This is a genomic window from Gordonia sp. BP-119 (genome assembly GCF_016924115.1).
Taxonomy (GTDB): Bacteria; Actinomycetota; Actinomycetes; order Mycobacteriales; family Mycobacteriaceae; genus Gordonia; species Gordonia hongkongensis.
Map to the genome: position 1 here is coordinate 1 of NZ_JAFFZF010000026.1, position 57671 is coordinate 57671.

Annotated in this window: 51 protein-coding genes, 1 pseudogene and 1 riboswitch (1 of these 53 running past the window's edge); of the genes and pseudogenes, 18 read left to right on the plus strand and 34 right to left on the minus strand. The window is 68.9% G+C overall.

Features of this window, described 5'->3' with window-relative positions; all coding sequences use genetic code 11:
• The first annotated feature begins 294 nt into the window (after positions 1-294).
• The 9 genes from JW364_RS15255 to JW364_RS15295 are packed head-to-tail and all read left to right on the plus strand — an operon-like array spanning position 295 to position 8359.
• A complete protein-coding gene (locus JW364_RS15255; protein ID WP_205333034.1) occupies positions 295-1350 on the plus strand; it encodes an MSMEG_0568 family radical SAM protein in 1056 nt (351 codons plus the stop codon).
• 1 nt (position 1351) lies between these two features.
• Positions 1352-2782, plus strand: coding sequence for an MSMEG_0567/sll0787 family protein (locus JW364_RS15260; RefSeq protein WP_205333035.1), 1431 nt, complete (start codon positions 1352-1354; stop codon positions 2780-2782).
• A gap of 49 nt (positions 2783-2831) precedes the next feature.
• Positions 2832-3680 (plus strand): carbon-nitrogen hydrolase family protein, encoded by an 849-nt coding sequence (locus tag JW364_RS15265; RefSeq protein WP_205333036.1) that lies wholly within the window; start codon positions 2832-2834, stop codon positions 3678-3680.
• Positions 3677-4819 (plus strand): MSMEG_0565 family glycosyltransferase, encoded by a 1143-nt coding sequence (locus JW364_RS15270; RefSeq protein ID WP_240199143.1) that lies wholly within the window; start codon positions 3677-3679, stop codon positions 4817-4819. Before JW364_RS15265 ends, JW364_RS15270 begins: the two co-directional genes overlap by 4 nt.
• The gene (locus JW364_RS15275) at positions 4816-5817 is read left to right on the plus strand and encodes a DMT family transporter (RefSeq protein ID WP_205333037.1); all 1002 of its coding nucleotides are present in this window, start codon (positions 4816-4818) and stop codon (positions 5815-5817) included. The genes JW364_RS15270 and JW364_RS15275 overlap by 4 nt, the downstream gene beginning before the upstream one ends.
• Positions 5783-6211 carry a nuclear transport factor 2 family protein gene (locus JW364_RS15280; protein ID WP_068971281.1) on the plus strand — a complete coding sequence of 143 codons (429 nt, stop codon included), beginning with the start codon at positions 5783-5785 and terminating at the stop codon, positions 6209-6211. The genes JW364_RS15275 and JW364_RS15280 overlap by 35 nt, the downstream gene beginning before the upstream one ends.
• Positions 6208-7242 carry an LLM class F420-dependent oxidoreductase gene (locus JW364_RS15285; protein ID WP_205333038.1) on the plus strand — a complete coding sequence of 345 codons (1035 nt, stop codon included), beginning with the start codon at positions 6208-6210 and terminating at the stop codon, positions 7240-7242. The genes JW364_RS15280 and JW364_RS15285 overlap by 4 nt, the downstream gene beginning before the upstream one ends.
• Positions 7242-7721, plus strand: coding sequence for an SRPBCC family protein (locus tag JW364_RS15290; RefSeq protein WP_205333039.1), 480 nt, complete (start codon positions 7242-7244; stop codon positions 7719-7721). Before JW364_RS15285 ends, JW364_RS15290 begins: the two co-directional genes overlap by 1 nt.
• 29 nt (positions 7722-7750) lie before the next feature.
• On the plus strand, positions 7751-8359 hold the full coding sequence (locus tag JW364_RS15295) for an FKBP-type peptidyl-prolyl cis-trans isomerase (protein ID WP_205333040.1): 609 nt from the start codon (positions 7751-7753) through the stop codon (positions 8357-8359).
• A 553-nt stretch (positions 8360-8912) separates the two neighbouring features.
• Here JW364_RS15295 and JW364_RS15300 read toward each other — a convergent pair.
• The 4 genes from JW364_RS15300 to JW364_RS15315 all read right to left on the minus strand — a co-directional run bounded on the left by JW364_RS15300 (position 8913) and on the right by JW364_RS15315 (position 13770).
• Positions 8913-10328, minus strand: coding sequence for a cytochrome P450 (locus tag JW364_RS15300; protein ID WP_205333041.1), 1416 nt, complete (start codon positions 10326-10328; stop codon positions 8913-8915).
• Between the two features lie 100 nt (positions 10329-10428).
• Positions 10429-11703, minus strand: coding sequence for a glycosyltransferase 87 family protein (locus JW364_RS15305; protein WP_205333042.1), 1275 nt, complete (start codon positions 11701-11703; stop codon positions 10429-10431).
• A gap of 211 nt (positions 11704-11914) precedes the next feature.
• Positions 11915-12364 (minus strand): globin domain-containing protein, encoded by a 450-nt coding sequence (locus tag JW364_RS15310; protein WP_058250592.1) that lies wholly within the window; start codon positions 12362-12364, stop codon positions 11915-11917.
• A 134-nt stretch (positions 12365-12498) separates the two neighbouring features.
• Positions 12499-13770 (minus strand): reverse transcriptase family protein, encoded by a 1272-nt coding sequence (locus JW364_RS15315; protein WP_205333043.1) that lies wholly within the window; start codon positions 13768-13770, stop codon positions 12499-12501.
• An 807-nt stretch (positions 13771-14577) separates the two neighbouring features.
• Between JW364_RS15315 and JW364_RS15320 the strand changes: the two genes are divergently transcribed.
• The gene (locus JW364_RS15320) at positions 14578-15654 is read left to right on the plus strand and encodes an IS110 family transposase (protein WP_205333044.1); all 1077 of its coding nucleotides are present in this window, start codon (positions 14578-14580) and stop codon (positions 15652-15654) included.
• A gap of 174 nt (positions 15655-15828) precedes the next feature.
• On the opposite strand, the gene JW364_RS15325 is transcribed toward JW364_RS15320, so the two are convergent.
• From JW364_RS15325 to JW364_RS15345, 5 genes are all read right to left on the minus strand, one after another.
• The gene (locus JW364_RS15325) at positions 15829-18237 is read right to left on the minus strand and encodes an excinuclease ABC subunit UvrA (protein ID WP_205334005.1); all 2409 of its coding nucleotides are present in this window, start codon (positions 18235-18237) and stop codon (positions 15829-15831) included.
• 206 nt (positions 18238-18443) lie between these two features.
• Positions 18444-18854, minus strand: coding sequence for a VOC family protein (locus JW364_RS15330; protein WP_205334006.1), 411 nt, complete (start codon positions 18852-18854; stop codon positions 18444-18446).
• A 19-nt stretch (positions 18855-18873) separates the two neighbouring features.
• Positions 18874-19305 (minus strand): helix-turn-helix transcriptional regulator, encoded by a 432-nt coding sequence (locus JW364_RS15335; RefSeq protein WP_058250457.1) that lies wholly within the window; start codon positions 19303-19305, stop codon positions 18874-18876.
• Positions 19306-19323: 18 nt separating this feature from the next.
• Entirely contained in the window at positions 19324-21003 is a 1680-nt protein-coding gene (locus JW364_RS15340) for a phospho-sugar mutase (protein WP_374100837.1), read from the minus strand.
• A complete protein-coding gene (locus JW364_RS15345; RefSeq protein ID WP_205334007.1) occupies positions 21000-22229 on the minus strand; it encodes a glucose-1-phosphate adenylyltransferase family protein in 1230 nt (409 codons plus the stop codon). The genes JW364_RS15340 and JW364_RS15345 overlap by 4 nt, the downstream gene beginning before the upstream one ends.
• A 28-nt stretch (positions 22230-22257) precedes the next feature.
• Between JW364_RS15345 and JW364_RS15350 the strand changes: the two genes are divergently transcribed.
• Positions 22258-23490 carry an NAD(P)/FAD-dependent oxidoreductase gene (locus JW364_RS15350; RefSeq protein ID WP_205334008.1) on the plus strand — a complete coding sequence of 411 codons (1233 nt, stop codon included), beginning with the start codon at positions 22258-22260 and terminating at the stop codon, positions 23488-23490.
• A 19-nt stretch (positions 23491-23509) separates the two neighbouring features.
• Here the strand turns inward: JW364_RS15350 and JW364_RS15355 are convergent, their stop codons facing one another.
• The 6 genes from JW364_RS15355 to JW364_RS15380 all read right to left on the minus strand — a co-directional run bounded on the left by JW364_RS15355 (position 23510) and on the right by JW364_RS15380 (position 27571).
• A complete protein-coding gene (locus JW364_RS15355; protein WP_058250453.1) occupies positions 23510-24517 on the minus strand; it encodes an oxygenase MpaB family protein in 1008 nt (335 codons plus the stop codon).
• Between the two features lie 99 nt (positions 24518-24616).
• Entirely contained in the window at positions 24617-25363 is a 747-nt protein-coding gene (locus tag JW364_RS15360) for a VOC family protein (RefSeq protein WP_205334009.1), read from the minus strand.
• A complete protein-coding gene (locus JW364_RS15365; RefSeq protein ID WP_058250451.1) occupies positions 25360-25683 on the minus strand; it encodes a hypothetical protein in 324 nt (107 codons plus the stop codon). The genes JW364_RS15360 and JW364_RS15365 overlap by 4 nt, the downstream gene beginning before the upstream one ends.
• A gap of 36 nt (positions 25684-25719) precedes the next feature.
• On the minus strand, positions 25720-25941 hold the full coding sequence (locus JW364_RS15370; RefSeq protein ID WP_065632045.1) for a DUF3263 domain-containing protein: 222 nt from the start codon (positions 25939-25941) through the stop codon (positions 25720-25722).
• Between the two features lie 200 nt (positions 25942-26141).
• Entirely contained in the window at positions 26142-27293 is a 1152-nt protein-coding gene (locus tag JW364_RS15375; protein WP_205334010.1) for a DUF475 domain-containing protein, read from the minus strand.
• A complete protein-coding gene (locus JW364_RS15380) occupies positions 27290-27571 on the minus strand; it encodes a hypothetical protein (RefSeq protein ID WP_058250449.1) in 282 nt (93 codons plus the stop codon). Before JW364_RS15380 ends, JW364_RS15375 begins: the two co-directional genes overlap by 4 nt.
• Before the next feature lie 425 nt (positions 27572-27996).
• Here JW364_RS15380 and JW364_RS15385 point away from each other — a divergent pair, with 425 nt between their 5' ends.
• On the plus strand, positions 27997-28341 hold the full coding sequence (locus tag JW364_RS15385; RefSeq protein ID WP_058250448.1) for an RNA polymerase-binding protein RbpA: 345 nt from the start codon (positions 27997-27999) through the stop codon (positions 28339-28341).
• Positions 28342-28421: 80 nt separating this feature from the next.
• Here JW364_RS15385 and JW364_RS15390 read toward each other — a convergent pair whose 3' ends face one another.
• The 5 genes from JW364_RS15390 to cobN form a co-directional block, all read right to left on the minus strand.
• Complete coding sequence (locus JW364_RS15390; RefSeq protein WP_205334011.1) at positions 28422-29240, minus strand: polyprenol monophosphomannose synthase; 819 nt, start codon at positions 29238-29240, stop codon at positions 28422-28424.
• A complete protein-coding gene (gene lnt / locus JW364_RS15395; protein WP_205334012.1) occupies positions 29224-30918 on the minus strand; it encodes an apolipoprotein N-acyltransferase in 1695 nt (564 codons plus the stop codon). The genes JW364_RS15390 and lnt overlap by 17 nt, the downstream gene beginning before the upstream one ends.
• Entirely contained in the window at positions 30915-32549 is a 1635-nt protein-coding gene (locus tag JW364_RS15400; RefSeq protein ID WP_205334013.1) for an amidohydrolase, read from the minus strand. Before JW364_RS15400 ends, lnt begins: the two co-directional genes overlap by 4 nt.
• A 108-nt stretch (positions 32550-32657) precedes the next feature.
• A complete protein-coding gene (locus JW364_RS15405; RefSeq protein WP_065632035.1) occupies positions 32658-33167 on the minus strand; it encodes an FxsA family protein in 510 nt (169 codons plus the stop codon).
• Positions 33168-33310: 143 nt separating this feature from the next.
• Positions 33311-37090, minus strand: coding sequence for a cobaltochelatase subunit CobN (cobN, locus tag JW364_RS15410; protein WP_205334014.1), 3780 nt, complete (start codon positions 37088-37090; stop codon positions 33311-33313).
• Between the two features lie 71 nt (positions 37091-37161).
• Positions 37162-37239: riboswitch (cobalamin riboswitch) on the minus strand.
• A 60-nt stretch (positions 37240-37299) separates the two neighbouring features.
• On the opposite strand from cobN, the gene cobG reads away from it, so the two are divergent.
• Genes cobG through JW364_RS15425 form a run of 3 tightly spaced genes read left to right on the plus strand, consistent with a single transcriptional unit; the run spans position 37300 to position 40704 of the window.
• A complete protein-coding gene (cobG, locus tag JW364_RS15415; protein ID WP_205334015.1) occupies positions 37300-38460 on the plus strand; it encodes a precorrin-3B synthase in 1161 nt (386 codons plus the stop codon).
• A 13-nt stretch (positions 38461-38473) separates the two neighbouring features.
• On the plus strand, positions 38474-39097 hold the full coding sequence (locus JW364_RS15420) for a precorrin-8X methylmutase (protein ID WP_068971363.1): 624 nt from the start codon (positions 38474-38476) through the stop codon (positions 39095-39097).
• Positions 39098-39108: 11 nt separating this feature from the next.
• Positions 39109-40704 (plus strand): precorrin-2 C(20)-methyltransferase, encoded by a 1596-nt coding sequence (locus JW364_RS15425; RefSeq protein ID WP_068971366.1) that lies wholly within the window; start codon positions 39109-39111, stop codon positions 40702-40704.
• On the opposite strand, the gene JW364_RS15430 is transcribed toward JW364_RS15425, so the two are convergent.
• From JW364_RS15430 to JW364_RS15445, 4 genes are read right to left on the minus strand one after another with little or no spacing between them, the layout of a single operon-like run.
• Positions 40657-41421, minus strand: coding sequence for a cobalt-precorrin-6A reductase (locus JW364_RS15430; protein ID WP_068971364.1), 765 nt, complete (start codon positions 41419-41421; stop codon positions 40657-40659). The two genes, JW364_RS15425 and JW364_RS15430, sit on opposite strands and share 48 nt — an antisense overlap.
• Complete coding sequence (gene cobM / locus JW364_RS15435; RefSeq protein WP_068971365.1) at positions 41418-42194, minus strand: precorrin-4 C(11)-methyltransferase; 777 nt, start codon at positions 42192-42194, stop codon at positions 41418-41420. Before cobM ends, JW364_RS15430 begins: the two co-directional genes overlap by 4 nt.
• Complete coding sequence (cbiE, locus tag JW364_RS15440; RefSeq protein WP_205334016.1) at positions 42191-43477, minus strand: precorrin-6y C5,15-methyltransferase (decarboxylating) subunit CbiE; 1287 nt, start codon at positions 43475-43477, stop codon at positions 42191-42193. Before cbiE ends, cobM begins: the two co-directional genes overlap by 4 nt.
• Positions 43474-44271 (minus strand): SDR family NAD(P)-dependent oxidoreductase, encoded by a 798-nt coding sequence (locus JW364_RS15445; protein ID WP_083229292.1) that lies wholly within the window; start codon positions 44269-44271, stop codon positions 43474-43476. The genes cbiE and JW364_RS15445 overlap by 4 nt, the downstream gene beginning before the upstream one ends.
• A gap of 63 nt (positions 44272-44334) precedes the next feature.
• On the opposite strand from JW364_RS15445, the gene JW364_RS15450 reads away from it, so the two are divergent.
• Positions 44335-44736 (plus strand): PPOX class F420-dependent oxidoreductase, encoded by a 402-nt coding sequence (locus JW364_RS15450; RefSeq protein ID WP_068969981.1) that lies wholly within the window; start codon positions 44335-44337, stop codon positions 44734-44736.
• A 37-nt stretch (positions 44737-44773) separates the two neighbouring features.
• Positions 44774-45088, plus strand: a pseudogene (locus tag JW364_RS24200) (HNH endonuclease); the annotation flags it as partial.
• A gap of 21 nt (positions 45089-45109) precedes the next feature.
• Here JW364_RS24200 and JW364_RS15455 read toward each other — a convergent pair.
• Positions 45110-46276: a Xaa-Pro peptidase family protein gene (locus JW364_RS15455; protein WP_068969982.1), complete on the minus strand. Its 1167-nt coding sequence runs from the start codon at positions 46274-46276 to the stop codon at positions 45110-45112.
• 54 nt (positions 46277-46330) lie between these two features.
• On the opposite strand from JW364_RS15455, the gene JW364_RS15460 reads away from it, so the two are divergent.
• Entirely contained in the window at positions 46331-47287 is a 957-nt protein-coding gene (locus JW364_RS15460) for a 5'-3' exonuclease (protein WP_068969985.1), read from the plus strand.
• A gap of 70 nt (positions 47288-47357) precedes the next feature.
• On the opposite strand, the gene JW364_RS15465 is transcribed toward JW364_RS15460, so the two are convergent.
• From JW364_RS15465 to prcB, 9 genes are all read right to left on the minus strand, one after another.
• Positions 47358-48257 (minus strand): DUF4333 domain-containing protein, encoded by a 900-nt coding sequence (locus JW364_RS15465; RefSeq protein WP_205334017.1) that lies wholly within the window; start codon positions 48255-48257, stop codon positions 47358-47360.
• Positions 48258-48468: 211 nt separating this feature from the next.
• Entirely contained in the window at positions 48469-51279 is a 2811-nt protein-coding gene (locus tag JW364_RS15470) for an RNA helicase (RefSeq protein ID WP_205334018.1), read from the minus strand.
• Positions 51276-52193, minus strand: coding sequence for a twin-arginine translocase subunit TatC (tatC, locus tag JW364_RS15475; RefSeq protein ID WP_091344258.1), 918 nt, complete (start codon positions 52191-52193; stop codon positions 51276-51278). The genes JW364_RS15470 and tatC overlap by 4 nt, the downstream gene beginning before the upstream one ends.
• A 93-nt stretch (positions 52194-52286) precedes the next feature.
• Entirely contained in the window at positions 52287-52559 is a 273-nt protein-coding gene (tatA, locus tag JW364_RS15480; RefSeq protein ID WP_058250435.1) for a Sec-independent protein translocase subunit TatA, read from the minus strand.
• A gap of 83 nt (positions 52560-52642) precedes the next feature.
• On the minus strand, positions 52643-53614 hold the full coding sequence (locus JW364_RS15485) for a YafY family protein (RefSeq protein WP_068969983.1): 972 nt from the start codon (positions 53612-53614) through the stop codon (positions 52643-52645).
• Positions 53614-54606: a YafY family protein gene (locus JW364_RS15490; RefSeq protein ID WP_068969984.1), complete on the minus strand. Its 993-nt coding sequence runs from the start codon at positions 54604-54606 to the stop codon at positions 53614-53616. Before JW364_RS15490 ends, JW364_RS15485 begins: the two co-directional genes overlap by 1 nt.
• Before the next feature lie 68 nt (positions 54607-54674).
• Positions 54675-56033: a Pup--protein ligase gene (gene pafA / locus JW364_RS15495; protein WP_004019052.1), complete on the minus strand. Its 1359-nt coding sequence runs from the start codon at positions 56031-56033 to the stop codon at positions 54675-54677.
• A gap of 75 nt (positions 56034-56108) precedes the next feature.
• Positions 56109-56900 (minus strand): proteasome subunit alpha, encoded by a 792-nt coding sequence (gene prcA, locus JW364_RS15500; protein WP_058250432.1) that lies wholly within the window; start codon positions 56898-56900, stop codon positions 56109-56111.
• Positions 56897-57671, minus strand: the 3' portion of a protein-coding gene (prcB, locus tag JW364_RS15505; protein WP_068970063.1) for a proteasome subunit beta. It continues 107 nt past the right edge of the window; the window shows 775 of its 882 coding nt (coding positions 108-882); its start codon lies off the right edge, out of view; it ends in the stop codon at positions 56897-56899. The genes prcA and prcB overlap by 4 nt, the downstream gene beginning before the upstream one ends.

Consider the following 57671-nt stretch of genomic DNA (forward strand, 5'->3'; position numbering starts at 1 on the left):
GGGGTCGGCTCAGCGGGGTGGGTCACCGGATGGCTTCGACACGACGCCTCGCTTCGCTCGGAGTCGGCTCAACCAGCGGGGGGTCGGGTTTCGGTTCACAGCGAAGGTCGGGTTTCGGTTCAACCAGCGGGGGTCGGGTGTCGGGTCAACCGGCGGGGCCGGGGCACCTGGTGGCTTCGACACGACGCCTCGCTTCGCTCGGGGTCGGCTCAACCAGCAGTGGAACATCCGAGCCCTTCGAGGCTCGTCGCTATCGCTCCTCGCACCTCAGGGAGCAAAGGATAAGGAGTACCCATGACGGTATCCACACGAGTTGACCTGGCGTTGCTCGGTATTCGCGGGGAGCCGCCGGTGCAACGCACCGGCGGGGCGGGGCCCAGCGACGACGGGCACCTCATGGTCGACGGGTTGCATGCCGCGATCCCGCGTAACCCGCAGAGTCCGTTCGTCTTCGACGGTGATCGTGTGCTGTACGACGGGGTCGACATCGGTGTCGAGGTCAGTGCGATCGGACGTCCCCGGTTCTACGATCTGCAGACCGCGGACGGGGTGAGCTACGAGAAGATCGCCCGCCTGCACGGTCGCAACGTATTGGCGACGACCGTCCTGCAGACCTGTATCCGCTACGCCGAGGACCAGCGGTGCCGGTTCTGTTCGATCGAGGAGTCGCTGAAGTCCGGCTCGACGATCGCGGTGAAGAAGCCTGAGCAACTCGCCGAAGTCGCCCGTGCGGCCGTCGATCTCGACGGCGTGACCAACATGGTCATGACCACCGGCACGAGCGGTGGACGCGATCGAGGGGCTCGTCATCTCGCTCGGTGCGTCCGAGCGATCAAGGCTGCTGTGCCGGAACTGCCGATCCAGGTGCAGTGCGAGCCGCCGGCCGACCTCGCCGTGCTGACCGAACTGCGCGAGGCCGGTGCGGACGCCATCGGCATCCACGTCGAATCCCTCGACGACGAGGTGCGGCGTCGCTGGATGCCTGGCAAGTCGACGGTACCGATGTCGGAGTACCGGGCGGCGTGGGCCGAGGCGGTCCGGGTGTTCGGGCGTAACCAGGTGTCGACCTACCTGCTGGTCGGACTCGGCGAGGACACCGACGAGATGATCGCCGGCGCCAAGGAACTGGCCGACATGGGCGTGTACCCGTTCATCGTGCCGTTCCGACGTCACGCGGGAACCCTCGCCGTCGACGTCGACAACGCTCCGGCACCCGACCCCACGATCGTCGAAAAGATCACCCGCGAGGTGGCCGGTCATCTGAGCTTCATCGGGATGTCCGGATCGGAGCAGCGTGCGGGATGCGCGGCCTGCGGTGCCTGTAGTGTCCTGCCGACGGTCGGAGGCTGACGTGCTGTCACGGGGCGAGCTGTCGATCCTGTCGGGGCTGCCGCGCACGACGCCGCGGTCGGAGTTTCTGATCACCGTCGCGGACAGCCCGCGGGAACATGCGGCGTATCGCGTGCTGCGGCACCGCGAATTCGTCGATCGGCAGGCGCTTTTCGACCGCACCGACGTTGATGACATCGACGACGACCCGCGCACCACCGTCCTGATCGCGACACTGCCCGACGGGACGATCGCGGGTGGCGTGCGGATCGCCGCCACGCCGTGGGCGGGGTCCGAGCGCACCGACATCGGATGGTGGTTCGGCTCCCGACTCGTCGTCGCCGACCCTGGCCTGGCAGCCGGGATCGGGCCGGCACTTGTGCGGGCGGCGTGCGCGCACGTCGAACAACTGGGCGCCCTGCGGTTCGACGCCACCGTCCAGGATCGGTACGCACCGATGTTCTCGAGGCTCGGCTGGCAGGACCGCGGGCCAGGCCTGGTGATCAATGAGCGGTCGCATCGGGAGATGGGCTACCCACTCAACCGAATTCAACGCACAGTCGACGGGACGAAAGCAGTTCTCGCCGAGGCCCTCGCGCCGTTCGCAGACCAACCGGGCGGTCTCGGTGCTGCCGGATTCCGTGGCGACGACGGCGTACCGCTGCCCGGCACCGACGTGATCGCGGCCTGTGACGCGATCATCCCGTCGATGATCGAACGCGATCCCGAGTGGGCCGGTTGGTGTTCGGTGCTCGTCAACCTCAACGACCTCAGCGCGATGGGTGCCCGACCGCTCGGCCTGCTCGACGCCGTCGGCGCGCCCACGACATCGCATCTCACCCGCATCATCCGCGGGATCAGCTCGGCCGCAGCGGCGTGGCGGACACCCGTGCTCGGCGGTCACACCCAGGTGGGTGTGCCGTCGGCGCTGTCGGTGACCGCGCTGGGCACGACGCCCAGTCCCCTGCCCGCCGGCGGTGGCCGGGTCGGCGACACCGTCACCCTCCACGCCGACCTCGGCGGCTCCTGGCGACCCGGATATCACGACCGGCAGTGGGACTCGACGAGTTCGCGCAGCAGCGACGAACTGTGCGCCATGACATCCCATCTCGCGACCGTGCGCCCGGCGTCGGCCAAAGACGTCAGCATGGCCGGGATCGTCGGCACGCTCGGCATGCTCGCCGAAGCGTCGGGAACCGGCGCCGAGCTGGATGTGACGGCAGTACCGCGACCCGGCGACGCGTCGATGGGTGCGTGGCTCACCTGCTTCCCGGGCTACGCGATGCTCAGCACCGACCGTGCCGGTGCTCGACGCGACGTCCCTGCACCCGAGCCGGTGACAACCGCCGACTGCGGCCGGCTGACCGCCCAACCGGGCGTGCGGCTGCGGTGGCCCGACGGCGAGACGACTGTCGCCGTCGCGTCGACGGTCACCGGACTGGGCGTCGCATGATTCCCCGGCGACCCGGCCCGCCGACGGATTCGACCGGTACCCTTCGCCCATGAGGACGGTCACCCTCGGCGCCCTCGCCGCGCACTTCGGACGCGACGTGGAACGCGGTGTCGCCAAAGCGGTCGGCATCGTCGAATCCGCGGCGCGCGACGGCGTCGACCTCCTCGTCTTCCCCGATGCCTCGCTCGGTGGATACCTGGGTGACCTCCGGCAACCCGACCCGGCCGAACTGCCGCCGGCGCTGCAACCGGACGGTCCGGAGCTCGCGGCGATCGCGGCCGCCGCCGGTGACATGACCGTGTGCATCGGGTACACCGAAGCAGTCGATGACCAGCGGTTCAACACCGCCGTCTGTGTCACGGGAGACGGTGTCCTGGGCACGCACCGCAAGGTCCATCAACCCGCCGGCGAGGCGCTCGCCTACGCGGCGGGCGATCAGTTCGGCTCCTTCGACACCCCGGTAGGCCGTCTGGGCATGCTGATCGACTACGACAAGACGTTCCCGGAGTCGGCGCGCACGCTCGCCCTCGACGGCGCGCGAATCATCGCGGCACTGTCGGCGTGGCCCGCCAGCGTCACCGACCGCGCCGCTCGCCTGCCCGCCGATCGGCAGTCACGGTTGTTCGACCTCTACGACTGCGCCCGCGCCGCGGAGAACCAGGTGTTCGTCGTGTCGTCGAACCAGACCGGGGTCATGGGGTCGCTGCGCTTCCTCGGCCAGGCGAAGGTCGTCGGCCCGGGCGGTGACATTCTGGCGACCACTCGATCGAAAGGCGGAATGGCCACGGTGACAGTCGATGTCGACGCCGAGGTCGACCGGGCCCGTCGCGTCCTGAGTCATCTCGCGGAACTCCGGCCGGACACCTACCGGTCGACGACGTCGGCGGACCAGCGATGAGCGGCACGCCGAGTCCGCCGCTGCGTGTCGCTCTGCTCACCTATTCGACGAAACCCCGTGGCGGCGTGGTCCATACGTTGAATCTGGCCGAGGCGATGTCCCGGCTCGGCGCCGAGGTGACGGTGTGGTCGCTCGCCCGCGGTGGCGACGAGGGCTTCTTCCGCGCGGTGGATCCGGCTGTGCGGGTGCGGCTCGTCCCGTTCCCCGACCGGGAGAACGAGACGATCACCGAACGCATCGTGCGGTCCATCGACACCCTGCGGGCCGCCTTCGACCCGGCCGACTTCGACATCGTGCACGCCCAGGACTGCATCAGTGCCAACGCCGTCGGGACGTGCATCCGCACGATCCACCATCTCGACCAGTTCACGACGCCGATCCTCGTCGACTGTCACGAGAAGGCGGTGGTCAACCCGTACGCGCGGATCTGTGTGTCACGAGCGGTCGCGGATGAGGTCGAGCAGGGCTGGGACTTGCATCCGACGGTGATCCCGAATGGCGTTTCCTACGAACGCTTCGCCGGCGCGGCATCGGACTCCCCCGAGTCCCTCGAGGCACGACGACACTGGTCGGATCAGCTGGGCGACTACGTACTCGCGGTCGGCGGAATCGAACCGCGCAAGGGCAGCATCGACCTTCTGGAGGCGTATGCCGTACTGCGCGAACGTCACCCGGGTCTGAAGCTCGTCTTCGCGGGCGGCGAAACCCTGTTCGACTACCGCGACTACCGTGCCGACTTCGACCGTCGGCGAGCCGAACTCGACGTCGAACCGATCGTGCTCGGGAATGTGCCCGACGACGAGCTGCCGTCACTGGTCGCCGCCTGCCGGGTGTTCGCGTTCCCATCGGTGAAGGAGGGCTTTGGCCTGGCCGCGATGGAAGCCCTCGCCGCGGGGCGTCCCGTCGTCGCGCGAGACCTCCCCATCCTGCGTGAGGTGTTCGGCGAGACGGTCGCCTACGCCTCGACCGTCGCCGAACTGGCCGACGCCCTCGACGCCTCCCTCGTCCCGGACCCCGACCGAATCGTGTCGGGCCGTAGCCTGGCCGCATCTCTCACGTGGGACGACGCGGCACGTCGGCACCTCGAGTTCTATGCGCGGCACCCCCATCCGGCGTCGCCGGTCGGCACCCACGGATGAGCCAGGCCCGTCGGACCGAACGCATCGGGATGCTGGCGGTCGCCCTGACCGCCATCCTGTGGGGCACGTCGGGTACCGCCGCCGCGATGGCGCCCGAACTCAGTGCCGTGACTGTCGGCGCCGTGGCCATGTGTGGCGGCGGCTTGTTGCAGGCGGCGGTCAACGCCCGCGGGATTCAGGCCGCGTGGTCGTCGGTGACGGCACAGTGGCGGGTCGCTCTTCTCGGTGGGATCTGCGTGCTGATCTACCCCCTCTGCTTCTTCGGGTCCATGCGGGTCGGCGGCGTCGCGCTCGGAACCGTCGTGTCGTTGGCGTCGGCACCGCTGGTGTCGGCGGTCATCGAGCGCGTGGCCGACGGGCGGAGGCTGACCCTGCGGTGGACCATCGCGTGCGCGCTCGGCATCGTCGGCAGTGCGGCGTTGGCCCTGTCGCGCAGCGAGTCGTCGCACGCGGACGCACTCGGCGGGAGCTCGTCGTCGGCGCTCGGTGTCGGCCTCGGCCTGCTCGCGGGTATCACCTACGCCGGGTTGTCGTGGGCGATGCGTCGGCTCATGAACAGGTCGGTGCCGCGCGGCGCCGCGGCCGGGACGGTGATGGGACTGGGCGGATTGTTTCTGTTGCCGGTCGTCGCGGTCGGGGTACCGGCCGTGGTCGCACACCCCGAGACCCTCGGCGTTCTCGCCTACCTCGTCCTTGTCCCGCAGTTCCTCGGGTACGTGCTGTTCAGTCGAGGACTCGGTCGGATCGACAGTTCGACCGCCACCACCATCACCCTGATCGAGCCCGCTGTCGCGACCGCACTGGCCGTCGGAGTGCTGTCGGAATCCATCACCGCAATCGGTTGGGTGGGTATCGCGATGCTGGCGACGGCGCTGGTCGTCCTACTGGCTCCTCGCCTTCCGTCCGCAACCGGTCCGGCATCCACTAGCGTCGACGCAGGATCATCGACAGGGAGGTCGACGCATGAAGCAGTTCCGAGAGGCCGTCGAGGCGCGTGACGAGCAGGCGATGAGGGCGCTGCTCGCCGACGATGTGGTCTTCACCAGTCCGGTCGCATTCAAGCCGTATCCGGGCAAGGCCATCACGTCGGCCATCCTGCGGGGCGTGCTGCGGGTCTTCGAGGACTTCCGCTACATCCGCGAGATCAACGACGCCGGCGGACACGACTCGGCGCTCGTCTTCGAGGCGGTGGTCGGCGGCAAGAAGATCACCGGCTGCGACTTCATCCACGTCAACGACGACGGCAAGATCGATGACCTCATGGTCATGGTCCGTCCGCTGTCGGGTGCGCAGGCCGTCGCCGCGGCGATGGGGGCGCAGTTCGATCAGATCGCCGCCGAGGCCGCCGCGGAGTCAGAGAACACTGCCGAATCAGAGGGGGTCAGCCAGTGAAACTCGGTCTGCAACTGGGTTACTGGGGCGCGCAACCGCCGACCCACCACGCCGAGATCGTCGCGGCGGCCGAGGCGTCCGGCTTCGACAGCATCTTCACCGCCGAGGCCTGGGGATCCGACGCCTACACCCCGCTGGCCTGGCTCGGGTCGTCGACCGAACGCGTCCGTCTCGGGACCTCGGTGCTGCAGCTCTCGGCCCGCACCCCCACCGCCTGCGCGATGGCCGCGCTGACTCTCGACCACCTGTCCGGCGGTCGGCACATCGTCGGGCTCGGCGTCTCGGGACCGCAGGTCGTCGAAGGCTGGTACGGGCAGAAGTTCGCCAAGCCGCTGGCCCGGACCCGCGAGTACATCGACATCATGCGGCAGGTGTGGGCGCGCGAGGCGCCGGTCAACAGCGCCGGACCGCACTATCCCCTGCCGTTCGACGGGGAGGGCGCATCGGGACTGGGCAAGACGCTCAAGCCGATCACACACCCGTTGCGCACCGACATCCCCGTCATGCTCGGTGCCGAGGGGCCGAAGAACGTCGCGCTCGCCGCGGAGATCGCCGACGGCTGGCTGCCACTGTTCTACACGCCGCGAATGGCCGACACCTACAACGAGTGGCTTGACGAAGGATTCGCGCGGCCCGGTGCACGACGCAGCCGCGAGGACTTCGAGGTGTGCGCAACCGCCCAGATCGTCGTCACCGACGACCGCGAAGGTACCTACGCCGCGATCAAACCGTTCCTGGCGCTGTACATGGGCGGGATGGGCAGCGAGGACACCAACTTCCATGCCGAGGTGTACCGCCGGATGGGGTACTCCGACGTCGTCGACGAGGTGACCGCACTCTTCCGAAGCAACCGCAAAGACGAAGCGGCGCAGATCATCCCCGACGCCGTTGTGGACGACTCGGCGATCGTCGGCGATCTGGACCACGTGCGTGAACAGATCAAGGTCTGGGAGTCGTGCGGAGTGACGATGATGCTCGTGTCGCCGGGCAGCGTCGCCGAGGTCGAGCAGCTCGCGGAGCTCATCCGCTGATGCTCTCCCCCGCCCGCGTCACCGTCATCGACACGGTGGTCTCGTTCGACGCCCCGATCGAGGTCACCTTCGACTACCTCGCCGACCCGGCGAATCGACCGGAATGGCAGTCGAGCCTGCGCCGCATCGACGACCTGCGGCCGATCGGTGACCGGGCGGGTGACGTCGGCACCAGCTGGACCGACGTCACCGTCGTACCCGGGGTGTCACCGCGGATGGAGGTGACGGCCTATGAGCCTCGTCGACGGTGGCAGGAGATCGGACGGTGGCGGTCCGTTGACGCGGTCCTGACGTTGACGTTCGCCGATCGCGAGGGAGGCGAGCGGGATGGGGGCACCGACGTGCATGCCGAGGCGGTGCTGACGGTGCCCGCGATCGGCGGGCTGGTGCTGACCGCGACGCGGTGGCCGGCGGCGCAAGCGGTGCGGGCCGATCTCGAACGGGCTGCTCGACTGTTGGCCGGTCGAGGCTCTCGGTGAGGGGCCGCGCCTCGGGTAGCGTTCCGAGGGTGAACATCAAGAACGTGACCCTCGCCCTCGGCACCGCTCTCGTCCTGGCTGTCGCCGGTTGCAGCTCCGACTCCGATTCCGGTTCGGGCACAACCGAACCCACCGCAACCGCGGCGACCGGCGGCGCCGAGACCCCGGCGGCGGGAGCGGAGAGCTGCCCGACCGCACCCCCGAACGCGGACGCCACCCCGCAGTGGACCGAGCAGGGCACCACCGGTGGATTGCAGATGGTCGCGTCCACCGCGACCGAGGCCCCGGACATCACCGTCGAGAACCCGTTCAGCGTCGATGAGACCCAGGTCAAGGTCCTCGTCGAGGGGGACGGCGCCGTCGTGCCGGACACCGCGTCGGTGTCGGTCTGCTACGTCGGCGTGAACGGCCGCACCGGCGAGACCTTCGACAGCGCCTACGCCAACGGCTCCCCCGTGACGTTCCCGCTCGACGGCGTGATCCCCGGGTTCAGCAAGGCCATCGCCGGACAGAAGGTCGGGTCAAAGGTGGGCGTCGCGATGACATCTGCTGACGGTTACGCGCAGGGTAATCCGCAGGCGAACATCGAGGTCGGCGACACCCTCGTCTTCGAGATCAGCATTCTCGGGGCGTCGTAGGAGGTTGTAGCGCGGAATCACCTGGTGACTTCGGGTCACCAGGTGGCTTCGACACGGCGCCTCGCTTCGCTCGGTGCCGGCTCAACCAGCGGGGGTGGGCGCCTCGCTTCGCTCGGTGCCGGCTCAACCAGCGGGGAGGGGCTCTGCTGAGGTCGTCCCCGTCGCTCTTCACCCGTTGGGGTCTGAGGTTGCGCACAGTTGGACCACTGGCGTGCCAAAACCCGTCCCTCTCAGCGTGATCGAAGGGCATATTTCCCTGCGATCGTGCTCAGGGGGACGAGAATCTTTCCCCTGTCTCCCCTGACCTTGAGTTGCACGAGCAGCGAACCACGAAGGCCCCAGCCGTGAGATCGACTGGGACCCTTCGTGGCTCGTCGACCTCGACGCGCTCCTTCGTCGCTTGCTCGGCCCGGCGGCTATCGCTCCTCGCACCTCAGGGAGCAGTGGGTTGGTGCTCGCGCTGCTCGCACCCCGGGGAGCGGTGGGATGGTGCCTGCGCTGCTCGCACCCCGGGGAGCGGTGGAGCGGCTCGCTCCTCGGGTGTGAGGAACCGTCAGATCTTGCGGTGCCGCAGGTTGATCGGGAGGCCGTCGGCCGGGGTCGGGCCGGTACCGTAGGTCAGCTCCGGCCGGTAACCGGCCGGGACGTCCCACTCGAAACGCAGCAGCATCTGGTGCAGGATCGACTTCACTTCCATGCCACCGAAATACAGGCCGATGCACTTGTGTGCGCCGCCGCCGAAGGGTGCCCACGCGAAGCGGTGGACCTTGTCCTCGCGGCGTTCGGCGGAGAAGCGCTCGGGATCGAAGTGGGTCGGGTTGGGCCACCATTCCTTGCGGAGCATCGTCGCCCACGGATGGATGGCGAGCAGCGTGCCCTTCGGGATGTAGTGACCGCAGATCTCGGTGTCCTCGATCGCCATCCGGAAGAGCATGCCGACCGGCGCATTGAGGCGCAGCGTCTCCTTGAAGGCCAGCTCCATGCTGGGCAGCTTGTCGACGTCGTCGTAGTCGATCGTCGGCTTGTCGAGGGCCAGGGACTCCTCGCGCAGGCGCTGCTGCCACTCGGGGTGCTTGCCGAGGAAGTAGGTCATCATCGACAGCGCGATGGTGCTGGTGTCGTGTGCAGCCATCATCACGAAGATCATGTGGTTGACGATGTCCTCGTCGGAGAACGTCTCGCCCTCGTCGCTCTCGGCGTTGCAGAGCACGCTGAACAGGTCGTCGGCGTCGTTGCCGCGACGCAGCGGGATCTCGGAGCGGAAGTACTCCTGCAGCGCCTCGCGGCCGCGGAGTCCCTGCGCCCAGGTCCAGTTGCCGACGTCCTTGCGCACGATCGCCTGACCGCCGCGAACCGCCGCCTCGAAGGCGTGCTCCAGTCGGTGGGCCTCGGACTCGCTGACGTGAGCACCCATGAACACCTCGGTCGCCAGCGACAGCGTGAGGTCCTTGGTGCGGGAGTACATCTTGAAGCCGTTGCCGACCTCCCAGTTGGCGAGGGTCTTCTCGATGTGCGGGGTCATGATGTCGAGGTAGCCGGTCAGGCGCGGCCGGCTGAACGCCTGCTGCATGATCCGGCGGTGCTGCATGTGCTCGTCGAAGTCCATCAGCATCACGCCCCGGCGGAAGAACGGGCCGATCATCGGTTCCCAGCCGAGTTCGCTCGAGAACGCCTTCTTGCGGTTCATCCACACCGCTTCGATCGCGTCCGGACCGACGAGGGTGACCATGTTCATCCCCAGCGCACCCGACCACGAGACCTGTCCGTACCGCTCGAAACGTTCCATCGCCGACTTGAGCGGGTCGACGAGCGCTTCGAGGGTGTTGCCGAGCCACGGAACCCCTGGGTCACCCATCACCGGCTTGAGATCGGATCCGGCGGGCGGCTCGGCCAGCGGACGCTCCGAGCTCGGGTACATGCTGCTCGCCTTCGCCAGCACGCTCTGGATCTGCTTTTTCCGACTCGTCATGAACCTGCCACTCCCCGTTGTTCCGATGTGCGTTACATCACTATGCACCATTGGAACGGATTTTAGCGTCTGTTTCAAGGGGCGTCTGCAGACGGGGTGTTCACGCAGGTTGTGCGAGCGTGTCGCCCGACCGTCGGGACGTCAGCACGCGGGGCGCCGAGACCCCCAGCGCGACCAGCACCACCAGACCCCAGAGCAGGTACGACGACCCGACGAGATGCTGCCACCAGACCCAGGACAACTCGGCGTCGTACCGCTGCGGGATTCGCTGATGCGGCGCGACGGCGAAGATGACGAGCCCGGAACCGACGAGCCACCACCACATCGCCGACGCCGCGGGCGTGGTCGCGAGGAAGGTCAGCAAGATAAGCAGCGGGACCACCCAGACCCAGCTGTGGTCCCAGGCGACCGGCGAGCAGTACAGCGCGGCGAACGCGACTGCCATCAGTGCCGCGACGTCGCGCGGCCCGGAAGGCTGTGGACCTGCCGGTGCAACCGACAGCAGACGCCACGCGACCCAGGCGATGAACAGCCCGACGATCAGCGAGACGAGGAACCACGCGACGTCGGTCTCGGTGCCGAGCCTGCCGAGCTCACCCTTGATCGACTGGTTGTTCGCGAAGTGCGGACTCCCGATGCGGTCTGTGTCGAAGAGGGTCGATGTCCAGTAGGTGCGCGAGTCGTTCGGTGTCAGGAGATGGCCGAGACCGGCGTAGGCGACCGCCGACGCCGCGGCCACGCCGAGTGCGCGCCAGTTCCGGCGGACGAGGAAGAACAACAGGAAGACCGCGGGGGTGAGCTTGATCGAGATGGCGAGTCCGACGAGCAGCCCGTTCCACCACTTGCCGCGGCCCAGCAGTACGTCGACGACGACGAGCGTCATCAGCACGATGTTGATCTGTCCGAAGTTGAGGGTGTCGCGGACGGGTTCGAGCCAGAGGCCGACCGTCGCGGCGGCCGTTGCGAGCCACCACAACTGGTGAGCAGGCCGCTCGACGAGGCAGGACAGGACGATGCGGCACACCACCAGCAGGCAGCCGATGGAGATCGCGGTGAACAGGGCCTGACCGAGGCCGAGTGGGACGACCGTGAAGATCGAGAACAGCGCTGCGGCAAGCGGTGGATACGTGAACGGGAGGTACGAGCCTTCCGCGAGTCGGGGCAGGATGCCGTACAGGTCGCCGCCGTCGAGCAGGACCCGTCCGCCCATGCGGTAGACGTCGAAATCGATGCGATACGGGGCCGGCGGTTGGTTCGGCAGCACGACGATGGCGACCGCCGAACTGATGAGGAAGACGGCGAGTGTCGCCCACCGGGCCCAGGCTGATCCCAGGTATCGATCCAGCGCACGTCGCGGGTTTACAGCAGCAGTCACGAGCCCTCACTTCCGAGCGGGATCGTATCGCGGAGGGCGTGCGATTCAGGGTGGCCGGGCCGTGGCCGTGTAGTCGGGCGGTGCGGGTCGCACGTGGACTCGTCGGTCGTCGACGGTCGAAGGGTGGTCGAGCATTCTCCGGTGGGGTCGGTCGATGGGACCGTGGCGAGTCGAAGTGATCGGGCGTCGCCGGGATCGGGTGAAGGGCGGGTCAGGCAGCTCCGGGTTTGCGTCGATCTGCCGGCATGATGTCGACCACGCCGTCGTCCGGATAGCCGTCGAGCATGATCGTCGCGACCGCGCCGAGTGCGCGGTCCCAGGCCAGCGTCATGGCCGGGGTCCAAGACTCGCCGCCGATCTCACTCATCGCGGCGATCATGCATTCCGCGACCGCCGTGTACATCGGTCGGGTGACGCCGAGACCGGCGTGTCGCCGCCCCAACGCGTGCAGAGTCGTCGTCAGCCACTCGGCGTCGTCGAGATGCTCCACGACCGAGGCGACGGCGCTGCGCAACATCTCGGCCTGGGCCCTGGTGTCGCGGCCGAACATGGCGCGAACGGTCGGATAGCGGTCGAACAGGATCTCGTAGAAGCGAACGGTGAGGCCCGAGTCGGGAAGGTCGACGAGTGCCAGGCTGCGTTCGAGCAGTTGTTTGTCCATGCACGGACCTTGGTCCACCGGCATTGCGACTGGGCACGCTGCGGGGAAGGCCGAGGTAACAGTGGTCTCACAGCGAACCGCAGCCGGTGTGAGGTTCGGGATTGTTCGGGCGTTTGGTCCGTCTTCAGAGGTTCTCAGCTGTCCCAGTCGACCGTGCGGGCCATGTTCAGCAACCGGCGTCGACGCGTCTCCCCCGTCGCACCCACCCACGCGATGAGACCGTAGACGTGTGCGCGGAAGTCCGGGTGTTCGTCGTGATTCTGCGACGACGCCCCGTGCCGGCTCGCATTCTGGAGCAGGGCCCGAAGATTGTCGTAGTCGGATCTGGCAACCTGCGGACGGTCGTTGACGACGAGACCGGCGAGCTGTTGGCGCTGATGGCTGTGCATGATCCGGACCTTCTCCGGGTGGACGGTGAATCGCTCGTCTTCGACGATGCGGAGCACGGTCCACAGCGCGCGGTCGGCGTTCATCGCGTCGCCCGAGATCGCGAGGTCGTCGCCGTAACGGGTGTAGCGGAGGCCGTGACGGCGGGCGTACCCGTCGAGCCGCCGATCGAGCCGCCGCATCACGAGGTTCGCCAGATGCGGCGAGGTCGGCGCACCTTGCGGCAGATGCCGTTCCCGGAGAAGGGCTGCGTGCGTGTGATCGATACCGCGGAGTTCGTCCACAGGCGTTGCCGTGGTACACAATTCGGCGAGCAGGCGCGCGATATGCGGCGGGTAGCCGGCCTGCCGGAACACTGCTCGGACGCGCGATACGGTGATCGTCTCGAAGCAATGCCGGAGGTCCACGCGCAGCACCACGGGACGGTCCGTGTGCGGCCAGGCGAAAGCAGCCGGTGACGACCCGGGAATGAAGCCGCGTGCTGCGGGATGCGCCGGAATGCGCTCGACCAACCGTCTCAGCAGACGCCGTTGCGTCTCGCGCATACGGGGTTTCGGAGCTTCGATGACCCGGACACCGTCCCGCTTCTCACGCCGCCAGATTCGGTAGTGACGCAACGGCGGGCGCGCCGTTCGTAGCCATTGGCCGCGGTCGGCGAACCATTCGAGCTCGGGCACGGTGAAGTCGAGCCAGTGCGCGAACTGCTCGACATCGTAGAGATCGGGCAGAGCGTCGGACACCGTTCCCGCGGAACGTGGTTCGTGCACGACGACGGGTTGAGCGGCGACGGGTGCCGGGTGGGTCCACGGCGCGAGGGCCTGGATCATCACGGTCGCGGGGTGTCGCGGTTCGTGAGGCGAGAGTTCGATGATGCCGGCGGCGACTTCGGAGGTGACCTCAGCGGGCAGGACCGCTGTCACTGCCGCCAGGATCTCCGGCCACGTCCACGCGGTATACGTGCGCGAGAAGGCCGCGGCGACTTCCGCTGCCTCATGCGGTTGCAGGAACGGTTCGGTCACGGCGCCGTGTCGCGTCGTGGGCTGTCGTGGTGATGAACGACGGATGGGGTGACCAGAACTGTGCAGCGGCGCCGTGTGGCACGTGCAGCGTGCGCGCCGGCGTCGGACGCAGGGACCAGCTGTGAAGTGCACCCAGGGGTTACCCCTGAGACGGATCGCGACGATCCACTCTCACCTTGCCCGTCGTTCATCAACCGACATGGTGCCACGGGCGTCTGACACCGTCGGGGACGTTCGCGGTTCGCGCGGAAAAGCGTCACGAGGGGTGCCGTAGTGAGAGGGTCAGCTGCGCTGCGTCGTTTGTGTTGTCTCGCGCGAACCTACTCCCTTGTTGACCGACAGACTTCAACTCGACCGGTAGACCTCGATCGAAGTCCATAGGTCGAGTTGAAGTCTGTCGGTCGCGGGGGCTGGTTGCTGGACCCTTCGAGGCTCGTCGACCTCGACGCGCTCCTTCGTCGCTTGCTCGGCCCGGCGGCTTGCGCTCCTCGCACTTCAGGGAGCGGAAGAAGGCTCGTCACTTAGGGTTTGGGAGCCTCGGTCGCCGGACCCTTCGTGGCAGTGAGAATGGGTGTGGGTGGTTGACCGGGTTTGGGTCTGACTTACTTCGTGGCTGACGGTGCTGTCATGGGCGAGATGTGTCGGCCCAGAACTTCGGTCGATCACCTGCACCAAGTGACCTTGAGGGCCGGGGCGGGTGTGACCTGATTAGGACCCTGTCTGGCTGGTAGGCCGTGACTCTTCACTGTCCTGTCCACCCGCCCCGGTGAGGTCATCCCACACCGCAGTGAAGGAGACATCGCCAGAATGGCTGAGACAGCAGTGACCACGCAAGTGGTCGTACTCGGAGTCGACACCCATCAACAGACCCATCACGCCGCGATCGTCGCCACCGACGGCCGCCCGCTGGCCGATCGCGAGTTCCCGACCACCACCGCCGGCTACACCCAGTTGTGGCAGTGGGCGTGTGGCTTCGGCCGCGTCGAGGATGCCGCGGTGGAATCGAGCGCCTCCTATGGGGCCGGGTTGACCCGCATGCTCACCGCTGAAGGGGTGCGAGTGATCGAGGTCAACACCCCCGATCTGCCGCGCCGCTACGCCCACGGTAAGACCGATCAACTCGATGCCTACGCCGCGGCGATGGCAGCCATCACCGGCCGCGCCACCGCGGTGGCCAAAGACACCCGAGGCGCGGTCGAATCTGTTCGGATGCTCACCGTGGCAAGGGCTTCGGCCGTCGCAGAGGCCACCCGTATCGGTAACCAGATCCGTGACCTGTGTACCACCGCGCCGGCCGAGTTCGCCGATGACGCGCGCCAGGCACGCACCATCGCCAAGCGGGCAGCGTTCATCACAGACTTGCCGGTACCGGCCGAGAAAGCTGATCTGTCCGCGCCGGCCGCGGCGTTCGTGCGCGCGGCGCGGTCGCTGCTCGACCGACACCGACTCGCCCAACAAGAAGTCCGGTCCTTGGCCCGCGAACTGCAGCGACTGTTGGTGAAGGTGGTGCCGACCTTGTTGTCGCGCCCGCAGATCGGGCCGATCACCGCCGCACGCCTGGTGATCACCGCCGGTGACAACGTCGAGCGGATGGGCACCGAGGCACGGTTCGCCAAACTCGTCGGCGCCGCACCGTTACCGGCATCCTCAGGCAAAACCAGCCGCCACCGACTCAACCGGGGCGGGGACCGGCAAGCCAACAGCGCTCTGCACATGATCGCGGTCGGACGCATGAAATCCCACGCCCCCACCCGCGCCTACGTCGAACGCCGCTCCGCCGAACACAAAACGAAGAAAGACATCCTCCGCTGCCTCAAGCGATACATCGCCCGCGAAGTGTTCCGCGACCTCACCACCGACCTCGGAGCACTTGACAAGCTATAGGACCCTCTCGTCGCTATCGCTCCTCGCACCTCAGGGAGCGTTGGGAGGCCGTCGCTATCGCTCCTCGCACCTCAGGGAGCGGCGGGGCGCTCCTTCGGATAGGGAGCGGTGGGGGCGCTCCTTCGGATAGGGAGCGGGAGCGAAGCTCTCGCTCGCGCCGGCTGCGCCCTCGGGTCAGGCACCGACGTACTCGGCGAGGTGCTCACCGGTGAGGGTCGATCGGTCGGCGACGATGTCGGCGGGCGTGCCCTCGAAGACGATCCGGCCGCCGTCGTGGCCGGCGCCCGGGCCGAGGTCGATGATCCAGTCAGCGTGGGCCATCACCGCCTGATGGTGCTCGATGACGATCACCGACTTCCCGGAGTCGACGAGACGGTCGAGCAGCCCGAGGAGCTGTTCCACATCGGCGAGGTGGAGGCCCGTGGTGGGCTCGTCGAGGATGTAGACGTCGCCCTTCTCCCCCATGTGGCCGGCCAACTTCAGGCGCTGGCGTTCGCCGCCGGACAGGGTGGTCAGCGGTTGACCGACCTTGATGTAGCCGAGCCCGACGTCGACCATCCGGTGCAGGATCTTGTGTGCTGCCGGGAGTTTGGCGTCGCCGTCGGCGAAGAAGGCCTCCGCCTGGGCGACCGACATCTCGAGCACTTCGCTGATGTTGCGGCCGCCGAAGGTGAAGTCGAGCACCTCGGCCTGGAATCGCTTGCCCTCGCACACCTCGCAGGGCGCGGCGACGCCGGCCATCATCGCGAGGTCGGAGTAGACGACACCCGCACCGTTGCAGTTGGGGCAGGCGCCCTCCGAGTTAGCGCTGAACAAGGCGGGTTTCACGCCGTTGGCCTTGGCGAACGCCTTGCGGATCGGCTCGAGCAGACCGGTGTAGGTCGCCGGATTGGAACGCCGCGACCCCTTGATGGCGCTCTGGTCGATGGAGACGACCCCGTCCTCCTTGGCGACCGTCGAGTTGATCAACGAACTCTTGCCCGAGCCCGCGACGCCGGTGAGCACGACCAGCACACCGAGCGGGATGTCGACGTCGACATCGCGCAGATTGTTGGCGTCGGCCCCGCGGACCTCGAGATGACCACTGGGCGTGCGGACTTCGTCCTTGACGGCGGCGCGGTCCTCCAGGTGGCGCCCGGTGAGCGTGTCCGCGGCCCGCAGTTCGTCGACGGTGCCTTCGAACACGATCGTGCCGCCGTCGGTGCCCGCTCCCGGGCCGATGTCGACGACGCGGTCGGCGATCGCGATCACCTCCGGCTTGTGCTCGACCACCAGCACCGTGTTGCCCTTGTCCCGCAATGCGCGCAGCAGATCGTTCATCCGGGTGATGTCGTGCGGGTGCAGACCGATCGACGGCTCGTCGAACACATAGGTCACGTCGGTCAGCGACGAACCGAGGTGACGGATCAGCTTGGTGCGCTGCGCCTCTCCGCCGGACAGGGTGCCGGCCGGGCGTTCCAGGGACAGGTAGCCGAGACCGATGTCGACGAACGCGTTGAGGTGGTCTCGCAGCGCGGCGATCAGCGGGGCCGCGGACGGATCGTCGAGTTCGGCGACCCACTGGGCGAGATCGCTGATCTGCATCGCGCATGCGTCGGCGATGCTGATGCCCTTGATCTTCGACGAGCGGGTCTCGGCGGTGAGGCGGGTGCCCTCACAGTCCGGGCACTTCGCGAAGGTGATCGCGCGATCGACGAAGGCGCGGATGTGCGGCTGCATCGCCTCACGGTCCTTGCTCAACATCGACTTCTGGATCTTCGGGATCAGACCCTCGTAGGTGATGTTGATGCCCTCGACCTTGATCTTGGTGGGCTCTTTGTAGAGCAGGTCGTTGAGTTGCTTCTTGGTGTACTTGGCAATTGGCTTGTCGGGGTCGAAGAAGCCGCAGCCGCGGTAGATCCGGCCGTACCAGCCGTCCATGGAGTAACCGGGGATCGTCAGCGCGCCCTCGTTGAGCGACTTCGACGAGTCGTACAGCGCGGTGAGGTCGAAGTCGGAGACGTCGCCGCGGCCCTCGCATCGTGGGCACATCCCGCCGGTGATGGAGAAGCTCCGACGCTCCTTGACCTTCTGCCCGCCCTTCTCGATGGTCACCGCACCCGCCCCGCTGATCGAGGCGACGTTGAACGAGAAGGCCTGAGGCGAACCGATATGCGGAGTTCCCAAGCGACTGAACAGGATACGCAGCATCGCGTTCGCGTCGGTGGCCGTGCCGACGGTCGACCGGACGTTGGCTCCCATCCGCTCCTGATCGACGATGATCGCCGTCGTCAGACCCTCCAGGATGTCGACGTCCGGACGAGCCATCGACGGCATGAAGCCCTGGACAAACGCGCTGTACGTTTCGTTGATGAGGCGCTGGGATTCCGCGGCGATGGTGCTGAAGACCAGTGAACTCTTGCCGGAACCCGACACCCCGGTGAAGACCGTCAGCCGACGCTTCGGCAGATCGACGCTGACGTCCTTGAGGTTGTTCTCCCGGGCGCCGTGGACGCGGATGATGTCGTGCGTGTCGGCGGGGTGGATGCCGTCGGCCCGCACGGCGTCGACCTTCCGTGCGGGACGGGTGGCGGTTCGGCTCATCGTCTCTCCATCAATGTGGCGACCGCGGGCGGGCGGTCGTCGGCGTTCGGGGTGCTCGTGTCATTCCGGAGGTCCGTTGCCGCGAGGTCGGTGCGCGGACTCCCGGTCGATCTAACCAGGGTGGCGGGCGCCGGCGCGGGGTGTTGTCGGTCGACGACCGCGCCGAGTGCTTCCGGGGGCGGGTATCGACCGGGTCCGCACATCTCTCAGCCGGCCTGGTCGATACGGATGAGGTTGCCCGCCGGGTCACGAACGGCGGCGTCGCGCACGCCATAAGGCTGATCCATCGGCTCCTGCACGATGTCGACGCCGCTGGACTGCAATTTTTCGAACAGCCCGTCGAGGTCGTCGGTCGCCAGCGTCAGCGCGCCGTAACTCCCCTTGGCGATCAACTCGAGGATCGTCTGGCGTTCCTCCTCGGAGATACCGGGATCGGCAGCCGGCGGATGCAGGACGATCGACGTGCCCGGCTGTCCGGGCGGGCCGACGGTCAGCCACCGCATGCCCTCGTAGCCGACATCCTTGCGGAGTTCGAAACCGAGGAGGTCACGGTAGAAGCCCAAGGCGGCGTCGCCATCGATGTGTGGGAGGAAGGTGTACTGGATCGTGATGTTCATGGGATCAGGCTAGGCAGTCTCACCCGCGCTGTGCTTCTCGATTCCTGATCGGTCTCGTGATGTTCTTCGCCAGGCACGCCGGTATGCCGTCCGTCGCGTCGGCCGACTGTTCGCGATAGACCGTCGGCGGTACCCCGACGAGTTCGGTGAACCGGGTGCTGAAGGTGCCCAACGACGAGCAGCCCACCTCGAAGCAGACCTCGGTGACGGTCAGGTCGCCGCGCCGCAGCAGCGTCATCGCCCGTTCTATGCGGCGAGTCATCAAGTACGAGTAAGGCGATTCGCCGTAGGTCTGGCGGAACTTCCGGCTCAGGTGACCGGCCGACATGTTCACCCCGCGCGCGAGCGCCTCGACGTCGAGCGGCTGCGCGTACTCGCGGTCGATGCGATCGCGGACCTGACGCAGCAGGGTCAGGTCGCGCAGGCGCTGATCGGAATCGGTTCGCGGCACGGATCGATCGTAGTGCGCTCAGACCTCGAGCACCGCCGAGATGTCCGCACCGAGGGCGTCGAGACGGCGTGCGGCCTCGTCCCGCGGTACGGCGCCGCCCGGGCAGTCGAGGACGACTTCGAGATAGCACTTCAGCTTCGGCTCGGTGCCGGAGGGACGCACGACGACGCGGTCGTCGGCGGCGGTCCGCACCAGGACGCCATCGGTCGGCGGCAGGTCAGCGGATCCATGTGCCAGGTCGCGGTTCTCCACCACCGGCGAGCCGGCCAGTCGTTCGATCGGTGAGGAACGCAGGCGCTGCATCATCTCGCCGATCAGCGCGGTGTCCTCGACGCGGATCGTCAACGGTGCGGTGGCATGCAGGCCGTGGCGACGGGCGAGCCGGTCGAGCTCGTCGGTCAGCGTGCGGCCATCCCTCCCGAGTTCCTCGACGAGGGAGATGACCCGGACCATCGCACCGATGCCGTCCTTGTCGCGGACGGTGTCGGGGTCGGTGCAGTAGCCGATCGCCTCCTCGTAACCGAGACGCAGGCCGGAAGTCCGGGCGATCCACTTGAATCCGGTGAGCGTCGCCGCGAACCGCAGCCCGTGGTCCGCGGCGATCCGGCCGAGCAGCCGGCTCGACACGATCGAACACGCCAGGGTGTCACCGGGGCGCGTCGCATCCCGTGCCGCCTGCTCCCCCAGCAGCGCGCCGATCTCGTCGCCGGTCAGCTGCCGCCACTGACCATCGGGACCGACCGTCGCCACCGAGCAGCGGTCGGCGTCGGGGTCGAGGGCGATGACGACGTCCGCGTCGACGTCGCGTGCGAGGTCGAGCGCGAGGTCGAGGGCACCGGGCTCCTCCGGGTTCGGGAACGGCACCGTCGGGAAGTCCGGATCGGGAGCGGACTGCGCCGCCACCACGTGGACGTCGCCGATTCCCGCGGCCCGCAACACGTCTCGGGCGACCGCACCCCCGACCCCGTGCATCGGCGTCAGTACGACGCGCACCGGCGACGGACCGCCGACGGGTCGTAGCCGCGCGGTGCGCTCGACATAGGTACGGACCGTCTCGTCATCGAGGTGGATGACTGCCGCGGAGTCGCGGGGCACCTCGTCGGCGGGCGGCGCCTGCGCGATCCGGTCCGCGATGTCGGCGTCGGCCGGCGAGATGATCTGCACTCCCCTGCCCGCATCGTCGGTGACACGCCCGCCGAGATACACCTTGTAACCGTTGTCGGCCGGTGGGTTGTGCGAGGCGGTGATCATCACCCCGGCGTCGCAGTCGAGCGCACGCGTCGCATGAGCGGTGACCGGCGTCGGCAACCGGGGTGGCAGCGCGAACACCGTGAGCCCTTGCGCCGCAAGCACTTCGGTTGCCGCATCGAAGAACTCGGCAGATCCGTGCCGGGCGTCGCACCCGACCACGACGCGCGCGTCGGGACCGACCGTGTCGAGCAGATACCGCGCGACACCGGCCGTGGCGCGGGTGACCACGGCGACGTTCATCCGTGACTCGCCCGCACCGACCTCGCCGCGCAGGCCGGCGGTGCCGAAGGTCAGCGGTCCGTGGAAGCGGGCCGCGAGATCGTCGGCGGCGGCGACGTCACCGGTCACGGCCGCGTCGATCAGATCGTTCAGCACGGCTCGGGTCGACGGGTCCGGATCGTGGTCCCGCCAGTGCCGCGCGGTCGCGAACAGGTCGGCCCGGGTCACCGGATGCGGCGACCCGGCTCGACGCGGTCTCCCAATGCCACCCGGGCACCGCGCAGGATCTGCGTATCCATCCCGACCAACGTGATCTTCTCGGTCGGGACCGGGCGTGTCCGCGGGTGCCCGCCGATCACCGCGTTCGGGCCGACGCGCACCCGTTCGTCGAGGACAGACCATGCGACCGACGCGCCGGCGCCGATGACAACGTCACCGAAGATCACCGAATCGGCCACGACCGCACCTTTTTCGACGACCACCCCCGGTCCGAGAACGCTGCGTCGGACCGTTCCGTGCACGTGGGCGCCGCTGCTGACGAGACTGTCCTCGACGACCGCCCCGGTCTCGATACGCGCGGCCGGGCGCTGCGGCTGGTTGGTGAGGATCGGCCGGTCGGCGCGGAAGACGTCGAGGGACCCGGAGATGAGGTCGCGGTGCGCCTGCAGGTAGGTCTCGGGACGGCCGGCGTCGATCCAGTACCCCGGCATCGCGTGGGCCACCGTCTTGCCGCGGTCGACGAACCAGGGCACCAGGTGTTCGCCGAAGTCGCCCAGGCCGGTGTCGTCCTTCGGGGATCCCTCGGTCGTCCGGCTCTCCAGGTACTCGAGGCCCTCGATGAGGACGGCCGGGTCGTAGACGAAGATCTCGGTGGCGATCGTGCGCGTGGTGGCGCGTTCGGGTTTGTAGCGGAACTCGCGGACGGTCCCGTCGCGGCGGGCTTTCACGGTGGCGTGCTGCGCGGCCTCCTCGAGCGGACACGTCGTGGTGACGACAGTGCATTCGGCGCCGTGGCGGCGGTGGGTCTCGATGGCGTCGCGGAAGTCGAAGTCGTAGACGTGGTCGGCGCTCATGACGATGACCTCGGCCGGTGCGTGGGCGGCGATGCGGCCGCGGATGCGGTACAGCAGGTCGGCGTTGCCGGTCGCGAAGCCGTCTTCGGTTTCCGGGGCGTCGGTCTGCTCCGGCATCACCACGCGCAACCCGCCGCTCGTGCGGTCCAGATCCCAGGGACGGCCACCCGCCACGATCTGGGTGATGGTCTCGGCCTCGTATTGCACGCACAACCACACGTCGTCGATGTGACTGTGGTGCAGGTTGGAGAGCGGGAAGTCGATGAGCTGATAGTTGCCCGCGAACGGCAACGCGGGTTTCGCCCGCCGATCGGTCAGCACCTCCATCCGCGAACCACGTCCACCGGCCTGCACGATCGCGAGAACCTCCGAATACCGCATCACCCCAGTCTGCCCCACGCCGCCGGGTTTGCCCGGATACCGTGGCCGACGGAACTCGACGACAAGCGACGAGGAGGTACGAGCAGTGACGCGCACCCACCGGGCCGAGCACGCGACGACGGAGCGTGTGGAGGTCGACTGCCTCGTGGTCGGCGGCGGCATCGTCGGGCTGGCGGTGGCGCGGGCATTCGCCCGGCGAGGACGCGACGTCGTCGTCCTCGAGGCCACCGATTCGGTTGGCGCGCAGACGACCTCGCGGAGCTCGGAGGTGATCCACGCCGGCATCTACTACCCCGAGGGCAGCCTGAAGGCGGAACTGTGCGTCCGCGGTCGCGATCAGTTGACCCGATTCTGCGACGAGCACGGCGTCTCGTGGGCGCGGCCGGGCAAACTCATCGTCGCCACCGACGGCACCCAGAGCGAACGCCTCGACGTCTTGCTCCGACACGGTCTGGCCAACGGCGTGTCCGACCTCCGACGGATCGGAGTGGACGAACTGCGCGACCGGGAACCGGCAGTCGAAGGCGTCGCGGCACTGTTCTCACCGTCGACCGGGATCGTCGACGTCGACGGTGTGGTGCGTGCACTGGTGCGTGACCTGGAGGCACACGGTGGCGCGATCGCGTTGCGCAGCAGAGTGATCGGCGGACAGATCAACGCACACGGCGTCACCGTGCAGACATCGGACGGCGAATCGGCCTCCGCCCGGACGCTCGTCAACTGTGCCGGGATCGGCGCGTGGGAGGTGGCCCGGGCGCTGGCCGGCTTCGGCGGCCGGATCCCGCCGCGCTTCCTCGCCAAGGGGAACTACTTCGGGTTGTCCGGCGTCCGGGCGCCGTTCCGTCACCTCGTCTACCCGATCCCCGCCGACGGCGGATTGGGCGTGCACTTCACGATGGATCTCGCCGGCGAGGCCCGATTCGGCCCCGACGTCGAATGGCTGAACTCGTCCCCCGACGAGACGATTGCCGGAGAGGTACTCGACTACGCCGTCGACGAGGCGCGCGCCGACGCATTCGAACGAGCCATCCGCACGTACTGGCCGCACTTGCCGGCCAACGCCCTGGTGCCCGCCTACGCCGGGATCCGGCCCAAGGTCGCCGGGCCGGGTGCCGGTGCCGGTGACTTCGTGATCCAGGGGCCGCGGTCACACGGCATCGCGGGCCTGGTCAACCTCTTCGGTATCGAGTCGCCGGGCATCACGTCATCGTTGGCGATTGCCGACCATGTCGTCGGTCTGGTCACGCCCCCGACGACGTGACCAGACCGACCGGGAGCGCTCAGCCCTGGTGCGCCGCACCCTCTTTGGGGTGGTACTGGTAGGCAGCGCTTGCCTTCTCGCGAACCTTCATGGCCTGGATCGCGTCGTGATGACGCCGGGCGTGATAGGCCAGCGGGAAGTACGTCAGCCGCTCCGGCAGGGTGCGGTAGGCGAATCGTAGATTGCGATGAATCCGCTCGAGGTGACGCTGCTCGGCGTCGGACCAGCTCAGGCCCAGGATCTCCCGCACGCGCGGATCCATGACGCCGACGGTGGTCAGGTAGTTGAAGTTCTGGAACGGCACCGACGCGGTGGCAGCGGCCTTCTTCACGGCGGGGCGCAACGCCTTGGGCACCGACTTCGGGACGACGGGCGCGGCGCGCATCTGACCGATCAGTTCCAGCGCGACCGGGTGCCGGACGAGCTTGTTCTCGATGAAATCGTCGAAGTACTCGTCGAACTCCTCGAGGGTCTCGGGGTAGTTCTTCATCGGTACCTGGACGATCTTGGCGATGCGGCGGTTGTCCCGCAGGAGTTCTTTGCGCTCCTCGAGGGTGAAGTGCCGGCCCAGCACCAGCGGCGCGGCGGTCTCGATCGTGGGTAGCGCGGTGGCGATCACCCAGGCGTACGCCTCCGGGTTGAGTGCACTGATGTGCTTGCCCTCCGAGTTGCGCATCTGCAGCGGCTGGTGCAGCTTGCGGAGACGCTTGCCCTCCTCGAGAGCCTCCTGACCGCCGTAGGTCCAGCGCAGCACCGAGTCGGCGGAGCGGATCGCACGTCCCACGGGATCGGTGCGGAAGACTGAATACTTGTCGACGACATCGCCGATGACGGGGTGCATCACCTGCATCACGAACGCCGCCCCGTTGATCGGGAGGAACGTGTACATGCCGGTGAGCTTGGCGGTCAGCGAGTCCGGCGGGATCAGTTCGATCTCGTCGTCGCGGTGGTTGAGCAGCGGCTCGCCCGCCACGAAGTCACTCGCTGCGGGTTCGGACGCTGTCCGTTCTTCGTGTACCGCGGTCATGGTGCCCCCAACATCGGTCTCGGATACTACTAATTCGACAACATTCGTAGTCAGATTAGCGCAGGCGTTCCCGAAAACCCACCTTTTGTCGGATTTCGGCTACTGAAGCGAGTCGGCTCCGGCGTCGGGGCCGATGACCACGGTCCGCGTGGCGAGTTCGCGGTGGCGAACCGTGAAGATCCGCGTGCCCTTCTTGCGTCCGCTGCGGACCTCGCTGAGATCGAGTCCGTCGGCCGTCAGACGCGCGTGGGTCGTGTCCACATCGGTCGACCGCCATGCCACACCCCAGAGCAAGACCGGCGACGACGGCACCGGGTCGGCCGGCGGGCGGGGCGCGGCGACGACCTCGACGATCAGGTCGTCGCGCCGGAAGAACAGCTGACGGGCGTCCTGCCCGATCGGCTGGTCGAGACGGAAATCGAGGCCGAAGGTACCGGCGAACAGCGCGACGGCGACATCGCGGTTGTCGCAGGTGAAGACCAGATGGTCGAGGCCGGTCAGATCGCCGTCGGCGGCGACTCCGGATTCGTGTCGTTCGGCGATCCCGACCGGACTGGTCTCACCCAGCGCTCCGAGGACGGTGTCCGCGAGCGGATACCCGCGCCGGCCGAGTAGACGCCGGGACGCGGCGACGTCGTCGACCGTGAAGTACACGTCGTGGGTGTCGGGCTCGCCGCCCGACGGCCGGATCGAGAGGGCGACGTTGCCGAGGTTCACCACTCGCCGGCCGTCGGCGCCCGTACCGACCTCGCGTCCGAGCAACCGCTGGTAGGTCTCGGCGGTCGTCGACGGGTCGTCGCTCGCGAGGTCGACGAGTGCGTGCGGGCCGGCGGGCGGAATCGTCACCGCTTCTTCTTACCCTTCCGACGACGAGCCGGCGCCGGCGGCACCCGTCGATGGATCAGTTGCGCCGAGCTGGTGATATGCCAAGCGCGACAGGAGCACTCGTAGTAGCGCAGCTCCGGAGCGGTACCGACGAGGTGGCGCCGGAGTCGATCGATGCCCTCGCGAGCGTCGGCCGGTGAGGCGAACGGCAGTTTGTCAGGCGTCGGGCAGGCCGGGTAGTCGATGCCGGCGCGGCGCCGCCGTCGAGGTTGCTCGCGGAACGCCGTGCGTGCCTCGACATCGCGATAGAACGCTTCGAGATCGTCATCGGAGAAGGGCACCCGTCGATTATCCCCCGAGCCGCGCGCGGGCTGGGATCAGCGGGCCATCCACAGCCGACGGCGGATGACCTGGCGCATGCGGCGCAGCTCCGCAGCGGTCAATCCCGACGGCGGGTCGGTGTCGACGAGGCGGTCGACCTGGGAGAAGAAGTCCCGATCGGTGAGGCCGAATTCCTCGACGATCTGCCGGGAGGAGCCCCCGCCCAGGGAGTACCAGTCCGTCTCGAACTGGATCATCTGCTGCTGTTTGCTGTCCATGAAGACCACCGAATCTGCGTTTTCGACCTGAAACCCGGACCTGTGTCGCGGAGCCACTCGGCTTCGGCTCCTGCGTGACACACGTCACCGACGTCGTCATTTCTACACCTGTCGACCGACAGAAGACAGCAGGCGGCCCATGCTGATTCCAAAGGTCCCGCAGATGTTCACCGCACGTTCGAGGACGGCCGGGGAGAAGCTCAGACGGCCAGTCGATCGCCGGTCTCGGCACGCGCTTCGCGCCGGTTCGCGCGGATGCTGCTGGCGAGCGACGCGCCGATGAACGCCACGCCGACGAGCCCCGTGATCACCTCGTTGATCTCGATCTCGATGCTGATCAACAGGATTGCGGCCAGCGCGCCGATGGCCCAGTGCGCACCGTGTTCGAGGTAGCGGTACTCCCCCAGCGTGCCCTTGCGGACAAGGTAGATCGTGATGGACCGCACGAACATCGCGCCGATGAATCCGAGCCCCAACGCGATGATGATCGGGTCGGAGGTGATGGCGAAGGCGCCGATCACCCCGTCGAAGGAGAACGACGCGTCCAGGAGCTCGAGATAGAGGAACAGGAAGAACCCGGCCTTGCCGGCGGCCACGGTGACCGGGTGCGGACCGGAGCCGTTCGATCCGGACCTGTGTGAGTCGGGCCCCTCTGATTCCGGCCCGTCGGATTCCGGCTCGTCTGATTCCGGCTGGGCCATGAACAGCGAGCTGAGCCCGTCGACGGTGATGTAGGTGACCATGCCCAGGATCCCGGCGATCAGGACGGTCGCGCGGCTCTCGTCCGGCGCCAGGAACTCGGCGGTGAGAACCAGCGCGAGGGCGGCCAGTACGACCGCGAGCTGGTCGAGCCTGCCGAGCGTGGCGAGCGGCTTCTCGAGCCACGTGAGCCAGGTCTGCGGGCGCTCGGTGAGCACGAAGTTGAGGAACAGGAGCAGGAGGAACATGCCGCCGAACGCCGCGATCTGCGGGTGGGCCTCGGTGAGGATCGTCTCGTAGCTGGGTTGACCGTCGGCGAAATGCGTCTGCCCCTCGGGCGGCGGGTTCATCGCCAGGTCGAGCGCCTCGACGGGGTTGAGACCTCCGGTGATCCACACGATGACCAGCGGGAACAGGAGACGCATGCCGAACACGGCGATGAGCACGCCGACGGTGAGGAACATCTTCTGCCAGAACGCGCTCATCCGTTCGAGGATCGTTGCATTGATGACCGCGTTGTCGAACGACAGGGACACCTCGAGCACGCCGAGGATGGCGCACAGGGCGAGGCCGGTCCAGCCGAGGTAGAGGTAGGCGACGACCAGCGCCACGAGCGTGACGACGAGCGAGGGCGCGAAGATGCGCGCGGTCACCGCAGCTTCTCGGCTTCCCGCGCGAGTTCGAGCAGCGTGTCGGTGAGGTCGGCCAGCACGTCGTGTCCGGCACCTTCGGCCACCGCGGTGCCGAGGTCCTCCGCGGCGCACCGCAGCGCGAACATCCGGTCGCCGAAGTCGGCGGCCTCGGCCGAGGAGAGGATCACCGCGTCGTCGGGAATGGATGTGCCCTCCAGCAGCGTTCTCTGCTCGTAAGCACGCTGCCTGCACGATCGCTTGCAGTACTTCCGCCGACGCCCCATCTCGGAGTCCACCATCGTGCGGCCGCACCAGGCGCAGGCGTACGGCCGACGCCGACGCGATGCGCCCGTTTGTACGCCGTGCGTAGTGCCTGGTTCCACACCGAGACCGTACCGCTGTCACGACCGGCCCCGCTCGCTGCGCTCCCGGCGGCGGCACACACTCGCCCCGCTCGCTGCGCTCCCGGCGGCGGCACACACTCGCCCCGCTCGCTGCGCTCCCGGCGGCGGCACACACTCGCCCCGCTCGCTGCGCTCCCGGCGGCCCCGCGGACCGCGGTGGACAACACGGGTCGTCGCCGGTGGCGAACCCACGCAGGAATGCGCGTAGAATGTTCCTGTTGACGACCCGAAAGTCGTGCGCAGCGTTGCGCGCGTACCTGGAATGCAACAGAGATCTCCCGGCAGACCGGGAGATCCGACGAAGTTGAGAGGAACCCTTCATGGCAGATCGAGTACTTCGGGGTAGCCGCCTCGGCGCGGTGAGCTACGAGACCGATCGTGACCACGACCTCGCGCCACGACGCATCGTCCAGTACCGCACCGACAACGGCGAGATCTTCGACGTGCCGTTCGCCGACGACGCGGAGGTCCCGTCGAAGTGGCCGTGCAAGAACGGCATGGAAGGCACCATCCTCGAGGGCGCCGAGCCCGAGGAGAAGAAGACCAAGCCGCCGCGTACGCACTGGGACATGCTGCTCGAGCGTCGCAGCGAGGAAGAGCTCGAAGTGCTGCTCAACGAGCGCCTCGACCTGCTCAAGCAGCGGCGCAAGGGCATCACCAACTGACACCCGCCGGGCGCCCGACGCCCGGAACCGAACAGACCCGGCAGGACATCCCTGCCGGGTCTGTTCGTCTGCTCAGCGGATCATCGCGTCCGGACGAGTCCCCAGCGCTCGAGGCGGCTCTGGACTCCCCAGCGGGCGACCATCGTGAACGCCTCGGACATCACGCCGCCACTCATCTTGGACACCCCGATCTCACGTTCGGTGAAGGTGATCGGTACCTCCCGGACGTCGAAGCCGGCACGCACCGTGCGCCACGCCAGGTCGATCTGGAAGCAGTAACCCGCGGACTCGACGGTGTCGAGCTGGATCTTCTCCAGCACGATGCGGCGATAGGCGCGGAACCCGGCGGTGATGTCGTGGACGCCCGCACCGAGAGCCAGACGGGCATAGGTGTTGGCACCGCGGGAGAGGAACTCCCGGCGCTTCGGCCAGTTCACCAGCTTGCCGCCCGGGACATAACGGGACCCGATCACGAGATCCGCGCCGTCGTTGACGGCGTCGAACAGGCGGTGCAGCTGCTCAGGCGCGTGGCTGCCGTCCGCGTCCATCTCGACGATGACCGCATAGTCGCGGTCGAGTCCCCACGCGAATCCGGCGAGGTACGCCTTGCCGAGGCCATCCTTGTCGACGCGGTGCATGACATGGACCCGGGTCGCCGCGTCGGCCCGGGCGAGGTCGTCGGCGACGTCGCCCGTGCCGTCCGGGCTCGAGTCGTCGACCACGAGGACATGCGCCCCTGGCAGCACGTCCTGTAGACGTCCGATGACGAGCGGCAGGTTGTCGCGCTCGTTGAACGTCGGCACGACGACGAGTGCGCCCGTGCCGTCGGCGCCGACCACGCGTTGCGGCGCGTCGTCGGGCCGCCGCTGCCCTGCCGTGGCGTCAATCCCCGATGCCATCGAGCTCCTTCGTGTCACCGGTCGCCCGTGCGGCGACCCTGCGTGGCCTGAGTGAGAACCTAGTACGCGAGCGCAGCGCAAACAAAAGCCCGGCCACCGCCGCGATGATCGCGATCACCTCCGGCCAGGGGCCCAGGCGGGTCGCGAGGGTCATGTCCTCATGGAGTGGCAGACGCCCGGTCAGCACGTCCGCGGTGAATATGCCGGACTGCTGGCTGATGGATCCGTCCGGCTCGATGACGGCGCTCACCCCACTGGTGGCCGCGACGACCACGGACCGCCCGTGTTCGACGGCCCGGACCTGTGACATGGCCAACTGCTGGTACGTCATCTCGGTCCGGCCGAAGGTCGCGTTGTTGGTGGGCACGAACAGCATCTGCGCGCCGTCCCGGACGGATTGCCGAGCGGCCCGGTCGAAGGCGACCTCCCAGCAGGTCGCGACACCGACGGTCACCGTCCCCGAGCGACCGGGCACATCGACCACGGTGGGTCCGGTGCCGGGGCGGAAGTCTCCGGCCATGTCCGCATACGACGAGAAGAGGCGGAAGAACGGCCGCCACGGGAGGTATTCGCCGAACGGCTGGACGATGTGCTTGTCGTAGCGGTCGACCGGGCCCTGCGCGCCGTCCCAGACCAGGACCGAATTGGTGGGTCGGCCATCGGGGTTGCGGATGAGCGTGCCGACCAGGATCGGCGCGTCGACGGCCTCGGAGGCTGCGGTGATGCCGGCGGCCGCGTCTTCGTTGTCCAGCGGCGAGATGTCCGAGGCGTTCTCCGGCCAGAGGACGAAGTCGGGCTGCTCGGTCTGCCCGGTGTCGATCGCCCGGCCGTAGGACATCGTCGTGCGGACGTGATTGTCGAGGACAGCGCGCCGCTGGGCGTTGAAATCCAGACCCAGTCGCGGGACATTGCCCTGGATGGCACCGATCCGGGCCGAGGACGTCGCGATGTTGCGGTCGAGGCTGGCGGGGGTCGCCGCGATGGCGGCGATCGGTGCGAGCAGCGCGATGGCCACTGCGGCGGTCGCGATGCGCACCACGTCCGAGGAACGTTCGGTGGACGGTCCCGGACCGTCGGCGTGCTCGGGGTCGGAGACGGTCGTCGTGCGCCGGTACGCCCGGGTGAGGATCACGAGCAGCCAGGCGACGGCGGAGCCGAAGAGCGCGACACCGGCCGACAGCCCGGGTGCGCCGAGCACCGAGGCCAGCGGCAGCAGCGGTCCGTCGACCTGACTGAATGCGGTTCTCCCCCAGGGGAACCCGCCGAACGGGAAGGCGGACCGGAGCCCTTCGACGAGCACCCACGACAACGTGAACCACACCGGGGGCACCGGAAGGCGCATCGTCAGGGTGGCGATCGCGCCGAACAGCGCGAGGTAGACGGCGAGCACCGCGGCCAGGGCGAGCCACGGAAGCGGACCGACGTAGACGCCGATCCACGGCAACAGCGGCACGAAGAACGCCAGCCCGAAGACGAAGCCGATCCACCCGCCGGTGCGCACCCGGGGCGACCCGACGAAGAGTGCGGCGAACAGCAGGCCGAGGCCGAGGACCGCGAGGAACCACCAGTTGCGCGGTGGGAACGCGGCCCACATCGCCAAGCCCGCGGCGGCGGCGGTCCCGGTACGTGCGAGCCAGGACGCTGAGATCCGGGATCGGGAGACCCGCGGGGGACTCACCCGGCGTCCCGGTCGTACAGGGTCCGGCCGCGATGCACGGTGCGCACGCAGCGCGGCAGCGCGGCCCCCGGTGAGACGTCCGGCAGCGCGGGCACCCGCGACCGCGGATCGGTCGACCACCGCTGGACCTTCTCGTGGGATCCGGCGACGACGAGCTCGTCGACCTCCCACACCGCGTAACTCGCCGGGGCGCCGGGCGTCAGGGTCCCGGTGACACCGTCGTTGACTCCCCCGGCCCGCCAGCCGCCGCGGGTCGTCGCGGCGAACGCGCCGCGCGCCGAGATCGCATTGGTCGGCTGATGATGGTGCACGGCGGCCCGGATGGTCGACCACGGGTCGATGGCCGTCACCGGTGCGTCTGACGAGAACGACAGCGCGACACCGGTTTTGGCCAGCATCGCGAAGTCGTTGAGGGTGGCCGCACGGCTCGCCCCGAGACGGGCGTCGTACAGGTCGCCCGGACCGCCCCATTCGGCGTCGAACAACGGTTGCATGCTGGCGATGACGCCGCAGCGGGCGAGGACCTCGGCGCCGGCGGCGGTGACCATCTCGGCGTGTTCGAGCCGGTGCGCACAGCGTGCGAGCGCGGGCGTGCCGAGTTCGTCGGCGAGTTCGGCGAGTGCGCCGACGACCACACCGGTCGCGGCATCGCCGATGACGTGGAAGCCCGCCTGGATGCCCGCGATCGTGCAGGCGCGCAGGTGATCGCGGATCTGGTCGGGGTCGAGGTAGCTGATACCGCTGGTGTGCGGATCGTCGGTGTATGGCTCCGAGAGCCACGCGGTGTGGGAGCCGATGGCACCGTCGATGAACAGGTCACCGCCCAGGGCATCGGCCCGGGTGATCGACATCAGTTCGCGGGCGTGGTCGGCGTCGGTGACGGCCTGGCCCCAGTAGCGCCGGATCTCGACGGGATGGTCGAGTTCGGCGAGCGCGAGGAAGTCGTCCATGCCGCTGATGTCCGGTCCGCCGTTCTCGTGCACGGCCACCACCCCGTGGGCGGCGGCCCCGTCGAGCGCGCGGCGTTGTGCGCGTTCGCGATGCGCCGCGGTGACCAGCAGGCGGGCCGCGCCGCGGACGAGGTGGTGGGCCTCGGCGACCAGCGGCTCCTCCGGGTGATACCCGACGGCGTCGGCCAGGTCCGGGATCAGGCGTCGCAGCGCGGTGGACGCCACCGCGGAGTGCTCGTCGATCCGGGCGAGGTACACCGGCCTGGTCCCGACGACGGCGTCGAGCTCGGTGGTCGTCGGGAAACGACCGTCGTCGGGTTCGGCGCCCGCCCACGTCGAGTCGTCCCAGCCGAGACCCCAGATGAGGTCGCCTTCGTCATGGGCGGATTCGGCGGCCACGGCCTTCTCCACCAGCCGCAGGCAGTGCGTGCGGCTCGACGCCTCGTTCAGGGTGAGGCCGTCGAGTCCGAGCCCGGTGGACGTCAGGTGGACGTGGGAGTCGACGAACCCGGGACTGACGAAGTGTCCGGCGAGGTCGATGACCTCGGCGTCGGGATGGAGTGCGCGGCCGACGTCGTCGGTCCCGACCCAGACGACGATTCCGTCGGTCACGGCCATCGCGGTCGCGTCGGGGGCGGCCGGCGAGTACACGGCGCCGCCGAGAAGCAGTTGGGTTGCCACGATCGTTCAGTGTGCCTTGCCGTCGGAGGAGGGTGGCGAGGGGTCCGGGTGCGTGCGTGTCGGTGACGCGGGCGGCGTGGTGCCGACCGTCGGCTGATCAGGACCTGTTCAGCGGCCCTGCGGTAGGCCCCGGGTGTGCGGCGGTGCCGACGGCGACCCCGGCTCGGAAGTGTCGGATTCCACGACGGAACCCTCGACGACGGTCGCGCCACGTCCTGCGCCGTAGACACCGGTGGCATACATCCCGGCCCGGTCCATCGCGGTCGCCACACGGCGGGCACCCACCGCGGCGACGGCCGGACGCATCACCCGACGGGTGGGCGGGAACAGCAGCAGGGTCCCGGCCACGGTCGACACGACGCCCGGGACGACCAGGAGGATGGTCGACACGGCGACGAGCGCGGTGTCGGCCAGCGGGGCGCGGGCGTCGACCTCGTTTCTCGACGCGCGGCGCAGCTCGTCGAAGACCTTGCCGCCCTGCCAGCGCAGGACGACGAATCCGAGGACCACGGCGGCGAGGCTGATGAGCACCGCCCAGCCGAATCCGAGGGTCATGACCATCGCGACGAATGCGGCGATCTCCAGCACGGCGTAGGCCGCGAACCAGCGGAGAGCCATGGTGCTTCACCTGTCCTTCGGTGCTCTCGGCACCCGTTGACGTCAGGGTCTGCGTGGGTAACGAACGACGACGCGGTTTTGTCCCGAGGGGTGGTTTCGACAAGCTCAACCAGCGGTGGGCGGCTCAACCAGCGCTGGGCGGCTCAGCCGGCAGAAGCGTCCTCGCCGCGGCCCTCGATGTCGCCCTCGGTCTGGAGGTAGACGGTGCGCAGGGCGTCGAGGAGCTCGGCCGGCGGTTCGCGCCACATGTCGCGTTCGACGGCCTCGAGGAGACGTTCGGCGATGCCGTGGAGCGCCCAGGGGTTGGACTGCTGCATGAACTGCTGGTTCGTCTCGTCGAGGACGTAGGACTCGGTGAGTTTCTCGTACATCCAGTCGGCGACGACGTCGGTGGTCGCGTCGTACCCGAAGAGGTAGTCGACCGTGGCGGCCATCTCGAACGCACCCTTGTATCCGTGGCGCTGCATCGCCGAGATCCAGCGCGGGTTGACGACGCGGGCGCGGAACACCCGGCTGGTCTCCTCCGACAGCGTGCGGGTGCGGACGGAGTCGGGTCGGGTGCTGTCGCCGATGTAGGCCTCGGGCGAGGAACCGGTCAGCGCGCGAACGGTCGCGACCATGCCGCCGTGGTACTGGAAGTAGTCGTCGGAGTCGGCGATGTCGTGTTCGCGGGTGTCGGTGTTCTTGGCCGCCACGGCGATCCGCTCGTACGCGGCGCGCATGTCGTCGACCGCGGGCACCCCGTCGAGGTCGCGTCCGTAGGCGTAACCGCCCCACTCGGTGTAGACGCGGGCCAGGTCCTCATCGCTGCGCCAGTCCCGTGAGTCGATGAGTTGCAGGATGCCGGCGCCGTAGGTGCCGGGCTTGGAACCGAAGACACGTGTCACGGCCCGACGCCGGTCGCCGTGCTCGGCCATCGCGGCGCGCACGTGTGCCGCGACGAAGTTCTGCTCGTCGGACTCGTCGTCGGCGGCCGCGGCGAGCGCGACCGCGTCGTCGAGCATCGTGACGACGTGCGGGAAGGCATCCCGGAAGAAGCCGGAGATGCGGACGGTGACATCGATGCGGGGACGTCCGAGTTCCTCGAGGCCGATGAGCTCGAGCGAGGAGACCCGCCGCGACATCTCGTCCCACACCGGCATGACCCCGAGCAGCGCGAGCACCTCGGCGACGTCGTCACCCGAGGTGCGCATGGCGCTGGTCCCCCACACCGACAGCCCCACCGACGCCGGGTATTCGCCGTGGTCGGTCAGATAACGCTCGAGAAGGGAGTCGGCCATCGCGCGGCCGGTCTCCCACGCCAGCCGTGAGGGCACGGCCTTCGGGTCGACCGAGTAGAAGTTGCGTCCGGTCGGCAGCACGTTGATCAGCCCGCGCAGCGGTGACCCGCTGGGTCCGGCCGGGATGAACCCGCCGTCCAAGGCGTGCAGCACCCGCGGGACCTCGCCGGTCGTCTGACGCAGGCGCGGGACGACCTCGGTCGCCGCGAAGGTGAGAACATCCCCGACCGCGCTGGGCAGTCCCGCGGTGGCCGCGGCAACTGCTTCGGTCGACCAGTCGTCCTTCGCGCAGGCGGCGACGAGTTCGCGGGCCTGCGCCTCGACGGCGTCGACGGAACCGCGTTCGGCCGAGCCGTCTTCGACGAGTCCGAGGGCCTCGCGCAGGCCGGGCAGGGCCGACGTGCCACCCCAGAGCTGGCGTGCGCGCAGCATGGCGAGGACGAGGTCGACCTCGGCGTCGTCGCGCGGGGGCTCGCCGAGCACGTGCAGCCCGTCACGGATCTGCACGTCCTTGATCTCGCACAGCCACCCGTCGACGTGCAGCAGCATGTCGTCGAAGACCTCTTCGTCGGGCCGTTCGGTGAGCCCGAGATCGGAGTCCATCTTCGCCGCGGTCAGCAGTGTCCAGATCTGCTGGCGGATCGCGGGCAGCTTCGCCGGGTCGAGTGCGGAGATGTTGGCGTGCTCGTCGAGAAGCTGTTCCAGCCGGGCGATGTCGCCGTAGGACTCGGCGCGTGCCATCGGCGGGATCAGATGGTCGACGAGAACCGCATGAGCGCGGCGCTTGGCCTGCGTCCCCTCGCCCGGGTCGTTCACCAGGAACGGGTAGACGAGCGGGAGGTCGCCGAGGGCGGCGTCGGTGCCGCAGTCCGCCGACATGCCGAGGTTCTTGCCGGGCAGCCACTCGAGGTTGCCGTGTTTGCCGACGTGCACGATGGCGTCGGCGCCGAAGCCGTTGTCGTGCGCCGCGATCCACCGGTACGAGGCGAGGTAGTGATGCGACGGCGGCAGATCGGGATCGTGGTAGATCGCGACCGGGTTCTCGCCGAACCCGCGCGGCGGCTGCACCATGATCGCGATGTTGCTGAAGGTCAGTGCGGCGATGACGATGTCGCCGTCCGGGTTGTGCGTGCGGTCGACGAACAGGTCGCCCGGTGCGGGACCCCAGTGTTCGGTGACCGCCGAGCGAAGCCCCTCGGGCAGGGTGTCGAACCACGACCGGTAGTCGCGCGCCGACAGGCGGATCGGGTTGGCGGCGAGGGTCTCCTCGGTGAGCCAATCCGCATCCTGACCGCCGGTGGCGATGATCTGGTGGATCAGCGCATCCGAATCATCGTCGGCGAGACCGGGAATCGCGTCCGGACCGGACTCCGGGCCGATGTCGTAGCCGGCGTCGCGCATCGCGGCGAGCAGGCGCAGCAGGCTGCGCGGGGTGTCGAGACCGACGGCGTTGCCGATCCGCGCGTGCTTGGTCGGGTAGGCCGACAACATGACCGCGATCCGCTTGTCGGCGGCCGGGGTCCGACGCAACCGGGCGTGCGCGGTGGCGATCCCCGCCACCCGTGCGCAGCGCTCGAGATCCGGCTGGTACCACGGCAATCCGTCGTCGTCGAACTCCTTGAAGGAGAACGGCACGGTGATGATGCGGCCGTCGAACTCGGGCACCGCCACCTGGGTGGCGACGTCGAGTGGCGACAGGCCGTCATCGCTGTCCTCCCAGTCCGCGCGGGACCCGGTGAGGCAGAGACCCTGCAGGATCGGGATGTCGAGGGCGGCCAGCCGTTCGATGTTCCACGCCTCGTCGTCGCCACCGGCCGATGCGGTGGCCGGCGTGGCGCCGCCGGCGGCCAGCACCGTGACCACGAGGGCGTCGGCGGTACCGAGCAGTTCGAGGAGGTCGTCGGGGGCGGTCCGCAGCGAGGCGCAGAAGATCGGCAGCGCACGGGCCCCGCGGTCCTCGATCGCATCGCACAGCGCGGCGATGTACCGCGTGTTGCCCGCCAGGTGCTGGGCGCGGTAGTAAAGGACCGCGATGGTGGGGGCGTCGGGCCCTTCGTGGCTCGTCGACCTCGACGCGCTCCTTCGTCGCTCGCTCGGCCCGGCGGCTTGCGCTCCTCGCACCTCAGGGAGCAGAGCCGAAGCCTCAGGGAGCGGAGTAACGTCAGGCAGCGCAGAAGCCTCGGGGCGCGAGGAACGTTCGAGCACGCCCCACGCGGGGGTCTGCTGCGGGAGTTCGAAACCGTTGCCGGTCAGCAGGACGGTGTCGGACAGGAAGTGGTGCAGGTTCACGAGGTTGGCGACACCGCCCGCGGCGAGATAGTCGTGGGCCTGGGCGGCGACGCCGGAGGGCACCGTGGAGTGCGCCATCAGATCGGGGTCGGGCTGCTGCTCACCGGAGCAGACGACGAGCGGCTTGCCGGTCGCCTCGACCGCAGCCAGCCCGTCCTCCCAGGCGCGTACACCGCCCAGGATGCGCACGACGATGAGGTCGGCGTCGGCGGCCAGGCGCGGGATGTCCTCGATCAGGATGCGAGAGGGATTCGCGCCGCGGTAGGACACCGACGCATCGGGCGACGCGCTGCCCTCGTCGGCCGCCGAGGCCGTGAGCAGATCGGTGTCCGAGGTCGAGAGCAGCAGGATCATCGTGTCTCCTCGCCGGGTTGTCGCGCCCGGTGCGTGTCGGTGCCGTGGGTGGCGGGTGCAGTGCGAGGGACTGGTCTGACTTCCGGATGTCCGGCCGATGCCGACCCCCGGTCACAGTGGCGCGACCGCGCCGGAATCGCACCGGCTTCAGCCCGCTCGCGGTGCGTTCAGCCTACGGCCACCGCGCCCGCCGGTCGTAGGCTGGTGGGATGAACCAGCCAGCCCGGGCCGCCACCGACCGTTGCCCAGGGGTCTTCGACACGCACCCGGCGGCCGACGGCGCGCTGGCCCGTGTCCGCCTGCCGGGCGGACGGATCCGTCCGGACCAGCTGGAGACGCTCGCCCGGGCCGCCGCCGACCACGCCGACGGGCACCTGGAACTGACGGTGCGCGGCAACCTCCAGCTGCGCGGGATCACCGACGTCGAAGCCGTCGCGCAGGCCGTCGTCGCCGCCGGGCTCGCGCCGAGCAGCAGCCACGACAAGGTGCGCAACATCGAGCTCAGCCCCCTGACCGGTCGCATCGGCGGCGTCGCCGATGCGCGTCCGCTCTCCGCGGCCCTCGACGACGCCCTGCGGGCCGACCCGGCCGCGGCCACCCTGTCCGGCCGGTTCCTGTTCGGCATCGACGACGGGCGCGGTGACATCGCCGGACGACGACCCGATGCGTGCGCGGTGATCCGGGGCGGCACTCCCCTGGCCGCGGATGTGCTCATCGGCGGGACGGCCGTCGGATCGGCCACCGGTACGGAGGCGATCGTGCGCGCGCTCATCGCGGTGGCCGCGGGTCTGGGCGAGGTCTCGCCCGGCGCCTGGCGGGTCCGCGACCTCGACGACGTCTCCCGGCGCCGGCTCGCGGAACTCATCGCCTCGACGCTGGATCCCGTCATCGGGGCCGACCCGGACGCGGCACCGGTCGCCTCGGGGGAACCAATCGTCGGCTGGTTCGACCAGGACGACGGCGCGGTGCTGCTCGGCGCGGTCGTCGAACTCGGACGCTTGCCGGCCCGGCTGGCGGAATTCATCGCGGCTGTGCAGGCGCCGGTCGTGTTCACCCCCGACCGCGAGATCCTCCTGTGCGACCTCGGCGAAGGGGTGGCCGAGACCGTCGTCCGCGTGCTCGCACCGATGGGTCTGATCTTCGACGCCACTTCGCCATGGGCCCAGGTCAGCTGCTGCGTGGGAGCCCCGGGTTGCTCGTCCGCCCATGCGCCGGTCCGGGACGACCTGGTGGCCCGGGTGCAGGACGGCGACCCCGTCGAGGAGCGTGAACACTGGGTGGGGTGCGCCCGTGGCTGCGGGTCGCCGGCCGAATCGCACCTCTCGGTGCAGGCCACGCCCGACGGCGGATACGAACGGCGGCGCCGTTAGGCTCGTCAGCACCATGACCGAGTACCTGCGTGACGGCGCCGCGATCTACCGCCAGTCCTTCGCCACGATCCGCGCCGAGTCCGATCTCTCCGCGTTCGCACCCGACGTCGCGACCGTGGTCGTCCGCATGATCCACGCGTGCGGCCAGACCGACCTGACGCGCGACGTGGTCGCGACGCCCGGTGTCGTGGCCGCCGCGCGCGGAGCCCTCGAAGCCGGCGCCCCGATCCTCTGCGACGCGAACATGGTGGCGTCCGGGATCACGCGTAAGCGTCTCCCCGCGGACAACGAGGTGCTGTGCTACCTGTCGGAACCCACTCTCCCGGCTCTTGCCGAGAAGATGGGAACCACGAGGACCGCTGCGGCACTGGAGTTCTGGCGGCCGCGCCTGGAAGGTGCGGTGGTCGCGATCGGCAACGCGCCGACCGCACTGTTCGCGCTCCTGGACATGATCGACGACGGCGCACCGCGTCCCGCCGCCATCGTCGGGGCACCCGTCGGTTTCGTCGGCGCGGTCGAATCCTGCGCGGCACTGGCCGAACGCGACGACCTCGAATTCATCACGGTCACGGGCCGGCGCGGCGGATCGGCGATCACCGCGGCTGCGGTCAACGCGCTCGCGACCCCGCAGGAATGATGGTGGATCGCATGAACTCTGACAGCACCACGGCCGAACAGAAGTCAGGGCCGGGCACGCTCTACGGCATCGGACTCGGCCCGGGTGACAGCGAGCTGATGACCGTCAAGGCCGCCCGCCTGATCAGCACCGCGGACGTGATCGCGTATCACTCTGCGCGACACGGCAACAGCATCGCGCGATCGGTGGCCGCACCCTACCTGCGCGACGGCCAGACCGAGGAACGTCTCATGTACCCGGTCACCACCGAGACGACCGACCACCCCGGCGGGTATCAGGGCGCGCTCGACGACTTCTACGCCGAGAGTGCCGAACGTCTTGCGGTGCACCTGCGCGCGGGCCGCGATGTCGTCCTGCTCGCCGAGGGCGATCCGCTTTTCTACAGCTCCTACATGCACATGCACAAGCGCCTGGCGCCGCACTTCGACGCCGAGATCGTGCCCGGCGTCACCTCGGTCAGCGCGGCGTCCGCGGCGACCGGGGTCCCGCTCGTCGAGGGCGAGGAGACGCTGACCGTCGTGCCCGGTACCGCGTCGACCTCGGAGTTGCTCTTCCGCTTCCGGTCCGCGGACGCGATCGTGGTCATGAAACTCGGTCGGACCTTCGAGCGGGTGCGCGACGCCCTCCGCGAGGCCGGGCGTCTCGACGAAGCCTTCTACGTCGAACGCGCCTCGACGACCGTCGAGCGGGTGCTGCCGGCCGCTGACGTGAATCCCGCAGAGGTGCCGTACTTCTCGATCCTCGTCGTCCCCGGACGCCGCAACAATCCGAGGTTCGAGCCGGAGCCCGTCCCCGGTGAACTCGTCGTCGTGGGGCTGGGACCGGGTCACGACAGCTGGACCACCCCGGAGGTCCGCGCCGAGCTGGCCACGGCCACCGACCTCGTCGGTTACACCACATATCTCAAGCGCGTCACCGCACGGCCGGGCCAGCGAGTACACGCCAGCGACAACCGGGTCGAGGCCGAGCGGGCCGAGTTCGCCCTCGACCTCGCTCGACGCGGCGCTCGCGTCGCCGTCGTCTCGTCCGGAGATCCCGGCGTGTTCGCGATGGCTGCCGCGGTCGCCGAGGTCGCCGCGCAACCCAGGTGGCACGAGGTGCCCGTCCGCGTGGTGCCCGGCGTCACGGCGGCGACCGCGGTTGCCGCAGCGGTCGGGGCGCCCCTCGGGCACGACTTCGCGATCATCTCGCTCTCCGACCGGCTCAAGCCGTGGTCGGTCATCGAACGGCGCATCCGAGCCGCACTCGGCGCCGACCTGGTGATCGCCATCTACAACCCGGGCTCGGCGAGCCGTACCTGGCAGGTCGGCGCCCTCAAACACACTCTCTCCCAGACGGTGTCGCCCGAACGCGTCGTCGTGCTCGGACGGGACGTCGGCGGTCCGGAGCAGCAACTCACCACGACCACGGTCGCGGACTTCGATCCCGCGGTCGTCGACATGCGCACGATGATCATCATCGGGTCGTCGGCCACGAGGGTCGTGTCGCGCGCGGCAGGAACGTTGGTTTTCACGCCGCGCAGTCACCGCCCGGTGGACGCCGATCACACCACCGATCACTCAGCCGAACAGATCCTCGAGCCAGTTCCGGGCGGCACCGACGTCTGAGACGACCGGCGTGTCGGGTTCGGTGGGCCGGTCGACCATGATGACCTCGATCCCGAGTTCGGCCGCGGCCGCCAGCTTGGCCGAGGTCAGCGATCCGCCGCTGTTCTTCGTGACGAGCAGATCGATGTCGTTGTCACGCAGCAGCTCTCGCTCCGACCGGTAATCATAGGGGCCCCGCGAGCGCAGCACCTCGTGGCGCGGCGGAAGCGCTCCGGTCGGGGCGTCGACGACCCGGATCAGGAACCACGCCGAATCGATCCCCGCGAAGACTCCAACGTCCTGTCGCCCCGTGGTCAGGAAGACGCGGCGGCCCCGGGCGGCCACCTCCCGCGCGGCAGCGGGCAGGTCGGGCACACGTGTCCACGTGTCGGTATCGCCGGGCACCCACGGATCCCGGCGCAGCCGCAACAGCGGGACACCCGAATCGGCGGTGGCTCGCGCCGCGTTGCGGGTGATGGTCGCGGCAAACGGATGGGTCGCGTCGACCACTGCCTGAATGCGGCTGCTCTGCAACCACTCCCGGAGCCCGTCGGATCCGCCGAACCCGCCGATGCGCACCGGCCCGACCGGTAGGCGGGGGTGTTTCACCCGGCCGGCGAGGGAACTGATGAACGCGATGTCGGTGTCGGCGAGGGTCGATGCGAGCGCTCGCGCCTCCCCGGTCCCGCCGAGGATCAGGACGCGCGGGACAGGATCCGGCGGGCTCTGGTCGGTCACGACGTCGAGTGGCGATCAGCGCGGAGTTTGGTCATCCGCGCATGCGAGTACAGATAGCTGTCGGAGACGTCCGACCGGCGCGGACCGAGCACGTGACCGACGAAGATGACCGCGGTCCTCCGGATGTCGGCGGCGTCGAGGGCCTCGGGCAACCGGTTGAGCGGACAGCGTACGATCTGCTCGTTCTCCCGACTGGCGAAAGCGACTGTGGCGGTAGGGCAGTCATCGCCGTAGTGCGGGGTGAGCGCCGCCCCGATCTCCTCGGCCCGATGGGCTGCGAGATGCAGCGCGAGCGTCACCCCCGACCGTGCCAGGGTCGCGAGGTCCTCCCCCGGCGGCATGTCCGTCGACAGGGTGGAGACCCTCGTGATCAGCAGGCTCTGGCCGACACCGGGGATGGTGAGTTCGGTGTCGAGTGCCGCCGCGGCAGCCGCGAACGCCGGGACACCGGGCACGATCTCATGATCGATTCCACGCGCGGTCAGCTCACGCTGTTGCTCGGACATCGCCGAGTACACGGAGAGGTCACCCGAGTGGAGGCGGGCCACGTCGTGCCCCTTGCCGACGGCCGCCGCGATGACATCGATGATGTCCGACAACGGCATCCGGGCGGTGTCGACCAGTTCGGCACCGTCGGGACACAGGTCGAGCAGTTCCGGGGGCACCAGTGACCCGGCGTAGACGCAGGTCTGGCACTCCCCCAGCAGCCGCGCTCCGCGCACCGTGATGAGATCGGGCGACCCCGGGCCGGCCCCGATGAAGTAGACGGTCATCGGAGCGCCTCCAGCGAATCCGCGGCGGCAGCGTGGGGTGCCGTCTTCGCGACGGCCCACTGCACGATCGGCAGAGCGGGGCGCCAGGTGTGCATCGTGCCGAGCGGTGCGACGGTTTCGACCGACAGGCGTCGTAGATCACCGCCGTGTCGGGCGTGCCAACGCGTGACGAGCGTCTGGTTCTCCACGGTCACCGCGTTCACGACGAGCCGCCCCGAGTCCGGCAGCCTGGCCCAGACGAGCGAGAGGATCGCCTCGTCCAGTCCGCCACCGATGAAGACGGCATCCGGTTGCGGCGCGTCGCACAGGTCGTCGGGAGCCGGGCCCCGCACCGACAGCCGATGCGCCACCCCGTCTCGGGCGGCGTTGCGCCGCAACCGATCAGCGCGATCGGGGTCGCGTTCGAACGCGACGGCCACTCCCCGGTCGTCCGCACGCAACCACTCGATCGTCACACTGCCCGATCCGGCCCCGATGTCCCAGAGGATCTGCGCGCCGCCCGGTTCCAGCGCGCACACGGAGAGGGCACGGATCGTCGACTTGGTGATCTGTCCGTCGTGTTCGTAGGTGTCGTCCGGCCGCCCCGGGAGCCGGGACCGGCGGGGTCCGACGCAGTCGACGGCGACGATGTTGAGCGGGTCGCCGGCCCGGCGGCGCCAGGTCTCGGCCGTACCGGTGGCGATCTGTTCGGCCGGCCCACCGAGCTGCTCGAGGACGGTCATCGTCGACGCACCGAAACCGGCGTCGACCAGAATCCCGGCGAGTGCGGCGGGTGTGGTCTCGTCGCGGCTCAAGACCAGCACGCGAGCCCCATCGGTGACCTCGCCGAGCACCACGCCCGGCTCGGCGCGCACCGCACTGACGATCCGGGTCGTGGCGAGGTCCCAGCCCAGACGCGCACAGGCGAGGCTCGCGCTCGACACGGCCGGATACACCCGTACCCGGTCGACACCGACACGCGCGATGATGCTCGCACCGACGCCGTGGAACATCGGGTCGCCGCTCGCCAGGATGTGAATCGTGCCCGGGTGAACGGCGTCCGCGTCCTCGCTCTCGACCACTTCTGCGAGGTGCTCCGACATCGGCGACCGCCACGGTCGCAGTTCGGCGTCCAGTTCGGGCACCGCGCCGTCGAGCAGCGCCAACTGCCGCGCAGCGCCGTAGATCACGCGAGCGCGCCGAAGCTCGTCGCGGACCGCCTCGCCCAGACCGGACCAACCGTCGGCGCCGATACCCACCACGACGAATGCGGACGCCACCGCAGCGGATTCCGCGGAGGTCATCGGGGCAGTCTCCGCCACACGGCACGCGGCAGCAGTCGCATCCCGAAGAACAACGGACGCAACGTCCCCGGGATCCAGACCTCACCGCGGCCCTTGCGATAGGCGTGTGCCACCGCGTCGGCGACCTGCTCGGCATTGCGCGACAGCGGGGCCGGCTTCACCCCGGAGGCCATCAGGTCGCGGGTCATTGCGCCGATCACGAAGCCCGGGCGGGCCAGCAGCAGGCGAGCGCCGGTGCCGTGCAGCGCGTCCGCGAGTCCGCTCGCGAATCCGTCGAGACCCGCCTTGGTCGACCCGTAGACGTAGTTGGCGCGGCGCACCCGGACACCGGCGACCGAGGAGAAGACGATGATGGTCCCGGAGCCCTGCGCGCGCAACACCGACGCGAGCGGGGTCAGCACGCTGATGTGGGCGTAGTAGTCGGTGTGGGCGATCTGAAGTGCATGCGCCACATCGGTTTCGGCGCGGGCCTGGTCGCCGAGGATGCCGAACGCGATGATCGCGATCCCGATCGGACCGTGTCGCTGCGCCAACGACTCGACCAGCGTTGGATGGCTGTCGGTGTCGTTCGCGTCGAAGGCGACGGTGTGTACCTCGGTTGCACCGGCATCAAGCAGTCGTGCGGACTCGGACGCGAGGTCGTCGGGACGGCGGGCCGCCAGGACGACGGTCCGCCCAGGTGCGAGGCGCGCCGCCGTGGCGACGCCGATCTCGCTGCGGCCGCCGAACAGCACGAGGGCACCGGACGGGTCGGTGTCCGGACGCGCTGATGCCCCTCTGCTGCGTGACGCCATGGCTGCCAGTATCGCATCGGCCCCGCGACCGACCGTGTGCGGCGTCGCGGCTAGTTTGGTGTCATGCCTCGTACCGCCGCCGATCTCGGGCCCGATGCGCTCGCCTTCCTCGTCGAACGCCACCTCGGGACCCTCACCACGCTGCGCGCCGACGGCACCCCCCACGCCGTCGCCGTCGGGTTCACCTGGGATCCCGACGCCGGCCTGGCGCGGGTCATCACCTCGGACGGCAATCAGAAGGTCCGCAACACCGAGCGGGGTGGCTACGCGGCCGTCACCAACGTCGACGGCCCGCGATGGCTGACCCTGGAGGGACCCGCGACGGTGCGCCGTGAGCCCGAGCACGTGCGCGAGGCCGAGCAGCGCTACGCGCAGCGATACCGGGAGCCCAGGCCGAACCCACGCCGCGTCGTGATCGAGATAAGCGTGAGTCGCGTACTGGGTTCGGCGTCGCTGTTCAGCTAGGGACGCGCGTCGGAAGTCGGATGCTTCTTGCGGAGCCGTCCGGCACCGGCCCGGCCAATACACCACCCGGGTGGTCCGCAACGGACCCGACGAAGGCCGCTGCGCCTGGCGACTCAACCCTGAACCCGGCGCACCACCCAACCCCGAACACATCAACCGCCGACCCGACATACCCCGACGGTTCGCAGAACATCTGAACACCGGGCGCGATGAGATCCACGGACCTACCACCCGACGGTTTGGCAGGCTCGGTCGCCGGACCCTTCGTGACGCGCCCCCGGATTCAAACCCGCCAACCAGCGAACTTCAACTCGACTGCTGGACCTCGATCGAAGTCCAGCAGTCGAAATGAGGTTCACCGGTCGAATTTCGCCTACAACCGGACGAGTTCGTGCGGGCGGTTGTTCAGCGACTCGCAGCCGTCCTCGGTCACGACGACGATGTCCTCGATGCGGGCACCCCAGTGACCGGGCACGTACACCCCCGGCTCGACGCTGAACGCCATACCGGTGCGCAACGGGATGTCGTTGCCACCGACGATGTACGGCTCCTCGTGTACCGACAGCCCGATCCCGTGGCCCGTCCGGTGGATGAACCGATCGGCCAGGCCGCGCTCGGCGAGAAGATCACGCGCCGCCGCATCGATCGAGGACGCGCTCACCCCCGGCCGGACGGCGGCCACCGCCGCGCGTTGCGCCGCGAGCAGGGCGGCGTAGGCGTCGGCGATGTCGGCGGGCGGATCGTCGAAGCAGTAGGTGCGCGTGGAATCGGAGTTGTAGCCCGGCTCTACCGGGCCGCCGATGTCGATCACGACGATGTCGGACCGCTCGATGACCCGGTCGGAGAATTCGTGGTGGGGATCGGCTCCATTCGGTCCCGACCCGACGATGATGAAGGCCGCCTCGGTGTGTCCCTCCTCGAGGATCGCGGCGGCGATGTCGGCGGCCACCTCGCGTTCGGTGCGGCCGGGGAGCAGCCAGTCCCCCATCCGCGCGTGCACCCGGTCGATCGCGGCACCCGCGCGGCGGAGCGCGTCGATCTCCGCGGCGTCCTTGATCATTCGTAGTTCGCGGAGCACGTCGGTCGCCAATTGCGGTGTGGCGCCGGTGTGTCGGGCCAGCGGGATGACGTGGAGGGCGGGCATGGAGTCGGAGACCGCGATCCGCGGCTGCGACGGCAATCCGGCCAGCGCCAGCGCGTGGGCGTCGTCGCCGTCGACCCAGTCGGCCACCTCGATGTCGAGATCACCAACCGCGGAGGACGACAGCGACGGGACCTCGAGCCGCGCGATCACCAATCGGGGATCACTGGTCGCGGGGATCACCAGCGCCGTGAGCCGTTCGAAGGTCTCTGCCCGGGAACCGATGAGGTACCGCAGGTCCGGCCCGGGGGCGACGACCAGCGCGTCCAACTCCGCGGCGCGGGTGAGTTCGGCGGCGCGGCGGACCCGGTCGCGATACACCTGCGCCTCGAAGAGCGGCCCGGCTCCGGTACCCTCGCCCGACGTCGCGACCCGTGCTGCCCCGCTCCCAGATGCCATGCGACGAACACTACCGCCGACTCATGACAGAGTGTGGGGGTGACGGATTCGTTGATGCTGCTCGACGGCGCCAGCCTGTGGTTCCGATCGTTCTTCGCGCTGCCGGAGAAGATGACCAGCCCGGATGGGCGACCGGTCAACGCCGTACGCGGTTTCGTCGACACGATCGCCAATCTCGTGGTGCGCGAACGCCCCGCACGCTTGGTGGTGTGCCTCGATCTCGACTGGCGCCCCGAGTTCCGCACCGACCTGATCCCCACCTACAAGGCCCATCGCGTCGCGGTCCCCGAGGGCGGGACCGACGTCGAGGGCCGGGACATCGACGTCGAAGAGGTACCCGACACCCTCACCCCGCAGGTCGACATGATCATGGCCGTTCTGTCGGCGGCGGGCATCGCCACCTCGGGCGCTGTCGGTTGTGAGGCCGACGACGTGATCGGCACGCTCGCCTACGACGAGGCGAACGATCCGGTGATCGTGGTCAGCGGTGACCGGGACCTGCTGCAGGTGGTCGCCGACGATCCCGTCCCGGTGCGCGTCCTGTACGTCGGCCGCGGTCTGGCGAAGGCCGAGATGATGGGCCCGGTGGAGGTCGCCGAGAAATACGGCGTGCCGGTCGAGCGCGCGGGTATCGGCTACGCGGAGATGTCGATGTTGCGCGGAGATCCCTCGGACGGTCTGCCGGGCGTGGCCGGTATCGGCGAGAAGACCGCGGCGAAACTGATCACCGAGTACGGCAGCCTCGACGCCCTGGAGGCGGCTGCCGCCGACCCGTCGTCATCGGTTCCGACACGGAGCCGCAAGGCACTGCTCGCCTCGGTCGAGTACCTGCAGGCGGCGCGGACCGTCGTCTCCGTGCGCACCGACGCCGAGACGATCGACAGCGGTTCGGACATCCTCCCGGCCGAGCCCGCCGACCCCGCGGCCCTCGCGGAACTCGTCGAGGAGCTGGGTATCGGAGCGTCGGTGGGGAGGCTGGCCAAGGCTCTCGGCTGGCCCCAGGCCGGCTGAGGCCGCATGTAGCAGCCGGCTGAGGCCGGACGTGACAGCCTGCTGAGGCCGGACGTCACAGCCGGTCGAGTCAGCTGGGGCGCGAGACCTCGTAGCGGCCGTCGTCGTCGATGAACGTGACGGTGACCTGCTGCTGCTGCCCGCCGACGGTGACCGAGCACGTGAACGACGCTCCGGTCTCCACCCGCTGCCCCGACGGGCACTGGACGTCGGAGACGTCGCTGGCCTGGTAGTCCTCGGTGAGGATCTTCTGCACGCCGTCCTGCGCCGCCTGCTGATCGAGGTTCTTCGGTGCCCATCCGGGGAAGAGGAATGCGGTGATCAGCACGATCACGGCGATGAGGAGCAGCGCCCCGCCGCCGACGAACATCAGCGTCCGGGCGGTCTTGTTCGACTTCCCGGTCGCCATTCCGCTGAACTGGTCGCCGCCCCCGTACTGGTTCTGCCCGTATTGGTTCTGCCCGTATTGGTTCTGGGCGTACGGGTCCTGGCCGGCGGGCTGCTGGCCGTACTGTCCGGGTGCCCCGTACTGACCCGCCCCGTACTGACCCGGTCCCCCGTACTGACCCGCTCCATATTGCTCGGCGCCATACTGACCGCCGGGCCCGTAGGGCTGACCGGCCGGTTGTCCGTACTGCCCCGGTTGTCCGCCGGGATGACCGACCTGAGTCGGCTGGGACTGAGACGGGGCCGACTGGGGCGGCTGGCCCGTCGGCCCACCCGGCTGCTGGTACGGGTTTTGCTGGTAGGGATTCTGCTGGTACGGATTCTGTTGCGGCTGACCATAACCCGGGTTCTGTGACCCGGGGTTGGCGGAGCCCGGGTTGGGGGCCATGGTGGTCGGGTCGGCCTGCGGGGCGCCCGTCGGAGTGGCGCCGGGGAGGTTCACGATCTCGGTCTTGCCGTCGGGACCGGACTGATCACCGGAGGGATTTGGCTGGGACGGGTTGGGGTTGTACGGGTCGGTCATGAGTCCCTCCCACTCGGCCGTTCACCCGGACGGGTGCCGGCGAACTGTGACGTCGCGGCAGTATCGGGGCAGGACACGCCGACACCGAATGCGGGATGAACGTTACCTCAGCGGCCTGGGACTATCAGCGAACATCGCGCGTGGCCCGGCGTCGCGTCGTCCGGTGAACCGACACCGGCGCACACTCGTCGGCGGACGTCGACGGCGCGGTTCAGCCCAGCTCGGCGGCGACCACGCCGCGGCGGATGGCCTTGACCGCTGCCCGCGCCGTCCCACCGAGGCGCGTGTCGGAGCCCACCCCGAGTCGGATCTGTTCGAGCAGGTCCACGACCTGCCGGTTCCATCGCACGAAGTCGCCCGGAGAGAGCAGCTGGCCGCGTTCGCCCGCCAGCAACAGGGCCTCGCCGAGCGAACGACCCGACGCCCACGTGGCCACGGCGACCGAGAAACCGGTGTCGGGTTCGCGTGTCGGACTGACCCGATGACGCTGCTCGACCGCGGTGACCCGCGACCAGATCTCGACGGTCGCGGCCATCGCCGCACGCATCGAGCTGCTGCCGGGCAGGGCGTCGACCCCGCTGTAACTGTCGCGCCGGCTCTCGTAGACGAGTGCGGCGACGACCGCGGCGAGGTCGGGGGGTGACAACTCGTCCCAGACCCCGGCTCGGATGCACTCGGTCACGACCAGGTCGCTCTCGCTGTAGATACGGCCGAGCAGCTTGCCCGAATCGGTCACCATCATCGTGTGCCCGGTGGACTCGGTCGACTCGGCGACGCGCTCGAGATATCCCAGCTCGCTGAGGACGCCGACGATGTGATCGAAGGTGACCCCGAGGGTGGACGTCCGCTCCCCGATGCTGCGCTCGGCGTTGACGATGTCGCGCACCAGCCGGTTACGGCGTTCGGCGAGCCGGAACAGCTCGTCACCGTTGGACAGCTGATGTGCCGGGTGCGCGCGCAGGGTTCGCCGAAGGTGCGCGAGTTCGGTGTCGTCGGCGGCGTCGGCGCGCTTCTTCTGACGTCCGCGCGGCATCTCGATGCCGGTCGATCGCAACGCCGACGCCAGGTCGCGGCGACCGCGCCCGGTGCGTCGGTCGGCGTTCTTCGGCATCCGCATGTTGCCCAGCACCTCGGGCGGGTTGACGAAGTCGCGGGTACCGACGCGTCCGCACCAGGCGTCCTCGGTCAGTACGAGCGGCTTGGGATCCTGCGCCTGCGTGGCCGGTTCGATGATGACAGCCAGACCGCGGTGCCGGCCGACGGGTACGCCGATGACATGACCGCGTTTGAGTGCGGCCAGGTCGGCGGTGATGGCGTCGTGTGTATTGACCCGCTTGCGGTACTTCAGATCTCGTTCACGGCGGCGGATGTCCTCGCGCAAAGTGATGTAACCCAGGAAGCCCGCGTACGGACCGTCGTCCGAATCCGATTCGGCGCCACCGGGTTCCAGTCCCCGCGCCTGCGCTGCGCGGGCCAGTTCGCCGTCGAGCTTGCGCAACGCCCGTTGCGCCTCGTCCAGCTTTCGCGCCTGACCGACGACCGATCGATCGGCCTGGAACTGGGCGAACGACCGATGCAGCAGCTCACGCGCGCCGTCCAGGCCCAATCGACCGAGCAGGTTGACCGCCATGTTGTATTCCGGGGAGAACGAACTCCGCAGCGGGAACGTCCGCGCGCCGGCGAGGCCGGCGACCTCCTCCGGAACCACCTCGGGTGTCCACACCACGACGGCGTGACCCTCGACGTCGATCCCGCGACGGCCGGCGCGACCGGTCAGCTGCGTGAACTCGCCGGGCGTCAGGTCGACGTGCGATTCGCCGTTGTACTTCACGAGACGCTCGAGAACCACCGAGCGAGCGGGCATGTTGATGCCGAGCGCGAGCGTCTCGGTGGCGAACACCATCCGGACCAGGCCGCGCACGAACAGTTCCTCGACCGTGTGCCGGAAGGTCGGGAGCATGCCCGCATGGTGCGAGGCGAGTCCGCGTCGCAGCCCCTCGCGCCACTCATGCACCCCCAGCACGTCGAGGTCGGCCGGTGCCAGTTCGGTGAGATGGCGGTCGACGATCGCGTCGACCTCGCCGATCTCGGCGGGTGTGAGAAGCGAGATCCCGGATCGCAGACACTGCGCCAGGGCGGCGTCGCACCCGACACGGGAGAAGATGAACCCGATCGCCGGGAGCAACCCCTCGCGGTCGAGTCGCGTGACGAGGTTCGGCCGGGAGAGCACGGGCCCTCGTCCGTCGCGCCGACGGGGCGCGCCGCCACGTCCTCGGCCACGGCCGCGCGACGCCTCCCGCTCGTCGTCGGCCATCAGGATCCGGTGCCGGATCTGGCGTTTGAGCTCCGGATTGACGCGCGGACGCGTGCCGGCCTTGCGGGCCGGACCGGTGTCGGCCGGATCGAACAGGTCGAACAGTCGCTGCCCGACGAGCATGTGCTGGGACAGCGGCACCGGACGGTGTTCGTCGACGATCACCGAGGTGTCACCGCGAACCGTCTGGATCCAGTCGCCGAACTCCTCGGCGTTGCTCACCGTCGCCGACAGACTGACGACCCGCACCGACGGTTCGAGGTGCAGGATCACCTCTTCCCACACCGCCCCGCGGAACCGGTCCGCCAGGAAGTGGACCTCGTCCATGACGACGTGGGACAGACCGTCCAGTGCCCGTGATTCGGCGTAGATCATGTTGCGGACGACCTCGGTCGTCATGACGACGACCGGGGCATCGGGATTGATCGAACTGTCGCCGGTGAGTAGCCCGACCGACTCGTGCCCGTGGACGGCAACGAGATCGTTGTACTTCTGGTTGCTGAGCGCCTTGATCGGCGTGGTGTAGAAGCACTTCGAGCCACCGGCCAGGGCCAGATAGACGGCGAACTCGCCGACGATGGTCTTGCCCGCGCCGGTCGGTGCGCACACCAGCACACCGTGGCCGCCCTCGAGCGCCTCACACGCGCGGCGCTGGAAGTCGTCGAGGCGGAAAGCGAGTCTCGACGTGAACGAGTCGAGTTGGGTCACAGGACGTCGTCGAAGGTCTCGCGTGCCCGCGTCGACGTACGGGTGGCGTTGGCGACCGCGTTCGCCGGCGCCGGGATCGGCGATGCCGGGGCGATCGGTTTCGTCGGCGGCAGTGGGCTGGCCTCGTCATCGGAGAGGCCCGCCCATGCGGGCGCCTTCTTCGCCTTGCGCCGGTCGAAGATCCGCGCGAACTGGATCGCGAACTCGAGCAGCACGGTGAGCGCGAGGGCCAGTGCGAGCATCGTGAACGGATCCTGGCCCGGTGTCGCGATGGCGGCGAAGACGAAGACCGCGAAGATGAGCCCGCGGCGCCAGCTCTTCAACCGGGCGTAGGTCAGCACGCCGACGACGTTCAGCGCGATGATCAGGAGCGGGAGTTCGAAGCTGACGCCGAAGATCACCAGGACGTTGAGCATGAAGCCGAAGTACTGGTCACCGGCGAGTGCCGTGACCTGGACCTCGTTGCCGACCGTGAGCAGGAAGTCGAAGGCCTTGGCCACCACCAGATAGGCAAGCACCGCGCCGCTGACGAACAGGGTCGTCGCCATCGCGACGAACATGATGCCGTAGCGACGTTCGTGGGCGTGCAGACCTGGCGTGATGAACTGCCAGATCTGGTAGATCCACACCGGGCAGGCGAGGACCACACCCGCGGTCAGCGCGACCTTCAACCGGAGCATGAACTGGTCGAACGGACCGGTCGCCAGAAGGCGACACGAATCATCCGGTGTCAGCGTCGCGCGCGACGACGCAGGCAGATCGCAGTACGGCCCGCGCAGGACGTCGCCGAGCGACGGGATGCCCAGGAAGCCGTGGCTGTACCAGACGAACCCGAAGATGGTGGTGGCGATGATGGCGAGCAGCGAGATGACCATACGGGTGCGCAACTCGTACAGGTGCTCGACCAACGACATGGTGCCGTCGGGATTGAGTTTTCGCTTGCGTTGCCGCGGGTCGAGGCGTCGGGGAATCGGGAGAGTGCGCACTGGCGATGCTCCGACGCGCCCCTAAGCCGATTTCTTGGCGTCGGCGTCGCGCTGCGTGGCCGGCTGGGTCGAGTCACCAGCGGGCAGCTCGCGTCGTGCCGGATCGGTCGCTGCCGCGTCGGTGGTGGCCTGCGCATCCTTGTCGTCGTCCTTCTGCATCTCCTTGACCTCGCTCTTGAAGATGCGCAGCGACTGTCCCAGACCACGGGCGGCGTCCGGCAGCTTCTTCGAGCCGAACAGGATCAGCAGCACGATGGCGACGATCGCCCAGTGCCACCATGACGTGAAGCCCATGAGATCACCCTTCAGTTCGGAGCAGACAGTGTCCAATGCTACCCGACACACGCCGAGCCGGAGGGGCCCAGCCGTGGCCGGTCTCAGCGATAACGCCCGCGGGCGGCCTCCGCGGTGTCGGCGACCGCGGCGGCGACCGCCGGGTCGTCGACGACTCGCACGGCGCCGGCGAATCCGAGCAGGAACCGGGTGAGCCATTCCGGCGAGCCGTAGACCAGCCGGGCGCGGACGGGGAGACCTGGATCGGGCCGGTCTTCGACCGTCTCGAGGGGTTCGAGCGGGTAGTAGTCGAGAATCCACAGGTGATCGGCGTCGATCTCGATCTCGACGGCCGGAAGGTCGGGGTCCTCGGCGACGAGCACCGACTGATTCGACGCCGCCGCCTCGGCCGGCGGACGGCTCGGCTCGTCGAGGGCGGTCGCGGTGTCGACGCGGTCGAATCGGAACAACCGCACGCCTTCGGCCATCCGGCACCAGGCCTCGAGATAGGTGTGCTGGTCCATGACCTGCAGGCGGATGGGGTCGACCACGCGGTCGGTGACGCTGTCGCGTCCGGCCGAGTAGTAGCGCAGCCGCAATGCCCGCGCTTTCTTGGTGGCCTCCCGGATCGTCGTGTACGTGGGGTTCTCCCCCGACGGGCCGGCGGGCGTGTCGGACGCGCCCGCGACCCCCGGCACCGTCGCACCCACCGCCTGCTCGATCTTGGCGATGGCCCGCCTGGCCGCGGCCACATCGACGACCCCGGGGGTCTCGACCAGCGCCCGCAGCGCGACGAGGAGCGTGCTCGCCTCCACGGTCGTCAGCCGCAGTGGCCGGTCCATGCCCGCGGTGAACCCGACCGTCACGTACCCCTCGCTGAACTCGAGCTCGATCAGGTCGTCGGGGTAATAGCCCGGTAGCCCGCAGACGAAGAGCAGCTCGAGGTCCTTCGTGAGCTGCGCTTGCGTGACCCCGAGTTCGTCGGCGGCCTGAGCAACCGAGATGCCCCGGCGGGCCTGGAAATACGGGACCATCGCCAGCAGTCGGTTGAGTCTCGACGGCGCTGCCGCGGCCATCAGACGCTCACCCCCATCAGACGGTCGAGGCTCGCGATGACGAGCTCGCGCAGCTCGGGTGGATCGAGGACGACCGCATCGCGGCCCACACCAAGCACCATCCGTGCCACCGCGGTCAGCGAGTGGATGTCGAGGGTCACGATGTCGCCGCGTTCGCCGTCGAAGTCGGCGGGTTCAGTCGTCGTCGCGGCCCTGCGGAGGCCGAATGCCCGGTCGGCCGCGACCCAGATCCGCGCGACCCGTCCGTCCGAACCGGCAGCGGAATCGACCGCCGCGGAGACGATCTGCTGGAGATCAGTGCCGGCCGGGACCACGACCGCGTCGGCGGCACCGACCGCGGCGACCGCCGTGATCCGCGACAGCCGGAAGGTCCGGGTGGCGTCGCGGTCACGGTCGTGGCCGACGACGTACCAGCGGCCCCGGTGTGACACGACCCCCCACGGTTCGACGCGTCGGGTGGTCGGGGCGGCCGCGGCAGACGATCGATGTTGGAACTCGACGGCACGGCGGTCCTGGACCGCGGCGAGCAGGCCGGCGATGACCTCTTCGGAGCCGAGCGATCGTGATGACCCGCCCGAGGTGATCCCCAGATCGTCCTCGGAGCGGACATCGAGCCCGGCGGCCCGGAGCTTGAGGATCGCCGTCTGCGACAGCGTCGAGACCTCGGGGGTGTCCCACAGCGCGGCGGCCATGGCGATCGCCGCGGCCTCGTCGGACTCCAGCGAAACCTCCGGCAACTCGTACGAGTCGCGGTCGATGCGGTATCCCTCGGCGCCGGCCGCCATCGGCGAACGGCCGGTCACGAGGGGGATCCCGAGATCTCGTAGCTCGTTCTTGTCCCGCTCGAACATCCGGTTGAACGCCTCGTCGGACTGCCCGTCGTCCGAATAGCCCGCGACGTTGCGGCGGATGTAGTCGGCGGTGACGTACTGTCGCGTCCACAGCAGGCAGATCACGAGGTTGAGCAGACGCTCGACTTTGGGGGTTGCCACCGAGTCAGGTTAGAACGTGGCCGTTCACCGCGTGCGGAGGCACGCTGGGTTCGCCGGTGACCCGGCGCTCACATCGAGGCGATGAGGCGATCGACGCGCTCGTCGACACTGCGGAACGGGTCCTTGCACAGCACCGTCCGCTGGGCCTGGTCGTTGAGCTTGAGGTGAACCCAGTCGACGGTGAAGTCACGCCCGGCTTTCTGCGCGGCCGAGATGAAGTCGCCCCGGAGCTTGGCGCGGGTGGTCTGCGGCGGCTCGTTGACCGCGGTCTTGATGGCCTCGTCGGTGGTCGCCCGGGCGACCAGCCCCTTGCGCATCAGGACGTCGAACACGCCGCGGCCGCGTTTGATGTCGTGGAACGCCAGGTCGAGCTGCGCGATCTTCGGATCCGAGAGCTCCATCGAGTACCGATCCTGGTAGCGCTGGAACAGCTTGCGCTTGATGACCCAGTCGACCTCGGTGTCGACCTTGGCGAAGTCGTCGCTCTCCACGGCGTCGAGCATCCGTCCCCACAGGTCCACGACCATGTCCATCTCGGGGTCTGGTCGGCGGTTGGTGAGGTGCTCGACGGCGCGTGCGTGATACTCGCGCTGGATGTCGAGGGCGCTGGCCTGCCGACCGCCGGCGAGGCGCACCGGGCGTCGCCCCGTCGGGTCATGGCTGACCTCGCGGATGGCGCGGATCGGATTGTCGAGCGCGAAGTCCCGGAACGCGACACCGGCCTCGATCATCTCCAGGACGAGAGCCGCCGAACCGACCTTGAGAAGTGTGGTCATCTCCGACATGTTCGAGTCGCCGACGATGACGTGCAGCCTGCGGTACTTCTCGGCGTCGGCGTGCGGCTCGTCGCGCGTGTTGATGATCGGGCGCGACCGGGTGGTCGCCGAGGAGACGCCCTCCCAGATGTGCTCGGCGCGCTGGGACAGGCAGAAGGTCGCGGCCTTGGGGGTCTGCAGAACCTTGCCCGCACCACAGATCAGCTGGCGCGTCACGAGGAACGGCAACAAGACGTCGGAGATGCGGGAGAACTCCCCCGCCCGCACGACGAGATAATTCTCGTGGCATCCATAGGAGTTGCCGGCCGAGTCGGTGTTGTTCTTGAACAGATAGATGTCGCCGCCGATGCCCTCGTCGGCCAGGCGTTGTTCGGCATCGACGAGCAGGTCCTCGAGAACCAGTTCGCCCGCGCGGTCGTGGTTGATCAGCTGGATGAGGCTGTCGCACTCCGCCGTGGCGTATTCGGGATGCGATCCGACGTCGAGATAGAGGCGAGCGCCGTTCTGCAGGAAGACGTTCGAGGACCGGCCCCACGACACGACCCGGCGGAAGAGGTAACGCGCGACCTCGTCCGGACTCAGGCGGCGGTGGCCGTGGAAGGTGCACGTGACACCGAACTCGGTCTCGATGCCCATGATTCGTCGCTGCACTTGACCAACCCTACTCGCGCGGACCGCGGCGGACCGGTCGACACGCACCGGCCGCCGCACGCCGCGGCGTTCTCGTCACTGTTCGGAGGATGGCGTCTCACCAGGGGCTTCGTCCACCTCGGACGGTGTATCCGAGGACTGGGCCGCCGCAGCCTGCGGGAGGAGCCCTTCGACCGTGGACGTCGTGAGGCGCCGGAACGCGCGCCGTGGACGGTTGTGGTCGAGGACGGCGACCTCGAGGTCGCCCGCGGCGAGCACCCGGCGTTCGGTCGGGGTCCCGCCACCGTTGTCGGCCGGCGCCGTCAGGGCGGTGACCGCGACGCCGATCGCCCGGCCGAGCTCCATGTCGGGCTCGTAGCTGTCCTTGAGGGCCGCCGCGATCGGTTCGGTCGCCCCGCCCATCACCAGGAAGCGGGTCTCGTCGGTGATCGACCCGTCGTAGGAGATCCGGTACAGCTGCGACCGTTTCGGCTTGCCCGGACGGGCGACCTCGGCGACGCAGAGCTCGACCTCGAACGGCTTCGCCTGCTCGGTGAAGACGCTGCCCAGTGCGTTGGCGTAGGTGTTGGCCAGCGACAGCCCGGACACGTCGGCACGGTCGTAGCTGTAGCCGCGCATGTCCGCGATCTGGATGCCGGCCTTGCGCAGGCTCTCGAACTCGTTGTACTTGCCCACCGCCGCGAAACCGATCCGGTCGTAGATCTCGCTGGTCTTGCGGAGCGTGTTGGACGGGTTCTCCGCGACGAACAGCACACCGTCGGCGAACGTGAGGATCACGACGCTGCGTCCCCGGGCGATGCCCTTGCGAGCGAGCTCCGAGCGATCGCGCATGATCTGCTCGGCACTGGCGTAGTACGGGAAGGTCATCGGGCACCCCCCTCGTGCTCGGCGCTGCGGCGTTCGACGACGGCACGTGCCGCCGCCTCGATGTCGGTCGCGTCCACCTCCCGGGCCCCGTCGGCGCCGACGATGGCGGCCATCGGGAAGATCTTGCGGACCAGATCGGGCCCGCCGGTCGCCGAGTCGTCGTCGGCGGCGTCGTACAACGATTCGACGGCGATCGCGAGCGCCTCGTCGGCGGTCAGATCGGGTCGGTAGAGCTTCTTGAGCGAGGACTTGGCGAACACCGACCCCGAGCCGATGGCGGTGTAGCCACCGAACTCCTCGTGCCGGTCACCCGCGACGTCGAAGCTGAAGATGCGTCCGCGTTCGTTCGGATCGTCGTGGTCGATGTCGTAGCCGACGAGCAGCGGAATGGCCGCCAGACCCTGCAGGGCCGCGCCGAGATTGCCCCGCACCATCGACGCCAGCCGGCTGACCTTGCCGTCGAGGGTCAGCGGGACGCCTTCGATCTTCTCGTAGTGCTCGAGTTCGACGGTGAACAGCCGGACCATCTCGATCGCGATCCCGGCGGTGCCGGCGATCCCGGCCGCCGAGTACTCGTCGGTGATGTAGACCTTCTTGACGTCGCGCGTGGCGATGAGGTTGCCCATGGTGGCCCGGCGGTCCCCGGCGAGGACGACCCCACCCGGGTATGACACGGCCACGATCGTCGTGCCGTGCGGGATGTCACCGGCGCCGTCGGCGCCGCCGGCGAACGACCCCACCCGGTCGACCTGGGCCTGCGGGAGTTGTTCC

Coding starts and splice junctions, on each gene's coding strand:
- JW364_RS15320 (WP_205333044.1), top strand. CDS start 14,578: ATGGCTGAGACAGCAGTGACCACGCAAGTGGTCGTACTCGGAGTCGAC.
- JW364_RS15390 (WP_205334011.1), bottom strand. CDS start 29,240: ATGGCATCGGGGATTGACGCCACGGCAGGGCAGCGGCGGCCCGACGAC.
- JW364_RS15345 (WP_205334007.1), bottom strand. CDS start 22,229: ATGCGGTATTCGGAGGTTCTCGCGATCGTGCAGGCCGGTGGACGTGGT.
- JW364_RS15355 (WP_058250453.1), bottom strand. CDS start 24,517: ATGACCGCGGTACACGAAGAACGGACAGCGTCCGAACCCGCAGCGAGT.
- JW364_RS15450 (WP_068969981.1), top strand. CDS start 44,335: ATGCCTCGTACCGCCGCCGATCTCGGGCCCGATGCGCTCGCCTTCCTC.
- JW364_RS15280 (WP_068971281.1), top strand. CDS start 5,783: ATGAAGCAGTTCCGAGAGGCCGTCGAGGCGCGTGACGAGCAGGCGATG.
- cobM (WP_068971365.1), bottom strand. CDS start 42,194: ATGACCGTCTACTTCATCGGGGCCGGCCCGGGGTCGCCCGATCTCATC.
- JW364_RS15270 (WP_240199143.1), top strand. CDS start 3,677: ATGAGCGGCACGCCGAGTCCGCCGCTGCGTGTCGCTCTGCTCACCTAT.
- JW364_RS15455 (WP_068969982.1), bottom strand. CDS start 46,276: ATGGCATCTGGGAGCGGGGCAGCACGGGTCGCGACGTCGGGCGAGGGT.
- JW364_RS15275 (WP_205333037.1), top strand. CDS start 4,816: ATGAGCCAGGCCCGTCGGACCGAACGCATCGGGATGCTGGCGGTCGCC.
- JW364_RS15290 (WP_205333039.1), top strand. CDS start 7,242: ATGCTCTCCCCCGCCCGCGTCACCGTCATCGACACGGTGGTCTCGTTC.
- JW364_RS15265 (WP_205333036.1), top strand. CDS start 2,832: ATGAGGACGGTCACCCTCGGCGCCCTCGCCGCGCACTTCGGACGCGAC.
- JW364_RS15370 (WP_065632045.1), bottom strand. CDS start 25,941: ATGGACAGCAAACAGCAGCAGATGATCCAGTTCGAGACGGACTGGTAC.
- prcA (WP_058250432.1), bottom strand. CDS start 56,900: ATGACCTTCCCGTACTACGCCAGTGCCGAGCAGATCATGCGCGATCGC.
- JW364_RS15385 (WP_058250448.1), top strand. CDS start 27,997: ATGGCAGATCGAGTACTTCGGGGTAGCCGCCTCGGCGCGGTGAGCTAC.
- tatA (WP_058250435.1), bottom strand. CDS start 52,559: ATGGGCTTCACGTCATGGTGGCACTGGGCGATCGTCGCCATCGTGCTG.
- JW364_RS15330 (WP_205334006.1), bottom strand. CDS start 18,854: ATGAACATCACGATCCAGTACACCTTCCTCCCACACATCGATGGCGAC.
- JW364_RS15310 (WP_058250592.1), bottom strand. CDS start 12,364: ATGGACAAACAACTGCTCGAACGCAGCCTGGCACTCGTCGACCTTCCC.
- JW364_RS15445 (WP_083229292.1), bottom strand. CDS start 44,271: ATGGCGTCACGCAGCAGAGGGGCATCAGCGCGTCCGGACACCGACCCG.
- JW364_RS15255 (WP_205333034.1), top strand. CDS start 295: ATGACGGTATCCACACGAGTTGACCTGGCGTTGCTCGGTATTCGCGGG.
- cbiE (WP_205334016.1), bottom strand. CDS start 43,477: ATGACCTCCGCGGAATCCGCTGCGGTGGCGTCCGCATTCGTCGTGGTG.
- JW364_RS15460 (WP_068969985.1), top strand. CDS start 46,331: ATGCTGCTCGACGGCGCCAGCCTGTGGTTCCGATCGTTCTTCGCGCTG.
- cobN (WP_205334014.1), bottom strand. CDS start 37,090: ATGATCCTGCTGCTCTCGACCTCGGACACCGATCTGCTCACGGCCTCG.
- JW364_RS15380 (WP_058250449.1), bottom strand. CDS start 27,571: ATGGTGGACTCCGAGATGGGGCGTCGGCGGAAGTACTGCAAGCGATCG.
- JW364_RS15325 (WP_205334005.1), bottom strand. CDS start 18,237: ATGAGCCGAACCGCCACCCGTCCCGCACGGAAGGTCGACGCCGTGCGG.
- tatC (WP_091344258.1), bottom strand. CDS start 52,193: ATGTCGTTGGTCGAGCACCTGTACGAGTTGCGCACCCGTATGGTCATC.
- JW364_RS15425 (WP_068971366.1), top strand. CDS start 39,109: ATGAACTCTGACAGCACCACGGCCGAACAGAAGTCAGGGCCGGGCACG.
- JW364_RS15300 (WP_205333041.1), bottom strand. CDS start 10,328: ATGACGAGTCGGAAAAAGCAGATCCAGAGCGTGCTGGCGAAGGCGAGC.
- JW364_RS15420 (WP_068971363.1), top strand. CDS start 38,474: ATGACCGAGTACCTGCGTGACGGCGCCGCGATCTACCGCCAGTCCTTC.
- JW364_RS15485 (WP_068969983.1), bottom strand. CDS start 53,614: ATGGCCGCGGCAGCGCCGTCGAGACTCAACCGACTGCTGGCGATGGTC.
- cobG (WP_205334015.1), top strand. CDS start 37,300: ATGAACCAGCCAGCCCGGGCCGCCACCGACCGTTGCCCAGGGGTCTTC.
- JW364_RS15405 (WP_065632035.1), bottom strand. CDS start 33,167: ATGGCTCTCCGCTGGTTCGCGGCCTACGCCGTGCTGGAGATCGCCGCA.
- JW364_RS15465 (WP_205334017.1), bottom strand. CDS start 48,257: ATGACCGACCCGTACAACCCCAACCCGTCCCAGCCAAATCCCTCCGGT.